Origin of the sequence: Tropicimonas sp. TH_r6 (assembly GCF_033101155.1) — a bacterium.
Taxonomy (GTDB): Bacteria; Pseudomonadota; Alphaproteobacteria; order Rhodobacterales; family Rhodobacteraceae; genus Tropicimonas.
Genome location: NZ_JAWMPX010000014.1, coordinates 1 through 56607 on the forward strand (window position 1 = coordinate 1; position 56607 = coordinate 56607).

Consider the following 56607-nt stretch of genomic DNA (forward strand, 5'->3'; position numbering starts at 1 on the left):
TTCCAGCTATCAGGCTGGATTCACACAGTGAATCCCTGATCCGATTTGTGCAACAAAGCCCTCCTTGCCGGCCGATGATCCAGCCACACAGGTCGTCATCGGCAAACCGAACCGCACGCAGATCGGTCAGGCCAAAATGGCCCCTGTGACCCCGTCGCGTATTGTTCCACAGCAACTGGCGCGTCACCGGAACGCGCCTCCATCGGGCCACGCCGCTTGAATACTCGCCCTCCATGCGCAAGATGACTCTGGAAAAAATGGGAGAGAGCAACGTGTTCAAGATACTGAAACCTGCCGCCATTCTGGCCGCCGCGAGCATCATGGCAACTGGTGCCGCCAACGCCGAAACGCGCATCACCTACAAATCCGCCAAGTCGACATCCTCCTACTACCAGATGGGCGTTCAGATCGCCGAGGCGATGAAATCCGCTTCGGGCGGCGATATCATCGTCACCGTCGAGGAAAGCCAAGGGTCGACCCAGAACGTGATGGAGGTTCGCGCGCGCGGCGGCGACTACGTGTTCACAACGCCGCCGGTGTTGGTGAAGCTCGCCCAGGGCAGCAAGGCGATGTTCGAAGGTAAGGGTGACCCATCCTTCGACGAGATCCGGGCATTGTTCCCGATCCCGTCCCTGACCATGCATTTCGTGATGTCCGCCGACAGTGGCGCAACCAGCTTTGCAGACCTTGAAGGCAAGACGATCCTGCTGGGCAAAGGCTCTTTCGGGGCTCGCGAAGGTGAAAAGTATCTTGGCCTCTTCGGCCTTGAAGGCAAGGTCGAGATTGCGGATGTCGAGCTGTCCAATGCGGTTCCGGCCCTGAAGAACGGCCAGATCGACGGCTTTGTCACCGCCGGTTCCTGGCCCGCTCCAAACGTTGTCGAAGCGGCTGCCTCGACCGGGGTTACGGTTCTGTCGCTGGATGACGAGCAGGTCGCGGCCACCAAGCGCACGCGGCTGACCATTCCCGCCGGAACCTATGCCGGTCAGGAGGCAGATATCACGACGACCTCCTTGCCGGTGGTCACCTACACGACCACCAAGATGGATGATGACACCGCCTACGCGCTGACCAAGGCATTCTGGGAAGCGAAGGCAGACATGGCCGGTGCCGCCCCCTGGTGGAACGGTGTGACAGACGGGCTCATGGCGAATATCTCCGGAAAGATTCATCCCGGCGCTGCCCGCTACTACAAGGAAGCCGGCATCGAACTCACGCCCGAGCAGATGTGATCCGCCCCTGACGGCGCAAGACCAATCGGTTGCGCGGAACGCCTTTCGCGCAACCAGACCAGAGAGGCAGGCGATGGAAGAGCAGACGTTCCAGTGGGGCCGGACGGGGAAGGCGTTGTGGTTGGCGCTTGCCTTTTGCCTCGTTGCGTTCCATCTCGGCCTGATCTTCTGGGGGCTTGTGCCCAACCTGGTCAGCCGGCCGGTTCACATGGCGCTGGTGCTGCCGTTCATTCTCCTGTTCGAACCGAAAAGCCTCTTGGGCCTTGCGACCGGGACCCTGCTGACGATCCTCGGGTCCGGCGCAGCGCTTTGGGTTGCTTTCAACCACAACATGCTGGCGGACCAATATGGCTTTCTGGAATCCCGGTTCCAGTTGGGGATCGCCATTGTCCTGCTGGTGACCGTGATCGAGGCCGCACGGCGCGCCATTGGCTGGCCGCTGCCGATGGTGGCCTCAATCGCGCTCCTCTACGCGCTGTTCGGCAATCTGATCCCCGGAGAGTTCGGCCATTCCGGCGCGCCGCTGTACAGTTTCCTGGGGACCATGACCATTGCCGAGGGCGGGTTGTGGGGCAGCCTGACCGCTGTTTCCGTCGGCGTCGTGTCAATCTTCGTCATCTTTGGCGCTGTCCTGAATGCCGGCGAGGCCGGGAGCGGCTTCATGAACGTCGCCGCCTTTGCCGCCGGGCATCTCAAGGGCGGCGCGGCCAAGGTTTCGGTGATTTCCTCGGCGCTCTTCGGGTCGATCTCGGGATCGGCCTCGGCCAATGTGGCCTCAACCGGCGCGATCACACTGCCGGCCATGACCAACCTCGGGTACCCCAAACGACTCGCCGCGGCAGTCGAGGCAGTGGCAAGCTCTGGCGGGCAGATAATGCCTCCCTTGATGGGGGCCGGTGCATTCGTGATGGTCGAGCTGACGGGAACGCCCTACACCTCGATCATGGCGGCTGCGGTGCTACCCGCCCTTCTGTTCTTCATCGCGGTCTGGATCGGCATCAACGCCTACGCCCGCCGGTTCGACCTGAGCGGAATCAACGTTGAGGACCAGCCCTCGGGACGCGATGTCATCGTGACGTCGAGCTTCTTCCTGGTGCCCTTCACCGTGCTGTTGCTGGGTATGTTCTACTGGAAGTTCACCCCGCAGTATTCGGCCTGCATTGCCATCCTGGCCGCGGCCCTTCTGCTGTTCCTTGGCAAGGATCTTAGATTTGATCCGGGCAGAACGGCCAGACGCTTCGAGAAGGTTCTTCTGACGGCGGCCAAACAGGTGTCGATGATCGCCTCGATCATCCTGTGCGCGTCGATCGTGATCGGGGTGCTGTCCATCACCGGGTTGGGGGTCAAGCTGACCTCCGTCATCCTGTCGGGCTCGGGGGGGATGCTTTGGCCGTCCCTGTTCCTGACCGCCCTCGCCTGCCTCCTCCTGGGGATGGAGGTGCCGACGACCGCCGCCTATGTGGTCTGTGTGTCCGTTGCCGGCCCCGCGCTGATCCAGCTTGGGCTGGAACCCCTGCAGGCACACCTTTTCGTCTTCTGGTTCGCGCTGCTGTCCACCATCACGCCGCCGGTCTGCGGCGCGGTGTTCATCGCTGCCGGAATGGTTGGGGAAAACTGGCTGCGTGTCGCCGTGACCGCCATGGCGCTCGGTATCGGCCTCTATATCATCCCGTTCTCGATGGTCGCCAACCCCGGGATCATCAACCTGGAGCATGATCCCGTTGGAGCGTTGATCGCCTTTTGCATCACCGGCACGGGGCTTGGCCTGATTTCCTACGGGTTGATCGGGTTCTCGAACATTCTGCTCAAGTCGGCGTTCCTGCTTTCTGGCGGCGCAGTCCTGTTCGGGCGCTTGTTCTTGTGATCGCAACCAGGCTCCCGATTGCTCGAACGGCAAAAGTTGGCAACGGCGAGGCCTTCTGCCCATTCCGCCGGACTGCAACAGATTTGAATGAAGGGATTGGGACCAACCCGAGTGCCTTGCGTTCCTTCCGAAGAATGACCCCGGCGGATCCGGAGCACAGTGGTGAATCGCACACCCAATACGAGCCGAACGCTACCGCAGCGCAAGGGCTGAACGAAACCGGCCATTCATTCTGTCAGCAGCGAATGACTGTTCCCCGCCCTTCCTGTCGGTTTCTGCGGCTGCGAGGAATGGCTCTCGCTTGCCGAGAAGTAGCCGTCGGGAACGGCCCTTGGCCGCCGTTCGATCCGAGCAAAGTGAACGACCGTTTCGGATGAACGCCTGCCTTTCCTCCTCTACAACACGTCACTCCTTTCAGACCCGACCTTTTGGGACAACTTCTTGGTGGGCACGCCCTCGTTGCGTTACGCAATCGCAAACCGGATCAAGAAGGCCACCGTTCCGAGCACACTTACGCTCGCAAGCCAGAGCACAGCGAACCAGAGCAATCGTCGAAGGGCGATCAATGGTAGCCCTCCTCGGGATCGACCTTGCCGCGAAACACCCAGTAGGCATAGGCCGTGTAGCCGAGGATGATCGGCAGCAGGATCACTGCGCCAACAAGGGCGAAGGCGAGGCTGCTATCAGGGGCTGCGGCGTCGGCGATGGTCAGGCCGGGCGGCACCATGTGCGGATAGAAGCTGATCCCGATGCCGATGAAGCTCACGACGAAGAGACCAATGGCGCAGAGGAAGGGCGCAACATCCTGCCAGCTACGCAAGCCACGGTCGAGACGCCAGGCCAGCGCGAGAACGATCGCAGGCACCGCAACCGAGAAGATCACGCCCGGCCAGGCGAACCAGCGCTGGAGATAAACCGGGTCCTGGAGCGGCGTCAGCAGGCTGACAAGCCCGATCAGGCCCAGCGTGGCGAACATGAGCGGTCGGGCAAAGCCGTGCATCTGCCGTTGCAGGGCGCCCGTCGTCTTCATGTTGAGCCAGGTCGCGCCGAGCAGCGCGTAGCCGACCACCAGCGCCACTCCGGTGAGAAGGGAGAAGGGCGTAAGCCAGTCCCACCAGCCGCCGGCATAGGCGCGGTCCTCAATGGGGATACCCTGCACCAGCGCGCCGAGCGCGATCCCTTGGCAAAGTGCTGCGAGGGTCGAGCCACCGTGGAAGGCAAGGTCCCAGACCCAGCGGGCGCGCACCGTGCGCCATCGGTACTCGAAGGCGACGCCGCGGAAGACCAGCGCCAGAAGCATGATGATGATCGGCATGTAGATCGCCGGCATCACCACCGCATAGGCGAGCGGGAAGACGGCGAAGAGCCCGCCGCCGCCGAGCACCAGCCAGGTCTCGTTGCCGTCCCAAACCGGGGCGACCGAATTCATCATCACGTCGCGATCCTTGTCGCTGCGCGCGAAGGGGAAGAGGATGCCGATGCCAAGGTCGAACCCGTCGAGGATCACGTAGGTCAGCACGGCGAAGGCGATGATGCCCGCCCAGATGGTGGAAAGCTCGATCATCATGCCGTCTCCCCGGGAAGTGCGTTTGTAATGCTCACCGGCCCCGTGGTTGGCCCGGCCCCATCCGCCGGCGGCTTGCCCATGAGACGCAGCAGGTAGAAGGTCCCGGCGCCGAAGACGGCGAAATAGACCACGATGAAGGCGATCAGCGAGGTCGCGACCGCGGGCGCGTCCACCGGCGAGAGCGAGTCCGAGGTGCGCAGCAAGCCGTAGACCGTGTAGGGCTGTCGCCCGACCTCGGTCGTGATCCAGCCCGCGAGCACGGCCACGAAGCCGCTTGGCGCCATGAGCACGCAGACCCGGTGCAGCCAGCGGTCCTCGGTGAGCCCGCCCTGCCAGCGTCGCAGCGCGGACCAGAGACCGACCCCCAGCATGGCAAAGCCAATGCCGACCATTATGCGGAAGCTGAAGAAGACGATGGCCACGGGCGGCTCCTCGTCATCGGGGATCGTGTCGAGCCCGTCCAGCGGCGCGTTCAGGTCGTGCTTGAGGATCAGCGAGGAGAGCTTCGGGATCTCGATGGCGTAATCGACGCGCTTCTCCGCCGCGTTGGGAATGCCGAAGAGGATCAGCGGCGCGCCGTCGGGATGGCTGTCGAAATGGCCCTCCATTGCCATGACCTTTTGCGGCTGGTGCTCCAGCGTGTTGAGCCCATGGGCGTCGCCGGCGAAGATCTGCAGCGGTGTCACCAGGATGGCCATCCACATCGCCATGGAGAACATGCGCGTGACTTCCGGCGTGCGGTTGCCCCGCAGCAGGTGCCAGGCCCCGACCCCGGCCACGGCAAAGGCGGTGGTGAGATAGGCGGCCAGCACCATATGGGTCAACCGGTAGGGGAAGGAGGGGTTGAAGACGATCTCCCACCAATCCTCGGGGATGAACTGGCCGGCCTCGTTCATGCTGTAGCCTGCCGGAGTCTGCATCCAGGAATTGACCGAGAGGATCCAGGTGGCGGAGATCACCGTGCCCACAGCGACCATGGCGGTGGCGAACATGTGCAGCCCCGGCCCGACCCGTTCGCGGCCGAAGAGCATGATGCCGAGGAAACCCGCTTCGAGGAAGAAGGCGGTCATCACCTCATAGGCCATGAGCGGGCCGAGCACCGGGCCGGTGATGTCGGAAAAGGCGCTCCAATTGGTGCCGAACTGGTAGGACATGACGATGCCCGACACGACGCCCATGGCGAAGCCGACAGCAAAGATCTTCTTCCAGTAGTTGAAGAGCGCGAGATAGGCGTCGTCCTTTCGCCAGAGCCAGAGGCCGTTCAGCACGGCGAGATAGCTGGCAAGGCCAATGGAGAAGGCCGGGAAGATGATGTGGAACGACACGGTGAAGGCAAACTGGATGCGCGCCAGCACTTCTGCGTCGATGCCTGCGAAACTGTTCATCGGCGTTTCCTCGAATGGAGCAGTTGACCTGAGAAATAGCACGGGATTCTGCCCGGACCTGTGGCATTCCGGCCGATCCCCGGATCGTGATCGCCGCCGGGCGCGGCGGGATGCGATGCGGGACAGAACGGGTCCAGCGCCCGGATCGCTCCGGGCGCTGGAGGGCATGTCAGTGGCCCGAGCCAACCAGACCGATGCCGGAGGCGAGGCCGAGCCAGGCCTTGATGCGGATGCCCACGGCCTTGATGATGCCCATGGCTTCAACCGCGTGGGCGACCATCGTGCCTTCCATCGGCCCCTTCAGGCTGGTGGTGTAAGACTGCACGATACAGGCGCTGCCGGGAACGAGCTGCTCGCTGTGCTCGGGGTGGACGAGGTCGAGATGGACAACGACCTGACCGCGCTTCGCTCGCTCCGCCGGTTCCATCAGCTTGCCGCTGGGGGCCATCTGGCCCGAGGAGATCGGGTCCTGGATGCGGGTGATCCGGGCCGGCAGGATCGTGTTGCGCATGCCGATGTTGAAGTTGCTTTCACAGGCGACCTCGGCGGCCATGCCCTCGTAGAGCTCGGTATGGGAGACCTGGGAGAAGCCGGCGACGATGCGGCCGCTTTCCGCCTCGGAGCGATCGGGGATGATGAGCATTGCGGGGGTCATCGGCATCGGGGCCGCACGGGTGCCGACATTCAGGGTCAATTGCTCGACGGTGCCGTCGACATAGCTGTGGGTGATGGTCTTCGCGAGGTCGAGCTTCGCCTTGTCGAGCGAGGCGCGGGCGGTGGCGAGCTGGGCCGGCATGACGGAGCGGGCCTGAACCTGGGCTGCGGCGAGCTGGGCCTCGGCGGCGCGCACTTCGGCGGACCGGCTTTCCACCGTCGTCAGTGCCCGCTCGAGCTGGCTCGTCTGGAAGGCCGCGGAGCCACGGGCCTTGAGCGCCTCGTGATCGGCCAGTGAGGTCTCGGCCTGTGACTTCGATGCCAACGCCGCGTCCAAGGCCGCCTGCGCCGCTTCGATATCGAGATCTGCCATCGCAAGGGCACTCTCGATCTCTTCGACCTGTCGCTGCGAAATCTCGACGGCGGCCTTCTGGGCGGCATTTTCCACCGCGAAGAGAGGATCGCCGGTCTCGACCTTCTGGCCGCCACGGACAAAGACCTCGCTGACGGTGCCGCCGCTCTCGGCGACCACCGGGACAGTGCGGAAGGGCACGAGGCCGGTATAGGATTTCGGGTAGTAGTAGAAGACGGCGAAAAACACCATCATCGCCAGCGCGAACCACAGGACCAGCGCACGGTGCACGTTATAGAGATTGATCGGCATGCCCCGCCAACGCAGGTAGATCACCCGCAGAACGAAGGGGAAGGATGTGACAAGAACTTCGATCATTGGACTGTTTCCTCGGCTTCAGGGCGCCACCAGAGCATGAGGTCGCGGACAACGGCGGTCAGGATAAGGGCGGCGGGCAGCAGGATGCTGAAATGACCGAGCGCCGGCAGGAGTTCATAGGCGAGGGCAACCGTCAGCATCATCGGGATCGTGGTGCGCAAGGGCGAGCCGGTGTTGCGGTGTTCCACGTGGCGGTCGAACCGGGCGTAGAGATGCGCCACCAGCAGGATGAGGAGAAAGAAGACGGCCAGGCCGACCCAAGCGTAGGTGTCATTGAGGCCGGGAGCGACCCACCAGCGGGGATCGCCCCCTGCGGCGGCAGCTGGGGTCGAGACGACCCCGAAGAGGAAAGTCAGGAGTTTCGCGGGCGGTTTCACGTTTTGAATCCTTGGAGTTTCGGAGACCCGTTGGGTCAATTGGGAGAGAGGTTGGAACTGGCTGGGAAGGTTTGGGGCCGGGAAGCGGCGCTCAGCGCGAGGGCGGGTAAGGCGGATCCCATTTCCGCCCCTCCTTGCCCGGGTCGTTCTGGAGCGGGGGGCCGTCCGGCGGGCTTTCGGAACAGTCGAAGCGTTCCTGCCTCACCGGGATTTCGATCCGGAGATCGAGAACAATAACCTGACATTCCGGCGTCATCTCAGGGCTCCCTTTTGCAAGGGGTGCGGTTTGCTCCCGGACTGCGACTGGAGCGCTGCCCAAAGGCGGTAGTAGCGAGCGTAATAGATCATCTGTGTTTCCCTCTTGGATGACACGGATCTAAAGGCTGACGCCGATCTGTTCCTTTGGGGTCTGGACAGTTGTTTTTGGGTTCTGGACAATTGATCGAATTCATCGATCGGCCAGACGAACCGATCCGGAGGTCAACGGGAGGAGATCGCCAGGTGCCAAGAGTCAGCTCATACAGGCTCCGAGGGATCGCGCGGGTCTACGACGCCGAGCCGGGAGCGCGCATTCCCTTCTCCGAGTTGCTCGAGATGGCCGGGGCCTCTGCCGAGGCGCTGGACAACCCGGACTCGACATATGAACTCCTGCATGAGGCGGATGTTGTCGAACGGGCATGCCGGGAGCTCAAGGACAAGACATTTGCCGCTCGTGTCGGGCTCACGACCCGGCCTCCGGGTACGCTTGTCGCCTACCTGGTGAGTGCCAGCGCCACACTGCAAGAAGCCCTGACGCTCTCGAAGCGGTTCTACGCCATGCAGGATCCGGACGTTCAGATCGGAATGACGGAATCGGCTTCAGGGCCAAAAATCACGCTGGGCAGCAAGGTTATTCCGGCACACCAATATCCCAGGCATCGCGAAATGCTGGTTTTCGGGCTTTTCCGGCGTGTGCAACAGATTACCGCTGACGGCCTCTGGCCAATCTCGGTGGAGATCGATTCCGACGATCTCGATCATTGCAGGCATCTGTCGGAGCTTGCGGGCTGTGCCGTGAAAGGGAATTGCGCTGGCTATGCGCTGCAGCTTCCGCCCGGTGCAATGGAGTTCCCGATCCCGACCGCGGACCCTGCCCTGCTGGGGCATTTGCGCCAGCACGGGGAGACCCAGATGCGCACGCGCCCCGCTTCGGAGAAGAGCCTGTCGGAACGTGTGACGGATCTCCTCAAGGAGCGCTTGCCCGGGAGGGTGCCCAACGGCGACATGGTTGCCGCCGAGATTGGCATGACCCGTCGGACCATGACACGGCGGTTGACGGCGGAGGGGACGAGTTTCAAGGCGCTTCTCGAAGGCACTCAGTGCGATCTTGCCAAACGCCTGCTGCGCAATGGCGAGAGCATCGCTCAGATCGCCTTCGCGCTGGATTTCGCCGATCAGGCAGCCTTTTCCGTCGCCTTCAAACGCTGGACGGGAGAAACGCCGGCACGCTATCGGCGCTCGAAACTGTAGACAAATGCAAATCGCGGCCGCGCACCGAACGGCTGTTCGGCGCGCGGCTGCGGTTTTTTCTTCAATCGTTTTGGTTTTCCCTGAATTCATCACGGCGCTCCGCTGCTCGATCTCGGGCGTCGTCCACATTGTCTTCGAAATTGTCCTTCTGGATTGCCCCGCCAACGGCACCAACCGCCGCGCCTGCAACCGCTCCGTTTACAACACTTCCACCGCTGACCCCGGCAATGGTGGCGCCCGCAACAGCGCCTTTGACTGCCTGATCGGTGACGTAATCGGCCTGTGCCGTCACGGCGAGTGCAACAAGAATTGCGCCAGAGATCGGAGCGATGATCAGTTTGATGGGAGAGAGTTTCATGAGTGTCTGCCTTGTTCTGGATCGGCAGCCCCATTGGCCGCCTTGTGCCTTGGAAATTGGTAGAAACGGCACCCGCTTTCTTGCGGCGTCAGGACAGGGTTTTGTTGTTCCTGGACGAATTTCGAAGTGGGTAGTTCTCTTGGCCAGGTAACTCGCTCGCCAAAAGCAATTCGGAGCATCCGGCCATTGGTTCTTTGCGCGGCGAATGGCTCCTTTCCGCCCTTCTTGCAGATTGCTGCGATTTGAATGGATGTCCGCTATCCAGACAGAAGAAGCTCTGAAAAACTGGCTCCGCCCGATCGGACTGGACCTGTCTGCCTTCTGTCAAGTCGGACTTAGCGAATGCCGTTCAATGCGCTGGTTCCGCCGTGCGTGCTATCTGCGACACGCACGGCGGAACCACCTCCTTCTTCTGGTGTTTGTAGAGCGGATCACCTCTGCGCGTCGTGTGTGTCGTTTCTCTTGCATCCATCAAGGAGTACGACATGTACCACGCCTCTATTTCGATACCTGCGCCGGCGGACTGGAAAGACAGTCTGAGCCGCGGCGACATCGTCTTGTTCGCTTTTCCACTGACAAGACCCCGCGATGACGATTACCCGCAGATCCGACCGTGCTTGATTCTCGATGTCAGCGATCTTTTCGGGGCGCGGGTCGCGCAGATCGCCTATGGAACATCGTCTCGGACGATGGCCACTACCGGCTATGACTTTCCGGTTGACCCAGCCAAGGCTCCCTGATCCAGCGCCCTGCACGCTGGCTCCCTGTAGCCACCCCGCCCAAACCTGGGCCTGTTCACTGAGCGGCGCCCGCCAAGAGACGCTGTTATCGTCTCTCACCGTTCGATAGGATCCGCGAAACACGCATGGCCGCCGCGCGAGAATGCCCAGACGGGGCAATGGTTTTGTGGGGCGGTTACAGGATCGTTGGCCGCGAAGGGAGTTTCAGACGTGACAGACAGCATTCCATCCTGCCCGCCGCCCGTCGCGGACACCGAGGCGCCAAAGCTCATAATGCCGGCACGTGCCTGCGATGTGCATACGCATGTGTTTGGGCCGGAGGCGCATTACCCATATTCGCCGCGACGCGGATATACGCCCGAAGATGCCCCGCTCTCGGCCATGCAGCGCATGCACGACATTCTCGGGATCGAACGCTGTGTGTTGACCCAGCCGAGCGTCTACGGAACCGATAACCGCGCCATGATGGATGCGGTGGCAACAGCACCGGACAGATATCGCGCGATCGTTGCCGTGGAACCCGATGTCTCCGACAGCGACCTTGAGGCATGGAACGCCGCTGGCGCCCGCGGTGTTCGCTTCAACCTTGTCGACAAGGGCGGCATGCCTTTCGACAGTTTCGACCAGATCGTCGATTTCTCAGAACGCCTTTTCGATCTCGGCTGGCATGTGGAATTCCTGTTACATGTCGACCGGTTCCCCAATCTCGCCCAAAATCTGGCGCGTCTCCACACCGATGTGGTCCTGGGCCATATGGGATACATGAAGATGCCAAAAGGGATCGCCACTCCGGGGTTTCAGGACTTCCTGAGCCTGCTTCGGGACGGAAGATGCTGGTCCAAGATGACCGGCGCCTACCGCGTGACCGAGCGCGACACCCCACCCTATGATGACGTTGTACCGGTGGCGCGGGCAATCATGGAAGCGGCCCCCGAGCGGGTTCTATGGGGCTCCGATTGGCCGCATCCGTGGCACTATCGGGAGATGCCGAATGACGGCTACCTTCTGGACCAGCTCGCGGACTGGACAAAGGACCAGACAACGATCCAGAGGATCCTCGTCGAAAACCCGGCCCGGCTCTACGGGTTCGCTTAACGCGTCTCAAACAGTCGCTGCACCGGCTTGGAGTGAGCAACCCGCGCTGCGGTTCGCGAAAAAACGCTTCTTGCAGCGCAAAATGTCGACGCCTCAGTGATGGCTTGTCGAGCGTCGAAGTTCTGTCGGGGCCGTGAGAATTAGGGCGGTCGGAATCCGTCAATCATCCAGCACCTACCGCCTTTTGGGCTCGTTCCGGGAGCAACCATTGGGTGGCAGCGTAGCAAGCAGGGACCACGCTTGATCCGCCTATTGCCTCGGGCGGTCTCAGTCCTCGTCGACCTTGCCGTGCTTGTCCCAGCCCGTGATCATCGCCCGAAGCTGCGCGAAAACCGTCTCGCCCGTGGTGATCAGGTAGAGATGCGCGATTAGAAAAGCGGCGATCAGGAAGGCGGCCATGATGTGGAGCGTATGGACCCACAGGATCGGCAGGGCATCCGGATACATGCCCGGAAACTTGCCGTAGATCCACAAGCCAAGGCCCGAGATCCACATCGCAGGCGCCATTGCCACCTTGAACCCCAGATAGGCCATGGTCTGCATCGGGTTGTGCTTGCGCGTCGGGCTCGGCTGGAAGGGGTGCGGTTCGCCAAAGAAGATACCGGTGGCATAGAAGGAGATCGTTTTCCAAAGGCCCTTTGTCGTCGGGACGTAGTGACGCCAATGTCCGGCGACGAGATGCCAGAAGATGGCAAAAGCCCAAAGCACGATGAGGGTGAACGCGGTGTAGATATGCAGGTTCAGCGCCTGTTCGAACCCGAACCAGGTCCAGAACCCGTGGATCTCGGCCCCCGTCGCCATCAGGAAAAGGATCAGCACAGCTTGCGACCAGTGCCAGAAACGCTCGAACCGGTAGAAGATATAAACCCCGCGTGGGTCTTGCGACGGCGTATCACCCATGACGATTTCCCTTGTAGAACATCCCGAAGCCGAGCCGGAGGATCAGGTGAAACAGGACGGCGGCAAGCGTACCTGCGAGGATCAGAAGCCCGACCTTGACGGCAGGCTCGAACCGGTCACGCCCGGGAACGAAGCCGCCCGGAAGATCTTCCAGCAGCCCGTTGGAGGCATGGCACGCGGTGCACTCAAGCGCCTGTTCGGCAGGGGCGACCATGTGATTGACGGGGATCATTTGCCGGACGCGGGCAAAGGTCACGTCGCCGCTGAACTCGGCGCTGGCTGCCTCCATTCCGGCTTCGACGGCATCCTCCCAGCGGAAATCGTTCCACAGGGCATCGCGACCGCGCCCCGCGAACTTGGCTGAGACTAGGGCGCGGGTCTCTTCGTCGATGGGCACAACGGAATTCATCACCTTGACCGGGGCGATCCGAGAGCTTTCGCCCCGCGGCTCACCGCCATAGGCAGCGATCCAGGGCGCTTCGGCAAAGGCCGCGCCGATCGCGTCGGGCTCGCCCTCGCGTACCGCGTCTTCAAGCTCCTCTTCCTCTGCCGCAGGAACGGGCAGCGGGTCACCGGGCCGGCGCGTGGCCAGTTGGCCATCCGACCAGATCAACGTTGGCCGGAAATCGGAGGCCCAGGCGAAATGTCCCTTTTCGGAGGCATAGGTAACGGTGCCGTCCTTCTCCTTGTCCACATAGGGTTGCCGCCGCCGATCCGTTTCGCCAACGCTGGACCAGTCCCAGAGCACCCGCGTTTTCGTCTCGCCTCGGGCGATGGACGGGATGTGGCAGGTTTCGCAGGCGACGGTGTCGGTATGCCGGTCGATCCAGACGCCACTTTCCGCAGCCACATGGGGCGCGTCGGAGTGGCAGCTCTGGCAGGAGGCCGCCGCCCCGGTCATCGCCGGACGATCCGGGCTGTCCCCGGGCCCGCCGGTGTAACGGCTGCCGGCGGTCGCGTGATCGCGGGTGGTGTGGCAGGTGGCACAGGTGAAACCCGCGCCGTCCGGAGCGGCGGCCATGTGGACATCGAGCGAATGTGCGGGCTCGATCAGGTCTGCGTTCAGGTCGCCATGTTTCACGCCCGGTCCGCCATCGGCGTCGAAGTGGCAGGCGCCGCAGGAGGCGCGCGTCGAGGGACCGACCGACTGGGCGGAGAGCGCGAGATCCTTGATCTCTGGCGTGTCGCCCTTGAGCCGCTCATCGTGGCACATGGTACAGGCGGCGCCGTTCTCATGGAAATTGGCAACCGTCCACTGACCTGTCGGCTCGTGGCAAGACAGGCAATCGACCGGCGCGACGGGATCGCTGGAGGCATCGAGCATAGCCGGATCTTCCAGCCGCGTGCCCGAGATATGGCAGGAGGTGCAGGCGTCGACGTTGGACGGGGTCGAGAGCAGGAACCCGTTGGCGACATGGAGCATGCCCAGGGCCTGGGCGTCCGCCGCGGCGTCGGCTTGCGGTGCCGTCCAGGTGAAGTGGACCGTGCCGTGAAGCTGTTCCGGACCGGTATTGTGGCAGCCCATACAGGCCTCGTTGACCTCTCCTGCGTTCTTGAAGGGACCTTCCAACTCCTCGAACCGGCTGTGATCCGCGGTCGAACTGGGAATGGTGGATGCCGCCGCCTGCTCCTGGGCTGCCAATGGCAGGGTCGTTGCCCCCACCAGGGCAAGCGCCAGCATCACTCTGCCGAGCCGGTGCAATGCCATTGTGATCGTCCCCTTCCAGATCCAGTCCCTTTCTTGGAAAACGGCCGCCTCGTGGCGGCCGTTCCCCGTGTTTCAGCGTTCAGCAGAGGGCTTGCGTCACTCGTCCGGGCGCTCGCCCATCACCTCGACGCCGCTGCCGCCTTCTGCCAGATCCGCGATGGCATCATAGGTCAGTTGCAGCTGGTAGTACGGGTTGTGCGTGTAGCCGCCCGGGTCCTTGGACACGAAGTTGTAGTTGTAGGCGGCCTTCAGCAGGCGCGGTGTCCAGGACAGGTAGCGATTGGGGAACGCGATCTCGTCGTCATCCGCTTCACCATTCTCGTTGGTGTCGTAGAAGAAGTACGGATAGTTGGTGCCCCGGAACACGACCGGCTTGCCGACGACGGAGTTCGCGTAGCCCATGATCGCCTCGAAGAGTTGGTCATGCAGGACTGCGATCTCGGCATGGATGCCTTCGGACATGTCGCCATTGGCGTCATAGTCAGTCTTGGAGGACCGCACGAGGCGCATGGACTCGGCATTCGCCGGGTCAACCTCGTCGTGGCACTCCGTGCAGGCCGCGACCTTCACTTCCAGCGTATGCGGGGAGTGGCAGTCATTGCAGGTCTGCGAGTCGCGGTCGTGGAAGTAGTATCCGGCATATTCCTGGCCGTCATACTCGTACCCACCGCGGACTTCGCCACCGAAGCGGGTCGCCGCCGCCGGGCGATAGTGGATATTGATGAAGCCGAGGTCCTCCGGCGTGCTGTCCGGATCCGGGTTGCCCAGCTCTTCCATTTTTTCGTTCACCTGGACGGTCGAGGCACGGCCGCCGTGACAGGTCATGCAACGGATGTCAGAGGTGAATACCTCTGCCTCGTCACCGGACGGGAAGGTAACGGACGTCATCGTCTGCGCGACCTTGTTGTGGCAGGCCATGCAGGTCACGCCCGACGCATGCTCGGGATCGATTTCCTGCTTGGTCACGACGCCCGGCTCGCTGCCATCCGCGCCGAGATATTCAAGATAGCCCGTGGTCGAGTGGCATTTGGAGCAGACCTCGGGGATCAGCTTGTCCTCTTCCTCGTCCCAATGGCGAAACGCCTCCTTGGACAGGTCAGCGTGGGGCGAGGACCGCCAGGCTTCCAGCGCCGGAATCACCGGCATCAGGTCAGCGGGGTTATAGACCTTGTCCTGAGCGTTGGCTCCCGTCAGTCCGCCCAGGACGCCGAGCCCGGCGACGATGGCGGCCAAGACGGTGGTGCGCAGTGCGGATTTCATATCTCCACCTTTCATAGCTTGGAATGTCGAGTGCAGCATGCACGGGATCCGGAAAGCACTGGCCATCGAGATCCTGACAGGTGGAATTGTAGAAAACACACACCGGCGTCACGATGAGGCAATTCCGTTCTGAAGCAACAAGACGCCGCTTTGTGGGAACTGGGCAATTATACAACTCGGAAATACACCTTTTTTTCTCTGAAAACCCTTCGAGGCGCGCGAAATAAATCTCACTATTTCATAGTATTATCAAATAGGTTAACAACGACACCGCTGAGATGCACAGGAATTAATCTTGCTGAAACGAAACGCATTCCCTGAAAAAAACAAAAACTGACAAATGTCATTTTTGGGGCCGCCCGGGCATTGTTGCAGTAGTCCCGTGTAAGGTGTGACTGCCCCCTTCCCGCTGGGGCTATGCCACGCATTCGACCTCGGCGGTGCCGAGTGCATTGAAGCGGTTGATGAGGGCGATGCGGATTTGGATTTCGGCGGTCTGTCGGTCGGGATCTGTTGCGGCGATGCGTTCTCCGAAGACCTTGAGACAGCGCATCTTCGCCTCGACGTGGCTTCGCGCATGGTATCCCGCCCAGCGTTTCCAGAACGCCTTCCCATAGTATTGCGTTGCGCGCAGGATTTCGTTGCGCGCGCGGACTGCCGGAAAGTCGTCTTTCCAGAGGCCTCCATTCTTGCGGATCGGAATGATCGGGATAGCCTGCCAGTCGATGCCCGCCATCCGCAGCAGGCTGGCAACCATACCGGCGGTCTGGCGTAATGGCAGCTTGAACAGCACTTTGATCGAGAAACAAAACTGGATCGCAGCATCGGAAAAGACCGGGGGGCGTCCAGGCCGTCCGTCGCGCGGCGCGAGCCAAGTCATCTCCTTATCGACCCAGATCAGCAGCGACCCGCGCTTCCTGAGTGATGCCCTCGCCATTGAACTTGAACCATTGGCGTCTCAATGGGTCGATAACCGGACCAGTTCGTGGTGCGATACCGGGCGGGAGGCGGCTTACTCATCCACCCCATCTAACCGCCTGGATTCACAAAGTGAATCCTTCGTGACTGGAGTTTTGCAACAACGCCGTGTATCAGTCTCGCGTCGTTGATGTCCGCCTTCATGGCATTCACCGACCCGGCCTTCACCTCACCTTGCCGCTATCAAGTGCATAGCTTGGTGCCTTGAGGTGTTCCCACGCTCGAAGCATTGCGCAGGCCGGCCCCCTCTCAAGGAGCAATTCCGGTCAAAGGAAAAGAGCCGGACTGGGCCATTCAAACCGGTCGCTCAACGCGAAGTGACCGTCGCTCATGGCTGTTGCCGAAATCGACAGGAAAGGGCGAACAAACGGTTTTCGCCTTCGTCCTTTTCCGTCAGGATTTGTGCCAGGCTCCTTGTCCACCCTATTCGTTTTCGCCACATTCAGCGGTGGCAAAGCAGACATCGTCCCCTTCCAGCGGGATATGGCCCGTCCGGTCGCGAATGCCCGCGAGCATGAGATTCGCAATGTCGACCTCTTCACCCGACACCGTGACGAAGGTCACATGATCTTCGGACAGGCCGAGATCGGGAAACTGTTCGCCGCTGGTCGTAGCCAACTGGATATGGTCCTGCCCGTGACGCTGGCGATAGGCGTAGTAGTGTTCATGGCCGTTGAAGACGGTGTAGTTGCGCCCGGACAGCGCCGCCTCGATGGAGGCGAAGGCGCTTTCATCCGCTCGTTCCCAGACGGTCTTGTGCACGATGACGAAGGTCCAGCGGACATTGGCATGTGTCGCAATGACATCGCGGAAATAGGCCGCTTGCTCCGCGCCGATCGTGCCCGAGCTGCGTTCGGGCATCTGGTTGTATTCGGTCTTCGCGAAAGCCTCGCGCCCTTCGGTCTTGTAGATCTCGACCGCTTCCGCACGCGCAGCGCTGATTTCGGCGATGCGGTCGGGCGTGTTGTCCTCGGCATCCAGCACCAGGAACAACACGTCCTTGTAGAGGAAATGGTAGTAGCTCGGCCCGAGACGTTCGGCCCAGATCTCCTTTGACAGCATGTTGGTCAGGTCGTGATTGCCGCCGACATAGAAAATCGGCGCTCTGAGCGTGTCCACGCGCCGGTCGTATTCATCCCATTGCTTGAGATACTGCGCGCGGTCCACCTCGCCACCCTCGATCAGGTCGCCGACGTTGATGACGAATTCAGGTCGCAGCAGGTTTATCTGCGCCATGGCAATCTCGAACACATCGGGTCGTTCGCCCCCCGTGAGGTCGCCGTGGATCGCGAACATGAAGCGATCCTCACCGGCATCGAAGGGCTTGTCGTTCCAGGGAACCGGGCCGTCGGCGATTTCATGGGAGAAGTCCTGCGCCGTCAGCGGGCCGGCGGCGATCAGGGCGAGGCTGGCCAGAGCGGCTTTGAATGTCTTCATCGCGGGATCCTTGGTTGTCAGAAGACGATCCGTGCGCGCAGGCTGAGAACGGTCAGCTCGTCCTGGCCGGGATTGAGAAGCGGATCGCGGATATACTGGATCGAGGGGGTGATCTGGAAGTCAGGGGAGATGGTGAAGCGATAGAAGGCTTCCGTGGTGAATTGTGTCTCGTCAAACCCCTTCGCCTCGGCCCAGTTGAAGCCAATTGCGGCAAGATCGGTGTTGCGGCGATACCAGCCGAGACCGGTGGAGAGGGACTTGTCGTAGAGCGCCACCGTTCCCTCGGACCGCCCGGCCCGGATGAAGGGCATCCAGGTGTTGTCGATGAACCAGGCGGCGGAAAAGGCAACGCCCTTGTCCTCGGCACGGCTGCCATCCTCGGCTTCGTCGATCTGCCAGAAGGTCAGGTGGACATTGTCGAAATAGATCCGGTCGCTGCCACTTGTGTAACCGATCTCGATACTCTTGTAGGTCTCGCCGGTTTCGAACACGTCGAAATTCGGCTCGGTCGGATCGCCATTCGCATCGGCGACGGCACCGACGACATAGAAGGTCTCGCCAAGCTTCACGCCGCCTGCGATGCCAATGCCGGGGTTGGGCACGTTGATCGTGGGGTTGGTGTTGAAGGCAAGGTTCTGGAAGGAGGTCCACGGGCTGACAAGGCCGTAGACGTCAACGAAATCCGTCAGATCAAGTTGACCGATCTGGAGGGTCCACTGCCCGTTCGGGTCCCGCTGGGTCCAGAACAGGTTGGTCAACATGTTTTCACTGTCGTTGAAGGCTGTTCCGGTGATGGACAGCGCCCCGGAATCGAAGCCGAAGAATTGCGGCGCGACATCTCCGTAGGCCTGCCGATTTTCGACCTTGAAGGTCAGCGAGCCGTTTTCTGTCGCCTGCCAGTTTCCGTAAAAGCGCAATACGCCGCCCGCGGCTTCACCTTCGCCAAGGTCACTGTCGCTCCACTGGCCAAGTGCGAAATAGTCCATGTTGAAGCGGAAACCGTTCTCCGCCAGCCCGTCCTTCCAGTCGAAATAGCCGGGCATGACATTGCGCGGAAAGGAGGTGCGAGGCTGCGGATCTGTCAGCCCGTCGCCCGGCGTCAGGTCGGCCTCGACCGACGAGGGCCCGGACAGGCCCTGCTGGGAGATTGCGGCGCCCGACGCGACGAGAAGGGCCAGCGCGGCGGATGTGGCTGTTCGAACAAGGCGCATCACGGTTCCTGAGATTTGTGTCGTTTGGACGTTAATTACCGGACGGCGTACGAGCAGTCAGTTGTGCGCGCAACTGCCCGGCCCAGCCGCCACCTGCGGCGGACGCGTCGGGTTTCGGCATGAAACCTTCCGCCGCTTCGACATCCAGCCGCCAGGTTGCCTTCATGGGCACGTCTCCATCGACGATCCGGAACACCTGCTCCGAGGGATCAATGTGGAGCGTGCCACTCAACCGAACAGGCTGGTGCATGTAGGCGGGCGACCAGTCTCCATCGAGCCGCACCCGCACAAGCTGGTTGGGAAGAGGTGGCGGCGTGTGGCTGCACATGCCTGCCACCTCCACCAGATAGGCCGTCGGCACGCCGTCTTCGGCCAGCGGCGCGGGGATGGCGTAACCGGCAAGCGAGACGGATTGACCGTCCAGCGCCGGGTTGCCTTCCGTTGCGGCCGCCTTCCGCTTGTCGGCCACGACCCAGCGTTGCGAGATCAGCCAGTCGGCATCGAGCCCGTCCTGAACCAGCGCATCTTCGGCCTCCTTCAGCTGAACACGGATCTCGGGCAGGCTTTCCTCCGGGACGAGTCCTTGGGAGAGGTTGTCCCGAGCGCCGATAATGCTGCGCAACAGGTCGATCTGCTCATCACTGAGATCCAGAAAAGGGTCGCCGTAGACCTGGGCCTCCGCGTTGACCAGATCCGACCAGTCGACCGGGTGCTCAGCCGAGAGCGTCGTGGGCAGCGCCGAGGCGACAAAGGCCAATGCCGCGAGAAAGGATTTCATGTCGATGGCCTCCGGAATAAAGCAAGCGTGGAAACAGCGGCCCGATATGCCGCTGTTTCCGGTCGGTTCGGATCACAGGTTGCCGAAATAGGCGTCGCGCCTCGGACCGGCTGGCTGGAAGGCCGGGGCGTTTTCGTCCGGTAGCCAGTTCTTGTAGACCTGACCATCCTTCATGACGAAATCGACATTGCTCCGCTTGAGTACGTGAATGTCCTCGAGCGGATTGCCGTCGATGAGGATGATGTCGGCGTAGCCGCCCTCAGCGATCGTTCCCAGGGTTCCCTCCTTGTAGGGGTTCATCCCGCCGCTCCAGGTCAGCACCTCCGCCGCATTGCTGGTCGCCGTCTTCAGCGAAAGATGCGGGTTCTTGGCGACCTCGTCATTGAACCAGATGATGTTCTCGGCCTGTCGCACCAGATCGGGTCCGAACATGTCGCCTCCGGTGACCATGATCAGGTCGTGCTTGACCGCCCATTCCATCATCTGCTGCGCGCCGGAATTGACCTGCGCCGCCTTGGCCTTCTGGTCGGCACTGAAGAAGGTGATGCTTTCCGGATCGCCGAAGGCTTCCAGCGACATGACCGCCTGGATAGAGAGTGCCACGCCCTCTTCCTTCATGCGGATGATGGTCTCTTCCGAAACGAGGAAGTTGTGATCGATCACCCGCGCGCCGGCATCGATGGCGCGATTGACCGAACGGTCGTGATAGGCATGCACCAGAACGTATGTTCCGTAATCCTCGGCCACGCCGACGATCGCCTTCAGTTCTTCCAGAGAGTACTGCGTCGTATGCAGCGGATCGAACTCGCTGGCGACACCGCCACCAGCCATGACCTTGATCTGGGTGGCGCCGGCCCGGAGATTGTGGCGTGCGGCGCGCATGACCTCAGGCACACCATCGGCGATGAAACCGAACATATGCGCCTCGAGGTCGTCCTGGTCTCCCGGCACATCGTTGAACGAACCGGTGTCTGCATGACCGCCGGTCTGGCTCAGGAAAGCTCCGCTGGGATAGATGCGCGGCCCCGGGACGATGCCGTTGTTCACGGCCTTGGCGATGCCAAGGATGTTGCAGCCGGCGTCCCGGACGGTCGTGAAACCCTGGTCGAGGTAATCCTGCATGGCAATGGCGGTGTAGGCACCGTTTGCCATCTGGTCGTAATTGTCCCGGAACTCCAGCATCCCGTTGCGGATACACAGGTGCGAATGCATGTCGATCAGGCCGGGCATCAGGGTGCGGCCTTCACCATCGACAGCGAAGGCATCCGGCGCCTCGATGGCATCAGCAGACACCTGTTTGATCAGGTTGCCTTCGACCAGTACAGACCCGTTCTCGATCAGCGCTTCGCTGGTCCCGTCAAAGATGTTGACGTTGGTGAACACTACCTGGCGGGGGGCATCGTCCTGAGCCGAAGCAATCGTCCCGATCCCGGCCGCAAGCGCAATCGCGGTGGCCGAAGCAAAAAACCTCTTCATATCCGTCTCCCATTGGACCCGCCCCCTGAACGAGGGCTTGTTATACGAAGAGAGTAGCTCGATAATTCAGCTTGGCCTGTCAGTTCGGGCTATTTCGCAAAGTTTTTTTATCCAGAATGACAGGAAAGTGCGTTTTTTTCTGTTCGCCTTAGGCGTGCATCGTAGACTTGCGGGCAAGGGAAGCTCTGAAGCCACAAAATGAAACAAGCTCTGCCACTCGTTAAGCTCTCTCTCCTGCGCCCGTTCGTGCAGGAGCTTCGGGACCGCAGGATCGATCCCGAACCGATCTTCGGGTCCGTTGGCCTGACGGAGGAGGCAACGCTCGATCCGGACCTGTCGGTTCACGCGATGGTTGTACACCAGTTCACGGAAAACGCCGCCACCGCAACCGGCGACAGGCATCTGGGCGCTCAGATCGGCTCGAGGATGACGCTTGACGGCTGGCCGGTTCTGAAGAGGGCGGAAGCCCGGGCCGTGACGGTTGGCGACTATCTCTCGATATTCATCTCGAGCGCCACTGAAGTCGCGTCCTCCGCGACGGAATACCTGCACCTGAACGGAGCCTCCGCCGTTTTTGGCGAAAGGCGGGCTTTCAAGCCGACCATTGTGCCTGCCCAGAACGATGCGTTCATGGGGGCCCTCGGCTGGGCTATCCTGCGCCGCGCGCTTGGCAATCGGCTCGACCCTTCCAGGGCGACGATCACCGTCAGCGACCCGAAAGCCCTGCCGACGGAATATGACCTGTTGCACCCGATCAAGGGCGATCGGATGGGGTTCAGCATCCGTTTTCCCTCCGCCTGGCTGTCCACGCCCTTTGACGCGAAACGCACGGAAGATCGGCCGGAAATCGAGGCGGACCTCGACGCCGCCGATTTCGTCCGGTCTTTCCGCCAGATGGTCCGGTCACATATCGGCCAAGGCAAACTGACCGCCACCGAATGCGCAAGGCTCGCGTCAATGAGCCACCAGAAACTCAAGCGTCGCCTTGCGGAGTTCGACACGGATATCTCCAGCGAAATAGACTTCGTCGCCCAGGAATACGCCCGGCTGGCCCTTTTATCTTCCAATCGGTCGATCTCCGATATCGCGAACGCGCTCGGCTACACGGACGCGGCCAACTTCGCGCGCGCCTTCCGAAGGTTGAATGGGGTAAGCCCGAGCAGGTTCCGTGGTTCGCAAAAAGCTGGAGACGATCAGGAGGAATGACCGGCCGACCGCCGGGCGTCAGCTCCTGTCGGGTAGGTTTGAGGGATTGGCACCAGGAGGTTTCCCGGTTCATCGCAGCTTTCATGCGGTGAAGATGAACACGCCATCCGGATCATCGAAGCTCGGCGTTGGCACGCTGGTCAAGAACACCCGTCCCAAGACACGGCAGACCTGTTCGGCTGAGGAAAAGATCCGCGTTGCTCTGGCGGGCCTGCGCGGGAGGAGAGCATCTCAGCGCTGTATCGACGTAAAGGGAAACCCGAGAGACTGTGTTTCAACGTGTCAAAGAAACTTCTTAAAATTGGCAAACATCAGTTGTCGGGCGACACGGTACGCCGGACCACTGCCGATAGACGTTGGCACGCCTCGCTGGGCGCGCTTTGGCATTTGGGATCATTCGCTGCGCCGCACGTCTTCGAGTTCCGCTCGGAGCTTTGCGACCTCGTCATCCAGCCCATCCTTCGAGATGCTCCATGCCCCTGCGTCCGATTTCCCGGCTTCGGTCGGCGCGGGGGTTGGTGTTTCCTGATCTTTGCCTTCAGGTCCGGCTTCCGTCTCTTCCGTCGTGGCCTCCGACAGCGTCTTCCAGATGGTCAGAAAGATGCCGGCGAGCACCGGACCGAGGACAAGCCCGACGGCCCCGAACGAGGCAAGGCCGCCAAGCGTGCTGATCAAGATGACGATGTCATGCATCTCGGCGTCGCGCCCGACCAGCACCGGACGCAGGATGTTGTCGATGGTTCCGACAACAAGCGCGCCCCACAGCGCGAGACCGATCGCATAGCTGGGGTTTCCCTCGACAAAAAGGAACACCGCGCCGCAGAAGATGATGAAGGTCGCTCCGATCCCCGGAATGACCGAGAAGATGACCATCACGACGCCCCAGAAGGCCGCGCCGGATATCCCGGTGGCCCAGAAACCGATGGCGCCCAAAGCGCCCTGCGCAACGCCGATCAGCAGCGTTCCCTTGATCGTGGCGCGACTGACCGAGACGATCCGGTCTTCCAGTGTTTCCTGAAGGCTCCTTTTCAGGCCGGTATAAGATAGCACCTCGCGAATGATCGATGGCTCCATCTGCAGGAAGAAGAACAAACCGTAAAGGAAGATGAAGAGGCCCATGAAGAAGTTCGCCGTGCCACGGGTCAGAGACGACAGGGACGCCACCAGAAACGAGGCGGCACTGCTGGCGAGTTGACCGACCTTGGCGCTGATCTGCGGCCAGTACTGAAGGATGGTGTCCTGGAATGGCATCCAGTCAGGCAAGGTCTCGGACTTGGCATCGGTCGCAAGTTCCTGATAGAGCGCCGTCGCGGAATCGGCCAGTCCAGCGGCCTGCTCGGCGGCAAGCAGCGCCACCCAGACTGTCGGAGCGATGATCGCGATCAAGGTGGCGACAAGCGTCAACCCGCTGGCCAAACCCTTGCGACCGCCAAGCTTACCCAAAAGGAACTGGTAGGCCGGGTCGAGCAGCGCCGCCAGGATGGCCGCCAGAAGCAGGGCCGACAGGAAAGGCCGCACCATGTCGAGGAAAGCCACCGAGACCAGGGCTGCAAGCACCAGAAGCGCGATCCATCGCAGCATGTGGGCCGTCGGTTGAAAGGACGTGTTCGCGCTGTCGGACGGAAGGTTCTCAGAGGGCATGTTGGTACTCCGTCGGAATGGGCTCTCCGGCGCAAGGCCGGACGTTCCAGTTGCTGTCGTTCATGCGCTGATTCCCGGATCAGCGATCGCATCGTCGGGTCGTCTCAGGTGAACGGTCTGGGTCGGATATGCCAGTGATGTACCGGCTTGGGCGACCAGTTCAAGGATCCTGAAGGCGAGCCGTTCCTGACCTTCCAGGTAGGCCGCATAATCGGGCCCGCAGGTCCGACCATAAAACCGGACATTGATGGAATCGCGCCCAAGGCTATCGATGTCGACATGTTTTGGCGCATCCTCCGCGAGGTCGAAATCTCCGCTGGCGCGCATGTGGTCGCGCAACCCGTCCCACACATCCTCGGCCTGCTGAAGCGTGGCCGACATCAACCGCTGCACCGAGACCAGGATGCGCCGGTGTTTCATCGTGGTGTAGTTCTTCACCACGGAATTCGAGAGATGCGAATTTGGCACATAGCGTGGAATCTGGTCGAAGCCGACGATCAGGGTCGAGCGCAGGTCAATCCGCTCAACCGTGCCGATTGTCACCCCTTCGATCTCGATTGCATCCCCGGTTTCGAACCGTTTTTCACTCATGTTGGTCATGCCGGCGATCAGGTTCCGGATCAGGTCCTGCGCCGCAATCGCCAGGCCGGCCCCCAGAACGCCAACGCCGGTCAGCGCACCGCTGATATCGACGTCCCAGACATTGAGCACCGACGTGATGCCAAACAGCAGGATGGCGAACTTGGTCACTCGCGTGATCCAGTCCTGCTCCATCTGCACATCGCCGATCTGGCCGGTTCTGAAAACACTCAGGAACGGGCCAGTCAGTTGATACCAGGATGAAAATACAGACATCACCGCGACCGACAGCACGATGCGACGGAGAATCCCGTGCCCAAATACTGGCACCGCAAGGATTTCGGCTGCGATCAGAAGCCCTGCCGACACCAGAAGGATCTCGGTCGTGCTGTAGAGTTTTTCGACCGTTTCATCCGACAGGGCGATCTGTAGCTGTTTCAGCAATCTTGCGAGCAAACCCATGGTCACCCGCGCGATGGGTTTGCGGAAAACGACCAATACCGCAAAGGCAACTGCAACCGCGATGACGGTCGGCATGCTGACCTGATCGGCCCAACGATCGAACGCGTTGCCGAATTCCGCGAGGTCGACAACCTCTTGTGAGGAAATGTCTGCCATTACATGACGCCCTTAAACGTCCCGCGCATTCGCCCGCTTTCGAAAGTCACGGTTCGACTCCGCTCATAGCAGCGGCGCAAACAGGCGGGCGATCGGCGCCCCGTTGCGGATCTTGAAAGGTTGCTCGCGCAGCGGTTTTTCAAGACGGATGCACCGCTCGAAATCCGCCTCCAGCATTGCGGCGAGGTCGCGCGCCGCACGGCTGTCGAAAAACAGCGCCGTCGCCTCGAAATTGAGCCGGCAGGAGCGGTTGTCGAGATTGGTCGTTCCAACCGAAGCGATGGCCTCGTCCACCACCAGCACCTTCTGATGCATGAAGCCGGAATCGTAGCGCCAGATCTGGACGCCGGCCTCCATCAACTCGTCGAAATAGGCGAAGGCGGCGAGCCATGGGATCGTGTGGTCAATGACCTCCGGCACCATGATCCGCACATCGACGCCCCGCATCGCGGCCAGCTTGAGATTGGTCAGGATGTCATTCTCCGGAACGAAATAGGGGGACGCGATCCACAGCCGCTTCCGCGCGGCGGTGATCGCTGCACAGAAATACAGACTGCCGGTTTCCTGCTCATCTGCGGGACCGGTTGCCATGATGAGCGCGTCCATATTCGCATCCGCGCGCCCGGCATCCCAATTCATCCCTTCAAGCAGAACCTCCTCGGTCGCCCAATGCCAGTCCTCGGCAAAGACCAGCTGCAATTGCGACACCACCGGCCCGTGCAAGCGACAATGGGTGTCGCGCCAATCGCCAAATTTCGGATCGCGCCCCATATACTCGTCTCCGATGTTGAACCCGCCGGTGAACCCAAGCGTGCCATCGACCACGATCGTCTTGCGGTGATTGCGGAAATTGATCTGAAAGCGCGTCTTGGGGCCGCGCAAGGCATGGGCGTTCATGACCTGCACACCCGCCGCGCGAAGTGTATCGAGATAGGCCGCCGGAAGCTTCACACATCCAACGGCGTCATAGAGCAGCCGGACCGTCACGCCGCGTTTCGCGCAAGCAATCAGTCTGGCATGAAATGCCCGCCCAAGCTCGTCATCATTGATAATGTAGGATTGCACCAGCACATAGGCCTCGGCCGCATCCAGCGCGGAAAAGATCGCCTCGAACGTCTCCGGGCCGTCGACCAGAAGGTCCATGTTGTTGCCCGACACCACCGGAACCTCGCCGATGGTCTCGAACCCCGGATACCCGACCGCGTCATCATCGCCGCGCGCTTCATGCAACTGCGCGAACCGCTCCAGCCCCTGGATGACCTCTTCGGATTCCCGCCGGCCGACAATGTAAGTGTTGACCCGGCTATGGCCGAGAAACAGATAGGCCGGCACCGCCAGATACGGCGCCGCAATCAGGAAAACGACCCAGGCAACAGAGCCCTGTGGGGTCCGCGCACTCCGGACGGCCCGGATCGCGAAGACGATTGCCACGATCTCGAGAAAAACAAGTGCCAGGACGAGAATGTAGTACATGGGTCCTCCTTGGGGTCACGCTACGGTGGAGATCCCTCACCCGCCTTGCAACCGGGGGGGTGTTTGCCGGAACGCCCGGTTCGATCCTGTCAGCTTGAACGTCGTCCCGCAACTCTCGCGCTGCTCTGGAACATGGTTGGAGATCAATGGTTTTCGATGACGGCAGGCCGCGGTACCTGAAAAGCCTTCTTTCCACACCAACAGCCGGTGCAGGCGCATCCTCGACTGCGGGCGTGATGTGCATGGCGGCTGCGCCCGCCCCTTTGCACTCCCTTTGCGGAGATCGGAATTCGAGTTGGCCTGAAACCAAGCGTGCACTACGCTTCCCTGAGAGCGCCCCCCTGCCCCGGAAGTGACCTCCCGGCCAAAGGGCCCGAAGCCTGCTTTCGCACCACGCAGTCGAAAGGAACTTCATCATCATGTTGCCGGGTTCGATTGTCTTCAAAAGCCTGATCGGCGCGTGGCATCGCTTCGACACGGACCACGGATGGTCCAAGGCCAGCCATGTTGCCATGTCGATGATGATGGCGCTTTTCCCGTTCTGCATCTTTGCGCTGTCTCTGGCGGGCCAGTTCAGCACCAATCTGGATGTGAATTCCCTGATCGACTTCGTCTACGGCTCCTGGCCGGAGGAAATTGCCGAGCCGATTACCCGGGAGGTCCGCGCCGTCCTCGCGCAGAGCGGTGCCGGTCCAACCACTTTCGGCGCCTTGCTGGCGGTGTATTTCGCCTCCAATGGCGTAGATGCGATCCGAGGCGTCGTGACCGATGCCTACCGGGATCAGGATCCCCGGCCGGTCTGGCGTCAGCGGCTTCTGTGTCTGGGCTTCGTGCTGGCCGGTGCTGCCATGATTGCCGTGGTCGGCGCCGTCACCATTGGCCTGCCGCTCTATTTCGACTCGCTCGAAGGGGCCTCCGCACACTGGATTGCAGAGATGCTGTTGAGCGAACCGGCGCATCTTCTGACAACCATGCTGTTGTTGCTGTTCGCCCTCTATGCCTGTCACGCCTGGCTTCCCGGTGTCGGCCATTCGGCGAAACAGGTCCTGCCCGGCGTCATCCTCACGATGGTCTTGTGGATCGCCGCCGGCGAAGCGTTCTCCTATTATCTTCAAAACTACAGTTCCTACAGCGTGACCTATGCCGGGCTTGCCGGCGTCATGGCGGCGCTCGTATTCCTCTACGTCATGGCGGCGATCTTTGTGTTCTGTGCCGAGTTCAATGGGCAGCTTCACGCGTCCGCCAGCGTCCGTCCCGGGACATCAGGGTGAACCACCCGGGCTGGGATCATTTTGAAAGACTGCTGACAACAGCCTTGGCGACCGCGCTTGCAATACCCGGGGCAACCATCCCGACCGGATCCCTGGCCATCCGTTTGACATTGTCCGCCGTGGTCTTTGCTTCAGCCACAAAAACCTGAAGCTCGGCGTCGATATCTTCCAGCGCCATGTCTCGCACCTCCGTCACAGGCGCAGTTTCCGCCTCGGCGCTCTGGTTGCCGGCCACAGAGGCGAGCACCCCGGCAATGATCAGGTTTGCAACGGCCACGATCAGGGCGGCCAGCGGCGTGGAAACCACCTCAGCCAGGGCAAGAAAGGCCGAGACATTCAGCATCACGATGCCGAGGCTCGCCGCGACACCCGCCGCTCCGAACAGCCCGGTCTGGCGTCTCAATACAGCAAGGCTCCGCTGCGCAATCAGGCGCTCGGAGCGAAGAATAATGGACAGGTTTCTGGCCATGCGACTCATTTCAACGGTCCTTTCTCGACATGCCGATCAGATAGCCGGCTGCAAAAACGCCCAGAAGGATCAGGATGGCTTTCTGGTGCGGTCTTTCCTCGACCTTCTTCATCAGCGTTCCGATCGCCGCCTCGAGGTCGAGATCATCAGCGGCCGGGTCCGTGGTATCGATCTGCCGGGGTGAATCTGCCAGGTTTCTTCACGCGCCGAGGCCCGGTCGATCCGGGCCTGCCGAAGGTCCGACACCTCACCTTCCAGGCCGTGTGTATCAGCGATGGCAGTTCCTCCTGTCTCAAGCCCACCTCGCCGCACCAGCCTGACAATGCGTCGCGACACATATGGTTGGCAAGCGATGACGGCGCCGCCACGGGATTCTCAGGACAGGGCGGTGTCCAAGGCCGCGTCCTCGATGCGGGCGTCTGAGGCCCTGAGCGCGTCTTCGAGCGCCTGTGCACGGCGGTCCCGATCCGGCCTTCGTCGGCGCTGGACCTGACGGACACTTCTCCGTCGGCATTCTTCGAGATCACGCCTGCCGCATAGACGGCCAGCTCGCCGTTGCGGTGCAGATCCCGCATCGCGTCGGCGCCCTTGGGGCCGATCTCGCTGCTGATGTCGATCCCCGCGGCGCCCACCAGCGGATAGTCCGGGCGGCGCGACGGTCAGATGCTTTCAGCGAGTTCGAGGCTTCCGGGAAGGAAGGTCTCGTCGATATCGAGCACCCTGCTGGCGAGACCCTGGGAGTGCGAGTAGCGGAAGAGCATTTCGATCGTCGTCCGGTTCGGCGCGATCCCGTAGGGGTAGAAATTGCGGCCCATCAGGGCGCGCGTGTCCTCCAGCTCCTGGCTGTACCAGGGCAGCATGTCCGTGGCCCAGGTCAAGCGGTCCTTGGTCTCATAGGCAATGGTCTTGGCCTGCGAATAGGCATCGAATACAGCACGGGCCAGCCACGGGTGGTCCTCGGCGACATCCCGGCGGATCGCCAGCACATGCATGATCGGGAAAATCCCGGTCCGCTCGAAATAGTCGCGCTCAACGGAGCGGAAATCAGGAAAGAGGCGTTTGATGCGGGCGTCGCCCTTGATGAAGGCTGCGGGTGTCGCGGCGTGGAACAGGGCGTCCACTTCGCCTTCGAGCAGCAACTCGGATTCATCCAGACCTGGCGTGCCGTTGGTGACGCGGATACCGTCGGGCAGTCTCATCTCCTGTGCGGAGGCCGCGCCCGCAACTGCGGAGGAACTGTCCACGACCGACTGGACCCATTCGACCTCGGACGGTTTCAGCCCGTATTCATCCTCGAAGATACCGCGGATCCAGGTCAACGAAGTCGAGGAATAGCCCGGCGTGCCGATCCGGCGGCCGCGCAGATCCTGCGGTGTCTCGATGCCGGCATCGGCGTGGACAAAGACGCTCTTGTGCCGGAACTGACGCAGCAGCGGGATGGGTAGAAGCGCGTAGTCGCGGAAGCCCTCATTGGCATGGGCCAGCATGAACGGGTGAAGGCCAAGCTCGGTGATCTCGCGTGTGCCGTTGCCAGAGAAAGCGGCGGTGTTCATGTCGCCGATGGCATCCGCCACGAATGTCGCCTGAGTGCCCTCAATCTCAACGCGGCCGTCAAACAAAGCTTCAGTTCGGTCGAGCAGATAACTCGACACGGTGATCGGCAGCGCGCCCTGCGCGCTGGCGCGTGTTGCGCGGAGGAAAGCGGGGCTGGCCAGCAATGCAGAGCCAGTATTGAGAAAATGTCGGCGGGTCAGCATGGCGGGCGCCTTGCCTCTGAGAGAAAGGGAACCCGGCCCACGCGATTGTGGGCCGGGTGTTGGATCTTGTCAGATTTACTGGTCAGCGAGGCGGATCACGCCGGTATAAGGTTCGCCGCGAGCGACCGGTGTGTGCGGATATTCAGCGATCTGCGCATCGTGGCGCGCCTTCATGGCGTCGAACTGCGCCCAGGCCCAGAGGAACTCTGCCATGAGCGGATGCTCCTCGCGCGGGTCCTTGTAGAGATCGAAGAACTCTGCACCGGCCAGAGCGCCCGGTCCAACCGGCAGCAGCCGCTTGAACTGCTGCTTCACGATCGAGCCCATCGTGGCGCCCTTGTAGGTGAAGACATAGTCCCGGCGCCCATGCGTGTCGCCATTCAGGAACAGGGCCGTCTGGTCGATACCGTCGATCACGCGATCAGTCGGGATCTGGTCATAGCGACCGGAGATGCGGGCGAAGGTGTTGAACAGGTCAGAGACATGCACGATGTCGCCCGAGACCGAGCCGGGCTCAATCACGCCGGGCCACTTGGCGAAGGCGGGCACACGGATGCCACCCTCGGTCACGTCGTTCTTGCCGCCGCGGAAGAAGCCGTTCTGACCTGTCTCGGGGTGAATCGCTTCCATCGGGCCGTTGTCCGCCATGGCGATCACGAGGGTGTTGTCGGCAATGCCAAGCTCTTCCAGCATGACAAAGAGCTCACCGATCTTGGCATCCATCTTCTTGACGCTCTCGGCGGTCGAAGTGGCGTGCTGCGTTGTGAACGGACGGTTTGCGTCTTGATCAGACACCTCATAGACGTTCGGCCACCATTGCAACATGAACGGCTTGTCGCTGTCTGCGTGCCGGGTCACGAAGTCTTTCGTCGCGTCCCACATCCGCATATTGGCCTCGACATATTCCTCGGCCGATTTCGGGGTGGAGAACTCCTTGTGCTCGCCGCCTTCGACGCCTTGAACGGTCCACATCCACTCCAGCGGACGGAAGCTGTCGTCAAAGAAGTACTTCTTGTCGTAGCCATCCGGGCTGTAGGCAACAGCGAAGCCCTGATCTTCAGCGTTGGAATTGAACATCTGGCCGGCGAACTGGTTGTAGAGCGAGAAGATCGCCTCATCCCAGCCCTGATTGGTCACGAACCCTTCTTCCTGATCGCCGAAATGGGCCTTTTCGAAGAAGCCAGTGTGATAGGTATCATCCACGACCTCGGCGATGCTGACCTCGGACGCAGGAAGGCCCATGCGGTGGATCGGGAAGATCGGGAAGACCATACCCGAGCGCACGGCAAGCCGTCCGGTGGCGGCGGCAACCCGCGTTGGCGTGCAGGAGGGTTCGGTATACATGCGGGTGAAGGACATGCCTTCCTCCGCCATCTGTTCCAGGTTCGGCGCATCATAGCCGGAAATGTCGGTCAGCATCCGATGGCCGACGGCGCCATAGCGCATGTCGTCCCAGAGGATGTGGATGATGTTCGGCTTCTTGCCGAACTTGGCCTCGAGCTCGGCCAGCTTTGCATCGATCTCCTTGTCCTCTTCGGACCAGCTATCGCCGTTCATCGCCCAAAGACGCTGGAACTCGGCTTCGTGGATCAGACCGCCCGGTACCTCGGAGGTCTGGGCAAAGGCCGGGATAGCGACCATCCCCGCCAGGGTCATCGCGGCCAGCGTGCCGCTGGTTCGCATCCTCTCAGATTTCGTCATTTCACCTCTCCCATTGGTGGTGTCGTGTTTGCTTGTCCAAACTCACGTCTCGCCGGAGTGGCGGCCAAGACGCTGCCGGATTTCCTCGGTAAGCCCGGCAAGGCTCTCTAGAACGGCCGCGTCGTCATTCCGCCCGTCACAGAGGATAGCCGCTATCAACTCAAAGTCGTGACAAATCTCTTCGAATTCCGCGTCGGTTGTGCGCAACCGCCGAATGTCATTGCCCCATTCGGGGAAATGGTCTTCGACCGATCTGCGCTCGCAACCGCGGGTCGGCTTGTTCACACTCATGCGAACAGGGTGCGTTTTCCTTGCATTTCCGGGCAAGGCGTTTACCGTTAAGCCCGGCGTTAAAAGCCGGGCCTAACGTTGCGTAACAATCTGGAATTATTTAGTTTTGTTGAAAATGACCAAGGCAGGAACAGCAGGAAATTGCAGCGATGCCGTTGCGAAAAACACCGCCCGCGCCGCGCTTGAAACTGCCCTGGCCAGCCCTTCCTTCGTCAATGCCGGGCGTCTGCGATCCTTCCTGGGATATGTCGTGGAAGAGGCTCTTGCGGGGCGCGGCGACCTCATCTCGGGGAAGACCATCGCGCAGGATGTCTATGGCCGCGACCCGGACGAGACCGACAGCATCGTGCGGGTCGATGCCGGCCGCCTACGGCGCAAACTTGCGGCCTATTACGAGGCCGAGGGGGCCGCTGAGCCGGTGCGCATCCATATCGACAGCGGCGGCTATGCCCCCCGTTTCGAGGCCCTGATTTCGGCCACTCCGCCCGCCATGCCGCCCCCCGCACACGCCCCGGTTGAAACGGCGCGCGGCGGTGATCTGCCCTGGATTCTCGGGATCGCCGGATTCTGCGCCTTGACGCTTCTGCTCTGGCAATTGCGCCCGGCCACGCCGGACCCGACGCAACAGGAACCACGCTCCGCGACCGCGGCCCAGGACAGCCTTGAACGCACGGCCCTGGCCGAGAAATCACCGGCAACCCTTCAGGCCGCCAACCTGGCCGAGAAGGCTGCCGACCTGCTGTTTCCGATTGCCGATGCCGAGCACCAGACGCTCGCGACCGCCATGTACCGCGAGGCAATCCGGATCGATCCCTCCCATTACGGCGGCTATGCAGGCGCGGCCCACAGCCTCGCAACCCTCGCAATGATTTCGCCGGATGCGGAGCGGAGCGCAGAGCTTCTGTCGGAGGCGGAGGCCCTTGCGGAAAAAGCCATTGATCTCGCCCCCCTGTCCGGCTGGTCGCACTCGGCCACCGCCTGGGTGGCACTGTCAGCAGGGGATCCCGAACGTGCTGTCGATCTGGCCCGGCGCGCGGCCTCCCTCAGCCCAATGGATGGAAAGGTGCTGGATTTCCATGCCGTCACCGCGTTGATGACCGGTCATTTCGAGGAAGGTTTCGACGTGTCGGCCCCCGATCGTCCGCGCGACATGGATGGACGCCAGCCCGCCTATCTGAATGTGCATGGCGTGGCGAATTTCCATCTCGATCGCTTTGACGCCGCCATCGCATCCTTTGACACCGCCATCGAGCAAGGCGGGCCCGTCAGCGAATTGACATTGCTCTACAAGGCCGCTGCCAACCAGGCGGCCGGGCGGACCGAAGACGCACGCGCGCTGCTGGACGAGTTGCAAACGACATGGCCGGCCTTTCGCCCCGAACCGGTCCTGAAACGGTTCTACCGGCATCCTGAGCATGCCGAACGGATCCTTGTCGAACTGCGTGCCGCCGGCTGGCCAATACTGTCGAAGTAATGGCCGTTTCGTCGGAGGTCGAGAGCGGCACCCGCCCCAAATATCGGCCTGCGTGAACGGCCTGTCTGCATGTTGCGATGCAGCGCTGCAAACACACATGGAGTGCCAGCAACCGGCCGGTCGCATCGCCCGCGTCCGGAGCAGGACGTCGCCGTCTCGCGCGGTTCGCCTGCAAAAGCCAACGCTATCACCCGTTCCACTGGCGATGTAAAATACCAGGATAGCTGACCGGGAGGTCGGCGCGGCAATTGCGGATTGGAGGGTATCATGGCGGGGCCAACATTGATCGCCAGCATGGCGGCGTCGCTTGTCGATTTCGCCGTGCGTCATGGCGCATCGGAGCCCTCGCTCCTTCAGGCCAGCGGGATTTCCAAAGCGGATTTGCGCAACCCCGATGGCCGTATCCCGGCGGATGCCTATCTGGATCTGATCGATGCCGCGGTGGACGCCACAGGGGATACCGGGCTGGCGATGCGCCATGCCGCCGAGACGAGCATCGGCAGGGTATCGGTCGTTGGCCTGATCGTCGAAGTGGCTGGCCCGCTCGAAGAAGCCATCCGGCACCTGAACCGGTATACGCGCATTGTCGCGGACCTCCCCGTCGCTGGCGGTGCCGATCGGTTCGAACTGCGCGAGGAAGGCGGCGCGCGCTGGCTGATCGACCACTTTCCCGGGGCCGAGATCGCGCCCGTGGGAATCGAAGAGACCTTCGCCAATTTGACAATGGGGTTCCGCAAGGCCGCACCGGGCCGGGAATTCGCGCTGGAGGTACAGGTGAGCTTTTCGCCTCCGCCGCATCGGGCCCTCTACGACGAGATCTTCCGCGCGCCGGTGCGTTTCAACGCCGGGCGCAACGCCATCCGCCTGAATCCTGCCTGGCTGGAAGAGAACACGCTTGCCCCGCAACCTTATGCCTTTGGGCTGTTCTCCCGCCACGCCGACACTCTGCTGGCAGAGCTCGAAGGCGGCGAGACGACGCGGGCGCGGGTCGAGGCACTGATCCTGCCGGAGTTGCACAAGGGCTCGATCTCCATGGACGCCGTGGCGCGCGATCTCGGGATGAGCCGTCAGACGCTGTATCGGCGTCTGAAGGATGAGAACGCGACCTTCGCGGAGGTTCACGATGACCTGCGCCAGAACATGGCGCGCGGCTACCTGACCGCCCGGAAGATCTCCGTCACCGAGGTGGCCTATCTGCTGGGCTTTTCCGAGGCATCCTCCTTCGTGCGGGCCTTCAAGCGCTGGACCGGTCAAAGCCCGGCCGCCTTTCGGCAAGCGCACGACGGATAGCGCGCGTCATCGATTGGCACGAAGTGTCAACTCTGTGGTGCCTGCGGTCATGCCGGCGGGCGCGGTGATCCCGTAAGATCTGACCTATGCAAAGCGTGATTGCGCGCCGCGTTGCGATCCGAAATCGCCCATGCGCCGCGATCACGGCTGTCGCCAGATTGGAACCATGACCATGTCAAACCTGCTTGATCTCCGCCGCCACCGGTTCGACGCGCTCCATGCGCTGCTGTTGGGCGGCATCCGCATGAAATCCCCGGATATCTACACCGAGAACAATCGCCTGAGGCGCGATGTCGGCCTTCCCGAAGCACCAGGTCGCCCCTCGCCCCTCAGCCTCGCAGAACCCATGGTCGGGCTGCGCCGGTAGGTCCGGCCCCTCGATCCCGCGCAGGAAAGGAGCAACAATGCAGACCGTTTTCGTCGCCGGCGCTACGGGGTATCTCGGACGGCATCTCTGCGCAGAGTTCTCCCGCCGAGGCGCCTACGTGATCGCGCTTGTCCGCGACGCGAGCCGCGCACGCGAGCTTGCGGCCGACAGCCTTGTCGAGGCCGAGGCAACGCGCCCCGAAACGCTGGTCGGCGTCATGGACGGCGCTGATCTCGTCCTGTCCGCTCTCGGGATCACCCGGCAATCCGACGGGCTCGGCTATCACGACGTGGACTACCAGGCCAATGTGAACCTGCTGCGGGAGGCCGAACGCGCAGGCGTCGGACGCTTCGCCTATATCCATGTTCTGAATGGAGAAAACATGCGCACCGTGCCGCTCGTGGCGGCCAAGACCGCCTTCGTTCGCGCGCTTCAGGCCTCGGCGCTTGCATCGATCGTGATCGCGCCGTCGGGGTTCTTCACGGATATGGGTGATTTCCTGTCGATGGCCCGTTCGGGCCGGGTCTGGCTGTTTGGGGATGGATCGCACAGGATCAACCCGATCCACGGCGCCGACCTTGCGACGGCCACTGCCGATGCCATCGAGGCCGGGCAAGATTGGCTCGATCTCGGCGGGCCCGACGCGTTCAGCCATACCGCGCTTGCCGAACTGGCCTTCGAGACTCTCGGACGGCCCGCGAGGATCACCCATCTTCCGGACAACCTGCGCCGGCTCGCGTTGCGCGTCCTGCCGTGGCTCACGCCGCGACGCATCCACGGGCCGGCACAGTTCTTTCTCACAGCCATGGCGATGGACATGGTTGGCCTTCCCCACGGCACGCACCGGCTTGCCGATCATTTCCGTTCGATGGCGAAATCCAGTTCGGAGGACCGGCCAGCTAGATACGCCGTCGGGACGGGAGATTGACGAACATGCCGGGGCGCTTGCGCGCGCACAAACAGAGACACCCCACCGTCCTATCCATCACGACAAATCAGAAAGGATCGCAGATGGCCGACACACAAACCGAGCTTTCCGGTACATCCTTCACACCCGAACGGACCATCGCGTCGCTGAGGGTCCTCCGTGTCGGACAGGCGGAACAACATCGCGAGCACCGCTACGGCAGCAGGATGCCGCAGCTTTGGTGGGTCTTCCTTGGCCGACACTGGGTCCCCCTGCCCCTGCAATGCTTCCTGATCGAGCATCGTGACGGGCTGGTGCTGTTCGATACCGGGATCGATCCGGCGATCCTCTCCGAAGAGGGCTATATCAACCAGGCGATCGGGCGCTTCCTGCTGCCGCGGATCTTTCGCTTCCACCTGACCGAGCGCGACCGCATCGACCATGTTCTGGCTGGTGCGGGAGTGGCTGCCAGCGACATCCGCATGGCCGTCATTTCCCACCTGCATTTCGACCATGTCGGCGGGATCGCACAGATCCCGCAAGCCGATCTGCTGGTCAGCGAGCGGGAATGGGCGATCCTTTCGGAGCCCCACCCGGAACGCGAATGGATTCTGCGTGAACACATTGAGATCCCGGGTGCAAACTGGCGGCAGGTTTCTTTCACGCCGACAGACGACCCGCTTTTCGACGGCTTCGAGGGGATCCACGACATTGCCGGGGATGGCACGATGATCCTGCTGCCGACGCCGGGGCACACACCCGGTTCCATGTCGATGTTGATCCGCCAGGACGGCTGGGACCCGATCCTTCTTGTGGGGGACCTGACCTATGAGACCGCGCTGCTGGAACAGGGAGTCCTCCCAGGAACAGGCGACACGGAAGCGCTGCTTGCGTCAGGCGCCAAGGTCCGGCGGCTCAAGGAGCGTCTGCCGGGTCTCACGATTGTCGCATCGCATGACTTCTCCGCCGAAGAGGTCGTGTCGCGGGCAACCCGCCGCACGCCCCAATCGACGGAGGCGTAGCACACGGACTGATACGAGACAGGGTTTTTCAGAGCACGAACCGAGGACGGGACGGTAATTCATACCCGAGTCGTTGTCTCCAATAAAGGTGTCCGTGGAACCGTCGGGTGCCTCCGCCGCGACACCGCAGCGCCACGCCGCGCAGGGCTTTTCGACGGCATCGACGAACAGCCGAACTTCGCTGCAAGCGCCGTTCAAACGTCTTCAGAACAGCAGGTTGGGCAAGAACAACGCCAGGATCGGGAACAGGCTCAGCAATACGATTGCGAAGAGGTGGATCAGCCAATAGGGGACCGTGGCAATCGCCACGCGACCAAGGCTGACCTCGTTATTCGTCAGAGCCGTCAACACGGAAAGGTTCAGTCCGACCGGGGGCGTTACCTGACCAATCTCGATGACGATGGTGATGACGACGCCGATCCAGATCGGATCGAAGCCCAACCCCGTCAGAAGCGGAAACACCACTGGCAGGGTCATGATCATCAAGGACAGGCCGTCGAAGAAACACCCCAGCAGCAGATAGATCAGCACCACGATCAGGAGCACCGAATATGCACCGAGGCCACTTTCCGCGACGGTTTCCAGGATCTGTTGCGGGACACCAAGGATGCTCACGGATTTCGCGAGGATCGTCGCGCCAAGCACCAGAAAGCCAACCGACGCGAAAAGCAACGCCGAGTGATAGATCGCGTCGAGCAGCTTGCGGAAGGTCAGATCGCCCCAGATAGAGGTCAGCAATATCGCAAAGATCACCCCGAGCCCGGCCGATTCCGTGGGCGTTGCCAACCCGCCGATAATGCTGCCGATGACGGCCGCGATGAGGGCGAGGATTGGCCAGATATGGCGGAACCCGGCAATGATCTCGAACAGCGACGCGTGGCTTTCGTCGCGCGGAGCAAGGGACGGATCACGGGCGCATCGGACCAGCAGGTAGGCCATGAAGAAACTGCCCACCATCAAGCCCGGCACGATGCCCGCCGCGAAGAGACGGCCAATGGAGGTCTCCGTCAGTGCACCGTAGATGAGAAAGGACAGGCTCGGCGGGATCAACAAGCCAAGCGTCCCGCCGCCGGCAAGGCTGCCGACAACCATATCCTTGTTGTAGCCGCGTTTCGTCATCTCCGGATAGGCAACCGACCCCACCGCCGCCGCGGTGGACAGGCTTGAGCCGCTGACCGCGCCGAACAGGGTGCACACGGCAATGTTGGTGTGCAGCAACCCGCCCGGCACCCGGCGAAACAGCGGCGAGAAGGCCGTGTAGGCGCGCTCGCTGACGCCGCTGCGCAGCAGGATCTCGCCAAGCAGGATGAAGACCGGAACGGCGCTCAACGTGAAGGAGTTGAAGACGTTCCAGATCGCATCCACGGCCAGCGATGTGGCGCCATTTGAAAAAACATGCAGGATTACCAGCCCGGTCAACCCGAGCGCAGCGCCAAGCGCCATGCCCGTGCCCGCGGTGGCAACGAGCCCGCCAATCAGGGTCGTCCAGAACATCAGGTCATCGTCTCGCTTTGATCGGTGAAGCCTGGCCGCGCGTCCTCTTTCTCTTCGGGAAGAATACCGACCAACCGGGCCAACAGGATTGCCATTGTCAAAACAATGGTCACTGGCATCACAGCCATCCACGGGTAGAGCAAAAGGCGCGAGGTCTGCGTCTTAAGGTTGCGATCATAGGCGAACTCGAACCACGGGATTATCTCGAGCATGAGCCAGCCGAAGAAGATGAGGCTCAACAGCATCCCGAGAACCGTCAGGGCCCGAAGCCAGACGCCGCCAGCCGCGTTGACCAGAAGCGCCACCCGGACATGCTGGGCCCGCAAGGTGATCATGGGAAGCGCGAGCAGCAGCGAGACGCTCAGCAACAAGCCGACCACCTCTTCGGTCACGTGCAGCGGCGTGCCGAGCTTTCGCATCACGACGCTGGTCGAGATGATGCAGACGATGGCCGCGATCCCCAGAGATCCCGCGATGGCGCAGGCAAAGGCGAGCCCGCGCAGAACCTGCGCCACGAGAAATCCGAAAGATCGGGCCATCTGGTCTTTCCCGCTCAGCGACCGAGTGCTTCCAGAACGCGCTCGCGATAGCCCTGTGCGTTTCCGCCGGCCTCTTCGGCCAGTTCGGCCCAGACCTCGGTCACCGACTCGACGAATTGTGCCCGGTCCGCCTCGGGGAAGTCATCGCCCCAGGTGAGACCTTGCGCCACCAGATCTTCCCGCGACTTCATCTCGCGTTCGATATCGTCGTCATATTGGTTGGTGCGTTCCCAAAGGTCGTCCGCCGCTTTCGTGACAGCGGTCTTGAACGCGTCGTCGGCAGCGTCCCAACGGTCCGATGCGACGCCGATCACGTAGGGACCGGACGCCATCGGGTAGAGGAAGGAGGCGTGTTTGGACACTTCCTGTAGCGAGACCGTGTGCGCATAGAGCGCGGGATAGAGCGCACAATCCACAACACCGGTCTTCATCGCGACATAGAGTTCTTCCTGCGGAATGATCTGGGCCGAAACGCCAAGACGCGTGAAGGTCTCGACCTGATCGCGGGCCCAGACGCGCAGTTTTTTCGTCTTCAGGTCTTCAAGCGTGTTGACCGGTTCTTCGCCGCAAAAGACCGAGACCATGAGCATCGGGATCGCGACGTAGCCGACCGAAGAAACACCCCACTCGGTGAATTCCTCCTCGTAGATCTCCTTGACCACGGGGATGGCCTTCTCGAACTCCTCGATCGAGCCGATCGTTCCCTGAACGACAACCGAGCTGAGCGCCGGTGCGTCGCGGCCGAGATAATTGGCCCACATGAGGCTCATCTCGACGGCGCCCTTGGGAAGAAAACGCAGAGTGTCGGTGTTGGGCAGACCCAGAGATCCGCCGCTATAGAGCTTCAGCTCATGCTCTCCGCCAAGCGCTTCGTTGGCTTCGGAAACGAATTGCTCCAACTCCGCGGATTCCGGACGGGTCTCTGGCAGGAAGTTGTTCACGCGCCACTCTTCGGCAACCGCGGGTGAAAGAGAAACAGCGAACCCAAGGGCAAAGCTCCCGATCAGGTGTTTCATAGTGCTACCTCCTGGACGTCCGTCCTGTCTGTTGGAAATCTCCGGGTGGTTTCCCGGATGCCGGTCTGTTTTCCGTTGTATTCGTTGTGCCACGGCTGCGAAAGCGCACAGGCCCGATTCTTTCACCCTACGGGCCAAAAACCCGGTTTGTCACCGTGCACTATCCGCTGCGGCGTTCACGCGGTCGCCGGGAAAGGTCGATTGACGAACCCGCGAATGAAGCGCAGCATCGGCGGTATGCGGTGTCCATATCAGGGAACTCATGAATGGGGATCAGGATCAAACCAAGATCGTTCGGACCGATCAGTGTCCGGTCCAATGGCGATGGGGTCTTGCTCTACGCCGGGCAAGATGAAGATTTCGCAGCCGTTCCGCCACACGGAACGCCCGTCGATCTTCTTTTGGCGTCTCTCGGCGCCTGCATTGCGAAGTCGCTTGAAATCGTTGCCGAACAACGCAATCAAAGGCTTTCGCCCTTCTCGGTCGAAGTGGCGGGAAAGAAGGCAACGGATCTTCCCAACCGCCTGGGGTCAGTCGATATCCGCGTCGTTGGGCGCCTGACAGACGACGCCGACATCTCGACCGAATTGCTGCGACACGCGAAATCGATCTGCACGATCAGCAATACGCTCAATTGCACGATCTCGCTCGATCTTGACCGGTCGGGGTGACGAACCCGATCCGGATGGTGGAGGCGGGAGTGCACAGGGACTGAAAGGGTCGGTGTCCCCTCATCCTCGACGGCTGCAGACGCAAGGAAAACGCCCGAAAGAGGCTTCGGACATCTCGATACGTTCGGATCGCCGGACCGCGCGTAGCGGCACAATATGCAGTATCTGGACCTGACACGCCATGATCCTCGGACCGATGGCGGTCCCATGGCTCGACCCTGGTCGCCGGGGTCTGAGTGGTCGATGTCGGCAAACTCCAGCCCGACCAAACACCTTGGCGCGCACCCAGAGCCCTTCTGGCACGATCGTCGGATTGACCCGACGTCTTCGGGTATGAACGGAGCCCGCTTTACCGATTGTTAGACGGAGATCGCCAGGACTCACGCGCCAAATCACTCCGGAGATATCAACAACCTGCAAAACCTTCCTCGCCGCATTGCTTGCGACGGCCGCCTGTACCAGCGCTGTCGCCATGGAAACCGACAAGTTCCGGTCGATCGTGGCGGACACAGTCTAACAGCTCGAAACAGGCGATGTGGACGCGGATGCGCTCATCGCAATGCAGGAAGAACTGGTGCAGATCGGCGTTGATGGCGCGCGGGAGCATGCCTCGGAAGCGCCGGAAGACGCAAAGGTCCTGAATTTCGTAGCGGACAGTGCCTACGAGACGATGGCATTGGACCTCGATGGGATCGAAGCCGCTTGGCATGATGGTGAAGCGTTCGAGGAAATCGGCGTCGACATCGAGATGTACGATCATTTCAGCCCGGTTGTTGGCCATGTAGATGCGGTCGTACATCCCGCAACTGCCATCATCGCTTTGGGTGACGACAAGGAGACCGGCGACAAGATGTTCCTGATCCAGGTGAAGGATGAACTTGCCGAGGTCTTTGAGCATCTCGCTCATATCGATTGACCATATTCTGACAGAGATGGAGCGCGGAACATGTTGCAATCAATGAGCATTTCCAAACAACTGGTCGTGGTGTTCAGCATCGTTCTGGGGATTGCAGCCGTCGTGGGCGGCGTCGGTGTTTACGGTGCGCGCTCTTTCACGCAAACGGTCAATGTCGCGGCCGAAGAAGTGTTGCCTCAGGCAGAACGAGCGGCGCTTCTTGCCGAAACGGCAGCGAAGACCGAAGTCGCCGCGGTATCCTATTTCGGTCGTGCCCGGAAAGATGCGCCGACAGAAGCCCGAATTGCGAACCTCATGGACGAACTCGGGCAGATCGCAGCGACGTCCGACAACCAACGGCTCGCGTCGGAGTTTGCAAGCTTACGGGAGAGCATGGACGCTACACTCGCCACTCATGAACAGTCGTCGAAATTCGTTTTCGTGTTTGACGAGATCGAGTACAGCCTGCCCGGCTTTCTCGAACATATTGCGGTCGTGAATGCGCGTTTTCTGAAATCCGTCGATGAGGCAACTCGTTTCGGTGTATTCGACGGATTGCCAACGGATCCCGCGGCAACCGAGTTCGCGCGTTGGTCGACCGGATACGTTGCCCCGGACGAAGACCTGTCTGCACTCATAGGCGCATATCGGAAGGCCGAAGGCAGCATGGTCGATTATGTTGCCGAGAAAATAATCGCGAAACCGGAGAAAGCCCAGGCGCAGTTCGTGCGCATGCAGTCGCGCCGTGTTCCCAAGGTGAATCGTGCCTTGGAGGCCTTGAATGAGGAAACAGCAAAACGGTTCAAGACGGCTGTCCAGGCAAAGCGGGAAAGTCTCGAAGCGCTCCTCGAACGGTTATCCGCAGTGATTGAGATATTGCGCTCGGAGCAAGGCAACGCCATGCAGGCCATGGCGGCATCTGTCGAGCGTGCAAAGTCAACCGGGACAACGACAATTGCCGTCGTGTCTCTGGTTTTGGCCTGTGGCATCTGCGTCGCCATGGTAGAGTTTTTTGCAGCAACGCGTCGGATCGGTCGCCCTCTTGCCGAACTCTCGAGCGTAATTGGAGAGTTGGCAGGTCGAAATTACGAAATCTCTGTGCCGTTCAAGTCGCGAATGGACGAGATCGGTGCCATTGCACAGGCCGCCGAAGAGTTTCGAGAGAGCGGGCTGGACCGCGAAAGACTGCAACGGGATCAGGAACAGGACCGAGAACGCGCGGAGGCCGACCGCCTTGAGCGCCTTGAAAGGGAACACACGGCGCAACGCGAAGCGGAACGGCGGGAACGAGAGGCAAAAGAGGCCGAGGACAAACGCCTTGCCGAGATCGAGCGCGCAGCGGAATCGGAACAGCGAGTACGTCAAGAGGAGCAAGCAATGGTCGTCGACTCGCTTGCCAAAGCTCTGCGAGATCTGGCGGACGGTAAACTTGATGCCCATATCGAAACGCAGTTTGGTGTAGGCTATGAGCAATTGCGCCTCGACTACAACCTCGCGATCGATACCCTCGCCGGTACGATCCGATCGATTTCCATGAGTGCCGGAACGATCAATCAGAACGCGGCATCGTTGAGCGAAGCTGCGGTGAGCCTTTCCAGCCGGTCGGAGCAATCCGCAGGTTCGCTGGAAGAGAGCGCAGCTGCGATCACAGAAGTCGCCTCTTCCGTCCAGAAATCGGCCGAACGTGCCAGTGAGACGGACGGCATCGTGAAAACGGCGCGCGATCAGGCCTAGAAGAGCTCTCTTGTGGTAACGGAAGCTGTCGCTGCGATGAGCGCGATCGACGGATCCTCCAAGAAGATCTCGAAGATCATCGATGTGATCGAGGATATTGCTTTCCAGACGAGCCTCTTGGCGTTGAATGCAGGCGTCGAAGCCGCCCGTGCCGGAGAGGCTGGAAGGGGATTCTCCGTGGTTGCATCGGAGGTTCGCGCTCTGGCTCAACGTGCATCCGAGGCGGCTCTCGAAATCAATGACTTGATCTCGGAAAGCGGCTCTCAGGTCGAGCAGGGGGTGACGCTGGTTGACAATGTCGGAGAGGCACTGGAGACAATCGTCCAATCCGTTTCCCGGATTTCCGGTCACGTAGCCGGAATCGCCCAGTCTTCGCGGGAGCAGGCAACCGGAATTGATGAAATCAGCAACGCTGTAAGCCAACTTGACCAAGCCATTCAGCAGAACGCAGCGATGTCTGAAGAATCTGTCGCGGCCACATTGTCAATGTCCCAGGAAGCCCGAAATCTTGCCGCAAACGTAGCAAGGTTCCATGTGGGTGCGGATGATCGGCAAGAGGGGCCGTGTCGTGAGGTGGCAGCATAGAATAGTGTACTGCCTTCCTTGTTTTTCAGGGCAACCAAAGACCACCTTGCAGTCGCGATCGCAGGGGCTTGCGCTCGTCAGGGATTGGCGGATCGTACGCATCAGTTTTCTTTGACCTATGGCGCAAAATGGACCCGCACAATGTCGTGGACCCGGTGGACACGCTCGACGCGAAAGTTCATGCGGACCGATAGGAGCGGATCGCTGGCCTCCTCTCCCGCCTCGACCAGTCCGCCATCGGTCTCGAAGGCATTGCGACGCGAAGGACCGCGAGGATCCAAGCGCGCGGCGCCTCGCTCAATGGGGCCTGAACGTCGGGCGGAATGCAGGGGATGCGCTGGAGCGCGTACCCGGGCCAGCCGGTCCGCTCACACGCCTACCCGCCATATCCGCCACGCGCCCCACCGGTCTTTCCGAACCCGCCCCGGGAAGCGACGCTGGCCTTGGTCATAGGCGTCTTGCCGATCGTGGTCGGAGGTTTCGTGAACTGGTTCGCGCCGAGTTTGGCTTTGCCGGAATTGCCCGAATAGACGTTTGAGCCGGACGCGTTGGCGAATTTGCCGTCAGCTGTGCGGTACATCGGCTGGGAGCGCGCGTAGCCGCCGCGTCCGCTCAGCATGTTGCCGATCAGGTAGCCGGTGAGCAAAGGCATGAAGATGCTGCCCGACCCGCCACTGGCAACCGCCTCTTCCGATCCGCAAGCGCCTTCACCATGCTGGGACTCGCAGACCTCAAGGCTGTCGTAGCGCGGCGCGGTTTCGACATGCAACTGCTCGGCTTCGGCGATCGCCGCCTCGCAATCGGCTGCCGTCAGGAGTCCGTCGCCTCCCGCGGCGGCCTCCTTGCAACTCTCAAGATCAGGGAAGGCCTGCGCGTCCACCTGCTCCTCACGGCATCCGGAGAGCGTGAAGGCGGCGGCGCCAAGGATACAAAGTGCAACGGTTCTCGAACGTTTTGTCATGGCAGTACCCTACCCTTCTTCAGTCGCGGATGAAATGCGGCTTGAACCGCGACAGGTCCTGGGTGATGCGGGACCGGTCTTCGCGCATCCCCATCCCGGCACAGGTGTCGCCAACGACCCACGCCCCGACCACCGGGCGGAAGCCCTCGAACACCGGGAGCGGGTGATAGGCCTGAACGATTTTGGGGTAATTGGAATAAGCCTCGTTGCTCGAAGCCTCGGTCGTCTCGCCGCCCTCGACAATCGACAGAGATGCGCCTTCGCGCGAGAAGAGCGGCTTTCGAACATAGCCCGTCGAGAGGGCGTCGGCGGATCGTTCGAACAGCCCTGCGACATCCGGCGCAGCACCGCCCCGGCCGGCCAACGCCGCCCCGATATCGGCATCGAAAAAAGCCGGCAGCAGGTTCGGATGGCCCTCGAACATCTCCCACAACACCGGCAGCAGGCCCTTGTTCGACAGAACGGCCTTCCAGGCAGGCTCCAGCATCAGGCACCCGGAATCGGCAAGCCGCGCCGCGTAATCGTCGCGCAGCAGGTCCTCCCAGGGATAGAGCTTGAAGAGCGTGCCGATCACCCGGTCCTCGGCATCGATGAACTGACCATCGGTGCTCAACCCGATCTGTTCCAGGTCCGTGTAATGCGCCCCGAGTCCGGCCTCGCGCGCTGCCCAGCCCATGCATTCGACCGTGGCGTAATCCTCGGCTGTATCAGCCGCAGCCGCGAAGTGGAGATCGGTCCCTTCGGCAAAGACGGCCCGGAACCGCTCGACCAGTGCCTCATGGATGCCGTTGAACTGATCATCACCGCGCTGAAGCACGCCAAACTCGATCTGTTGCTCAAGCCAGAGCCATTGGAAGGAGGCGGATTCATACAGCGATGTCGGCGTATCGGCATTGTATTCAAGCAGTTTCGCCGGGCCAGTGCCATCATAGGCGAGGTCAAACCGCCCATAGATCTCGGGGTCTTCGCGGCGCCAGCTTTCCGCGACGAGCGGCCAATAGGCCTCGGGAATGCCCAGCTTTTCCAGCAGCGCCTCGCTGGCCAGTATCCGCGCGACCGCATCCCGGCACATCGCATGCAACTCGGTGGAGGGGTCCTCGATATCGTCCTCGATCTGCCGGAGGGTAAACCGATAGGCGCTGGATTCCTCCCAGTAAGGCTCACCATGCATGTCGGCAAATGTGAAGCCGAGATCGCGGGCCGCGTCGCGCCAGCCCGGTCGTTCCGGAAGAACGATCTTTTCCATGTAGCGACTCCTCTCCCGCCAACCCTTGTCTGTTTTTCATGTCCTGTCGCAGCAAGGTCTTCAACCCGGTTTGCGCCGTGAGACGGCAGATCCCGCAGCGCTGCTCTTGACCACGCTCCTGTCACGCCCGGACCGGAACGCTGCCGAGACCGCGCCCCGCGGGAGGAAGACATGACCGATCAGCTTTGCGCATTGCGGCGTCGGACGCCTGTGTTTGCGACCCGCTCGGGCGATGACGGCCTCTGTCATGCGCGGGCGCCACGGCTTTCAAAGAAGCGGCGCGATGAACCGGGCGACCGGCGTCTCGGAATTCAACCGGCAGGCGCGGTTGTCGAGATTGGTCCCTGTGACCTCCGGGCGACCCGTTTTCGCCCTTTCGGGAGACTCGGTCCTGAGCCCACCATGCAGGCTGACCGGGCCAGAGGCGCGCAGATCGTCCTTCTCCGCAAAACGCCGCTGACCGCGCTTGGCAAGACCACCGCCAACCCGCCCCGGTCCCTCAATGTCGGTTTGAGATCCACCGGCATTGATATGGCGCGAAGACGATCTCGCCACTGGCCGCGTCGATGAATTCGTCGCTCAAAAGGTCGATCCATTGCTCGCCACCGATCAGGTTGATCGACAGGACCGGCATGCGGATCTCCCGGTCGGTCACGTTGTGGATCGCGAAGACCGATTGCGCTCGGTCGAGGCTCTGGCGCCAGAAGCCGAAGAGATCCTCGCCCAGATGCAGGGTGAACTGCGTCGCGTTGGGGTGGAACGCCTTCTGTTTCACCCGGACAGCAATCCGCGCCTTCAACGCCGCCATCACCCGCGCTTGCGTGCTCTCGGGATCGGTGAGCCGTGCCCGCAGCTCGTCGTAATCCCAGCGGTGTCGGTTGATCGCCCGGTTGATGCCGGTCTTTTCGACCCCCTCCAGATCGTTCGGCGTGCCCAGAAGCGCGTGAATATAGAAGGCTGGCAGGCCCTCCAGCGCCATGACGATGGTCTGCGAACACAGGAAGCGCTCGAACTGCCACTCATCCGCGCCCTCGACCGTGCCCGCCATTGCATCATACCAGGTGATGTTCAGCTCATAGGGCTTCTCGCCGCCGCCCGGCAGCGAGCGCATTGAGACCTTGCCACCAAAGCTGCGCACCGTGTCGACAATGGCATCCGTCTCCTTCTGGCTGAGCAGCCCCTCGACAGGGCGCATGCCGATACCGTCATGCGAGGCGGTGAAGTTGAGATAGGCGCAACCGAGCTGCGCCGGCGGCATGGCCATCTGCCAGCGGTTGAGCTCCCGCGCGGTGCCGTTCAGCAGCGCGTGCAGGATCAGTGGCGGCAGGGAGAAATTATAGATCGAATGCGCCTCGTTCATGTTGCCGAAATAGGAGAGGTTCTCGGCATTGGGCACATTGGTCTCGGTCAGCAACACGGCCCGCTCGGAGGCATAGTCGAAGAGCAGGCGCATCATGCGCACGATGGCATGGGTCTGCGGCAGGTGGATACAGCTGGTCCCGATCTCCTTCCAGAGGAAGGCCACCGCGTCGAGCCGGATGATCCGGACGCCATGATCGATATGCAGGCGCATGACACGGAGGAATTCGAGCAGCACCTCCGGGTTCGAGAAGTCGAGATCGACCTGGTCATGGCTGAAGGTGCACCAGACATGGCGCTCGCCCATCGCGGTATCGACCTTGCGCAGCAACGGCGTGGTGCGGGGGCGAACGACCTCCGAGAGGTCATCCTCGGGGCTGGCCTCGAAGAAGAAGCGGTCGAAGGGCGGCTTGCCCTGGCGGTAGTCCTGAAACCAGTTGGAGAAGCTGGAGACATGGTTCAGCACCAGGTCCGACATCAGCTTGAATTCCTCGGCGATGCGGTTGATGTCCGACCAGCTTCCGAGCGCGGAATTGACGGATCGGTAGTCGGTCACCGCGAAACCGTCATCGGAGGTGAAGGGGAAGAAGGGCAGGATATGCACGCCGCTGATCACCCCGGCGAGGTTCTCCTCAAGGAAGTGGCGCAGCAGGTCGAGCGGCTTGTGAACCCCGTCGACGATGGAGTTGCCGTAAGTGATGACCAGCGTGTCGGTCTCGTCCCAGAGATTGTTGCCGGGCGGGCGGGCGCGCGTGCGATACCCGGTCCCCTCGGGCCAGAACGCGTCCAGAATCTCCGCACGCAGGGCCGGGATATCGCCCTGCGGGTAGATCTGTTCCAGCAAGTTATCGAGCTTGGCTGTGAATTTCGTGGCGGATTTGGACATGGGGCGCGCTCTCCGGGTCGTTCCGACTGAGTTGTGGCGAAAACGAAACCGGTTTCAAGCGCCAATGGCATGCATTTTCGGACAGGCCGCCCCGACAAGGGGCAATGCCTCGCAAAGTGGCGCTTGCTCGCAGGCAGGGCATGTCGGCAGCATCGCCCGACATTGACAATCTGCCCCCGACTGTCAAAAGTTTTGCCATGAAAGACCGGGAAGCAACCATTCTTGACGCGGCCAGGCGGCTGTTTTTGCGCTACGGCGTGAAGCGCACGAGCATGAATGACATCTCACAAGAAGCCGGGATCTCGCGCCAGACGCTCTACAACGCCTATAGCAACAAGGATGCCGTGCTCTGCGCATTGATCCGTGACCATGCCGAGCAGGCCCATGTCGAGATTCTGGCCGGGCTGGAGACGACCACCGAGCTCGGCGCGCAGCTTGATCTCGTCTTCGACCGCGTTGTCGTGAGCGCGTATGACCTGCTGATGGAAGCTCCGAACTCGGCGGATCTCGTCGAGGGGTTCAACTCGATCTCGCAGGCGGAGATCGACGCCGCCTATGCGCAGGTCCGCACCCTGCTGGCGCAGCTGCTGGCACCGCATAAGGCGGCGATCGGTGAAAACGGTCTCGGTGTCCAACAGCTTGCCGACTTTGTGCAACGCATGGCAAAGGCCGCAAAAACCACCGCCTCGAACCGGGCGCATCTGCTCGATCTTCTGCAGACCCTGAAGATAGCAACACTGAAACTGGCCGGCGTCTAGGCGCCCCGTCGCCGCTCGGTCTCACCTCACGCCTTGCTCCGCATCAATCGCCGGACATGTCCTGCCGGCGCGCAGCGAAGAACGCCCGGAGCAATTGCCCCGCCTCCTCCGCACAGAGCCCGTCATAGATCTCGGGCACGTGATGCGCCTGTGGATGGGAAAAAATCCGCGGGCCTTGCGCGATGCCGCCCGATTTCGGATCCGCCGCCGCGTAGTAGAGCCGTTCGATCCGGGCCGCGGAGATCACCATCGCGCAAGCCGGACAAGGTTCAAGCGTGACATAGAGCCGGTGCCCGGGCAGCCGCTCGGAGCCGGCCGCCTTGCAGGCGGCCCGGATGACCAGCACCTCCGCATGGGCGGTCGGATCGCAAAGCTCGCGCGTCCGGTTGCCGTCCCTGGCCACAACGCGGCCCGACGGATCGACCAGCACGGCGCCAACAGGCACCTCGCCGCGGTCGGCGGCCGCGCGCGCTTCCTCGAGCGCGGTCTCCATATGGCTCGTGAACGGGCTCATTCTCTCCCCCTGCCCGCTCGCGTCGCCCTTGGCAAGAGCAGCGGCGCGGCGTATCGGGGGGCATGACAGAGACATCACAGCCCCCAAAAGACGGCGAGCGGATCGCCAAGGTCATCGCACGCTCAGGCCGCGCCTCCCGCCGCGAGGCCGAGCGCCTGATCGAAGCTGGCCGGGTCAGCGTCAACGGGACGCCAATCGAGAGTCCCGCGCTCAACGTGACCGCCGCGGACAAGATCACCGTCGATGACGTGCCCCTCGCCGAGGCCGAGCCGCCCCGGCTCTGGCTCTACCACAAGCCCACCGGGCTGGTGACGACGGCGCGGGACGAGAAGGGCCGCAAGACGGTTTTTGACGCGCTGCCCGAGGAGATGCCCCGGGTGCTTTCGGTTGGCCGGCTGGATATCAACTCGGAAGGGTTGCTGCTGCTGACCAATGATGGCGGGATCAAGCGGCGACTGGAGCTGCCCTCGACCGGTTGGGTGCGAAAATACCGGGTGCGGGTCAATGGACGCCCCAAGGACGAGGGTCTGGAACCGCTGCGCAAGGGAAAGACCATCGACGGCGAACGCTTCCAGCCGATGACCGTCACGCTCGATCGCCAGCAGGGCGCCAATGCCTGGATCACGGTCGGCATTCGCGAGGGCCGCAACCGCGAGATCCGGCGCGCGATGGAGAGCATCGGGCTGACGGTGAACCGTCTCATCCGCATCAGCTACGGCCCGTTCCGCCTTGGCACGCTCAAACCCGGCGAGGTCGAAGAGGTCAAGGGGCGCGTCCTGCGCGACCAGCTCGGCCTCGACAAGGATTTCGAACCGGCAGCCACTCCCAAGCGGAAACCCCAGCGGCGGCGGCGCTGAGCGCGCGCGGGCGTGCCGCCGGGCAGAGCCCGAGCGGCGGTGGCGCCGCTTGCGCGGCGCGGTTGCGCTTGAAAGTCCGGTCCGGGAACGGCGACAGGTCCGCATATTAAAGAGTTGCCCGCCCGGGCGTCCCCCGGTCGGGCGCGGCTCTGGTCAAAGCATTACATCTGCTCGAGGATTTTCCGTTTCCTGGCCTCAAACTCTTCTTCGGACAGCACGCCCGAAGATTTCAGGGCACCGAGCTTTTCCAACTGATCGATCGGTGACGGGGTCGCTGTCTCCGCGTCCCGCCTCTCTGAGCGGAAGGTGGCGAGCCAGCGGCCTGCCAACTCGGTAAAGACCGGAGCTGACGCCTTCTGAAAGACACGGATGACGACCGAGTGATCCCGGAGATCGATGATCACCTTGCCAAGCATCCAGCCCTGCGCAGCCGACACCTTCTCGACCCATTCATGCCGTATGGAATGCATCGCCACGGATCTCGTGAGCATCGAGTGGTCGATCGCCAGGAACCGTTCGCTGGTCAGGGCAACCAACCAGGTATTGGGGCCGAAATCGTAGGAATTCGACTTGTCTGTCTGGGACATGTTCCCCGAGGTGAGCGCAAAGATGACCTCCCCATCTTCGAGGAAGTCCGCCAGCACATCCAGTTCCCGGTTGATGCCGACATTGTCCAGCTCGACGCCGTTCAGCCTGCAAATCCCCGGCCAGTCCCGCGCTTCGGTCAAAGCCCTGTATGTCTCGAACCTGTCCATCAAGATCCCCCTCGCCCAAGAAGGGATCAGGGGCTCGTCGCTGTCAAGATTTGAAGCCCGCCCCTTTTGATACCGACCCAACTCATTTGCGAACGGACCGGACAGCAATGACCCAAGCGCTTGCCCGGCCGAATGACCCGCGGGCACTCCGCGCTGGACAACAGGACACCGCTCGCCCGCCCTGCAACGGACAGGCCGTATCGCTGCGCCATCAGGAAAAAGGATGGAGAACATCAGAAAGATTCAGTTTTTCGGTTGCCTCGACTGCTTCAGAGTTCATGCAAAGCGGAGGAACACCCAATGAAGCTGTCTTTCTTTACAATGCCGATTCATCCGCTGGGCAAGCCCTATGCGCAGAGCCTGGCCGAAGATCGCGAAGCCTTTCTCCTTGCCGATCAGCTGGGATTCGCGGAAGCCTATTGCGGCGAGCACACGACCGACCAGGCCGAGATCATTACCTCGACCGTCGCCTTCCTCGCCAGCCTTGCCTACGAGACGAAGAATATCCGCCTTGGCACCGGCACGGTGAACCTGCCCAACTCACACCCCGCCCGCGTCGCGGCCGAGGTCGCGATGCTGGACCATATGCTGGAAGGCCGGTTGAATTTCGGCATCTCGCCTGGCGGGCTGATGTCGGATGCCGAAGCCTTCGGATCGATGGACAAGGATCGCAACGCGATGTTTGTCGAATGCATCAACATGGTGCTCGACATCTGGGCCGGCGAGGCGCCCTACAATCTGAAGGGCGATTTCTGGGAGGTCTCGACCGAGCGCACCATGATGCGCGAGATCGGCCAGGGCGACATCATGAAGCCCTACCAGGATCCGCATCCGCCCATCGTCGGAACCGCCGTGGCCCCCTATTCCAAGGGCGTCTCCGCCATGGCCGAGCGCGGCTGGCAGCCGATCTCCGCGAATTTCCTGATGCCAAAATGGGTCGCCACCCATTGGCCGAAATATGTCGAGGGCTGCGAGAAGGCCGGGATCTCCGCCGATTACGCCAACTGGCGCGTCGCCAAGAATATCTGCGTGGCCGAGGATATGGAAACCGCGCGGGCCTATGCGCGCGATCCCGGCAGCCCCTATGTGCTCTATTACTCTCAGCTTCTGACCAAGATGCGCGCGGGCGGGCGGCTGAACCTCTTCAAGGAAGATCAGGCCATGCCCGATGACGAGGTCACGCTGGATTACGTGCTTGACCGGCTGGTGATCCATGGCGACCCGTCCTCGGTCGCCGATCAGGTCCTCGCCTTCCGCGAAGAGACCGGCCCCTTCCGCCACCTGATCTATGCCGGCCATGACTGGGCCGATTACGACCTTGGCCGCAGGGGCATGGTCCTGATGGCAGAGAAGGTGATGCCGCTCCTGACCGAGGCGACCAAGTCCGAAACCGGCGCAGCCGCCGCCTGAGACGCCGCCACAGATCCCCCATCCGGAGACAGGACATGACCGTGATGACGCAGAATACCGACATTGATCCGAAAGCATTCCGGCGGGCACTGGGCAATTTCGCAACCGGCGTGACGATCATCACCACGCGCGCGCCCGATGGTACGCCGGTGGGCGTGACGGCGAGCAGCTTCAACTCGCTCTCGATGGACCCTCCGCTGATCCTCTGGAGCAGCATGAAGGGCACGCCGAGCTGCAAGGTCTTCGAAGAAGCGCCGTATTTCGCGGTCAACATCCTTGGCTCGGACCAGATGGCGATGTCCAACCACTTCGCACGCCAGCAGGAAGACAAGTTTGCCGGCCATGACTGGGAAGAAGGGATCGGTGGCGCGCCGCTTTTCCCCAACTGCGCAGGACGGTTCCAGTGTGAGACCTATGGCAAACTCGATGGCGGCGACCACTGGATCTTTATCGGTCGTGTGGTTGCGTTCGACGATTTCGGGCGCTCGCCGCTCTGCTTTCATCAAGGCTCCTATTCCGTGCTCTTCAACCACCCGGACAGCGTTCCGAAAGCGGCAGAGGGCGCCGCGCGCGACGTCGATCGCGGGCGGATGGGCAATCACAAATTCTTCATGATGCTGCGGGCCGTGCGGGCTTACCAGGAGCGATACCTGCCGAAGCTGGACACCCTCGGGCTGAGCCTGATTGAGGCACGGACCCTGCTTGTTCTCAACGACCTGTCCGGCCTGACCATCGAGGAACTGGTCATCCACTTGCACAGCCCGGTTCCGGAGGCGAGTGCTGCGGTGCAAACCCTGATCGCGACCGGGTTGCTCGAGAAGGCCGGGTCCGGATACGGGCTGACGGAGGCCGGTCAGGCCAAGGCCGACAAGTGCTGGGACCTCGCGGATGCACATGCCGAGGAGAGTTTCAAAGCCTTCAGCGACGAACAGATCGAGACCTTCACCGGCGTTTTGCGCCAGCTGATCGAAAGCTGACCGGCCGGCTCGTCTCGTCTATCGTAACTGGGTCGGGACCGACCCGAAATGCGGCCGAACCGGTTTCCTCCCCCGGTGCGGTCGCATCTTTTTCAGGAGAGGGCTCCGCAGTCAGTCCAAAAGCCGACTGGAACAGGCCCGTCATCCGTCGCGTCTCTTGGCGATAAAGCAGCTAGGTCCAGCAGGTCTCGGCGTTGCCGTGTTTCCGACTTCGCGCGACGTGATATCGCCGACCAGATGCGAAACCAGACCCGACGCTTAGGCCCCGACGTCAGGCATTTCGACAAACCGAACGCCGTTGATCTTCCAGCCATCCTCCGTCGGGATCATTTCGTACTCCAACGCGTGATATCGGCCTTCGCTGTCCCGGAATACGACAACCTGATAGTCAGCTCCGGACCGGGAAACGGTTGGACCGAAGCGAACGGATGATGGTTTCCAAACCATCGGGTAACCTTGCTCGACCATCTGACCAAATTGCTTCGGGCTCTGGAAGATTGTCTTGATGTTTGGGGACGCAAAGCTGAATGCGCCTTCGAGATCGCGTTTCTCGAAGGCCTGAAGCTGCGAGCGGATGACTTGCTGGATGTCGCTGAGCGACTGCTGTGCAGCCGATGCGAGCGGAAAGAGTGTTACAAGCAATATCGCGATGGTTCTGTAAATCATGATCGTCACCTCCCTGTCTCGAGATAGCGCGAGGTGACGCTCAGGAAAGGTGTCGCGCCGAAACGTCCTGCTTCGCGAATGCGGGAAACGATGACGTGCCGATCCACACACCCATTTTGGCAGGCTCCGATGAGCGAAGGCCTGATGGCGCTCCCGACTGTCGGCAATGCGCATGAAAGGGGCTTTGTTGGCGGGGCTTTTCGGCTCCTGCGAGGCTATTCGGGGGCTACGCGAGACAGTTTGGTGGCCACCATCCCGGAGACCGGCCAGGCGGCACCGGTCTCCGGGACGGGCGAGATCTGCCTGTTCAGACCTGTTCCGTCGGGACGTTCAGCGCGCGGATCGCGGCATCCACCTCGCGCACGCGCTCGGCATTGTCCCGCGCGAGGGTCCCGTCCGCATGCCACATCGAGTTCTCGAACCCGACGCGTGCCTTTCCCCCAAGCTCCGCGGCCCGAACAAGGCTCCGGGTTTCCGCGGCACCAAAGGCACAGACCATCCAGTCGATTTCCATATGGTCGAGCGGGTCCAGATAGGCTTCGAGTTCGACACTGTTGCGCGACCCATGGGCGTAGCAGCCCTGAACGAACAGAACGGAGTGACGTTTCCCGGGGATCCAGTCATTCGCGCAGGCTTCGGCGAACGCACTGACATCCTGCGGGGAATAGAGGATATGCTGGATTCCGACACCGCTCTCCTGCGCCCAGGAATAGAAGTCGCGCGCAGCCGGCCAGTCATCGGAGTGGCGCACCATTTCGCGCAACCCAACCGACACGTTGTCAGGCTTCAGACGGTGCATCATCGCGCGCTGCTGCTCCGCCTCATAGCGACCTGCCGCTTCCGAAGTGACCTGCAGATACATGCCCGGCACCTCTTCTCTCAACCGATCGAGCAGCGCACCGTAACGCCCGGCATCGAGCAGATGGGCGCCGGAGCCATCGCGGATATGCAGGTGGATCCCGTCGGCGCCGGCCAGCTGACACTCGCGGGCCGTCTCGACGGTCTCGTCCTCGGTGATCGGCAGCGCCGGATGATCGACCTTGCCGCGCCGCGCGCCATTGGGCGCCACCATCAGGCGGGGCAGCGCGCTCATCGCCCCGCTCCTGGCCTGACAATGGCAACGCAAACGTCAGTTGGGCGGCTTCCGGGCCACCCCGGACAATGGAATTCAGGCATGTCTTGCTCCCCAGACAATGGTCTGGCGAAAAATACCTGAAGCCGACCCTTCACAAATAAGAACAATGTGGAATAGCCTCCATAAGAAAATCGGATAGCCCAATGAAGCTCCAGCAACTTCGTTACTTCGTCGCGGTCTATGAACAGGGATCGTTCTCGGCGGCTGTGGACAAGGTGAATGCCACGCAATCCGGACTGTCCATGCATGTCAGCCAGATTGAAAAACGCTATAACGTGAGCCTGTTCAAGCGCAGTTCCTCCGGCGTGACGCCGACGGAGGTGGGGCGGGCCTTCTACAAGGAGGCGATCAAGGTCCTGGCTGCTGCGAGGGTCGCCGAGGAACGGCTGATCAACCTGTCCAAGACGGTTGTCGGCCATGTGCATGTCGGGCTGATGCCGACCTTCACCCGCGCGGTGCTGACGGTTGTCCTCAAACGATTTGCCAAGGAATATCCGGAGGTTCGCCTCTCGGTTTCCGAGTCCTATTCGGGCATCCTGCTACAGGAAGTGCGCGAGGGGCGGCTGGATTTCGGAGTCGTGCCTGCCTTCATCGATCTCGACGACTCGCTGATCTCGAAACGGATGGGAACGGATCTGGAATGCCTCGTCTGGAGCTCGGAACGCGAGATTCCGAGGGCGAAAGACGGTGTCCTGCTGCGAAACCTCTCTCCCTTGCGTCTGGTCCTGCCCGGCGCCGGAAATGCGCGGCGGCGGCGGATCGAGAACTATCTCACCGCGAACCAGATCAATGTCAGTGATCTCATGGAACTCGACACGATGCAT

General features: G+C 61.8%; 52 protein-coding genes and 1 pseudogene (1 of these 53 only partly in view). 22 read left to right on the forward strand and 31 right to left on the reverse strand.

Annotated elements, in window-relative coordinates:
* Positions 1 to 272: 272 nt before the first annotated feature.
* Together R3X27_RS14200 and R3X27_RS14205 are read left to right on the forward strand one after the other, a co-directional pair.
* The gene (locus tag R3X27_RS14200; RefSeq protein ID WP_317709529.1) at positions 273 to 1232 is read left to right on the forward strand and encodes a TAXI family TRAP transporter solute-binding subunit; all 960 of its coding nucleotides are present in this window, start codon (positions 273 to 275) and stop codon (positions 1230 to 1232) included.
* A gap of 73 nt (positions 1233 to 1305) precedes the next feature.
* Positions 1306 to 3096 (forward strand): TRAP transporter fused permease subunit, encoded by a 1791-nt coding sequence (locus R3X27_RS14205; protein WP_317709530.1) that lies wholly within the window; start codon positions 1306 to 1308, stop codon positions 3094 to 3096.
* A 562-nt stretch (positions 3097 to 3658) separates the two neighbouring features.
* Here R3X27_RS14205 and cydB read toward each other — a convergent pair.
* From cydB to R3X27_RS14230, 5 genes are all read right to left on the reverse strand, one after another.
* Positions 3659 to 4663: a cytochrome d ubiquinol oxidase subunit II gene (gene cydB, locus R3X27_RS14210; RefSeq protein WP_317709531.1), complete on the reverse strand. Its 1005-nt coding sequence runs from the start codon at positions 4661 to 4663 to the stop codon at positions 3659 to 3661.
* Positions 4660 to 6048 (reverse strand): cytochrome ubiquinol oxidase subunit I, encoded by a 1389-nt coding sequence (locus tag R3X27_RS14215; RefSeq protein WP_317709532.1) that lies wholly within the window; start codon positions 6046 to 6048, stop codon positions 4660 to 4662. Before R3X27_RS14215 ends, cydB begins: the two co-directional genes overlap by 4 nt.
* A gap of 169 nt (positions 6049 to 6217) precedes the next feature.
* On the reverse strand, positions 6218 to 7432 hold the full coding sequence (locus R3X27_RS14220; RefSeq protein ID WP_317709533.1) for an HlyD family secretion protein: 1215 nt from the start codon (positions 7430 to 7432) through the stop codon (positions 6218 to 6220).
* Positions 7429 to 7809 carry a hypothetical protein gene (locus R3X27_RS14225; RefSeq protein WP_317709534.1) on the reverse strand — a complete coding sequence of 127 codons (381 nt, stop codon included), beginning with the start codon at positions 7807 to 7809 and terminating at the stop codon, positions 7429 to 7431. Before R3X27_RS14225 ends, R3X27_RS14220 begins: the two co-directional genes overlap by 4 nt.
* Positions 7810 to 7900: 91 nt before the next feature.
* Positions 7901 to 8065 carry a hypothetical protein gene (locus R3X27_RS14230; RefSeq protein ID WP_317709535.1) on the reverse strand — a complete coding sequence of 55 codons (165 nt, stop codon included), beginning with the start codon at positions 8063 to 8065 and terminating at the stop codon, positions 7901 to 7903.
* A 245-nt stretch (positions 8066 to 8310) separates the two neighbouring features.
* Between R3X27_RS14230 and R3X27_RS14235 the strand changes: the two genes are divergently transcribed.
* Positions 8311 to 9318: an AraC family transcriptional regulator gene (locus R3X27_RS14235; protein ID WP_317709536.1), complete on the forward strand. Its 1008-nt coding sequence runs from the start codon at positions 8311 to 8313 to the stop codon at positions 9316 to 9318.
* 61 nt (positions 9319 to 9379) lie between these two features.
* On the opposite strand, the gene R3X27_RS14240 is transcribed toward R3X27_RS14235, so the two are convergent.
* Positions 9380 to 9676: a hypothetical protein gene (locus R3X27_RS14240; RefSeq protein WP_317709537.1), complete on the reverse strand. Its 297-nt coding sequence runs from the start codon at positions 9674 to 9676 to the stop codon at positions 9380 to 9382.
* Between the two features lie 485 nt (positions 9677 to 10161).
* On the opposite strand from R3X27_RS14240, the gene R3X27_RS14245 reads away from it, so the two are divergent.
* Entirely contained in the window at positions 10162 to 10416 is a 255-nt protein-coding gene (locus R3X27_RS14245; RefSeq protein ID WP_317709538.1) for a hypothetical protein, read from the forward strand.
* Positions 10417 to 10626: 210 nt separating this feature from the next.
* The gene (locus tag R3X27_RS14250; RefSeq protein WP_317709539.1) at positions 10627 to 11511 is read left to right on the forward strand and encodes an amidohydrolase family protein; all 885 of its coding nucleotides are present in this window, start codon (positions 10627 to 10629) and stop codon (positions 11509 to 11511) included.
* Positions 11512 to 11778: 267 nt separating this feature from the next.
* On the opposite strand, the gene R3X27_RS14255 is transcribed toward R3X27_RS14250, so the two are convergent.
* From R3X27_RS14255 to R3X27_RS14290, 8 genes and pseudogenes are all read right to left on the reverse strand, one after another.
* On the reverse strand, positions 11779 to 12411 hold the full coding sequence (locus tag R3X27_RS14255) for a cytochrome b/b6 domain-containing protein (protein WP_317709540.1): 633 nt from the start codon (positions 12409 to 12411) through the stop codon (positions 11779 to 11781).
* Positions 12404 to 14119 (reverse strand): multiheme c-type cytochrome, encoded by a 1716-nt coding sequence (locus tag R3X27_RS14260; protein ID WP_317709541.1) that lies wholly within the window; start codon positions 14117 to 14119, stop codon positions 12404 to 12406. The genes R3X27_RS14255 and R3X27_RS14260 overlap by 8 nt, the downstream gene beginning before the upstream one ends.
* 96 nt (positions 14120 to 14215) lie before the next feature.
* Complete coding sequence (locus tag R3X27_RS14265) at positions 14216 to 15379, reverse strand: hypothetical protein (RefSeq protein ID WP_317709542.1); 1164 nt, start codon at positions 15377 to 15379, stop codon at positions 14216 to 14218.
* Positions 15380 to 15794: 415 nt separating this feature from the next.
* Positions 15795 to 16399 (reverse strand): annotated as a pseudogene (locus tag R3X27_RS14270) (transposase).
* A gap of 381 nt (positions 16400 to 16780) precedes the next feature.
* A complete protein-coding gene (locus R3X27_RS14275) occupies positions 16781 to 17794 on the reverse strand; it encodes a metallophosphoesterase family protein (RefSeq protein WP_317709543.1) in 1014 nt (337 codons plus the stop codon).
* 17 nt (positions 17795 to 17811) lie between these two features.
* A complete protein-coding gene (locus R3X27_RS14280) occupies positions 17812 to 19005 on the reverse strand; it encodes a carbohydrate porin (protein WP_317709544.1) in 1194 nt (397 codons plus the stop codon).
* Between the two features lie 31 nt (positions 19006 to 19036).
* Positions 19037 to 19783, reverse strand: coding sequence for a DUF3299 domain-containing protein (locus R3X27_RS14285; protein WP_317709545.1), 747 nt, complete (start codon positions 19781 to 19783; stop codon positions 19037 to 19039).
* A 72-nt stretch (positions 19784 to 19855) separates the two neighbouring features.
* The gene (locus R3X27_RS14290; RefSeq protein WP_317709546.1) at positions 19856 to 21259 is read right to left on the reverse strand and encodes an amidohydrolase family protein; all 1404 of its coding nucleotides are present in this window, start codon (positions 21257 to 21259) and stop codon (positions 19856 to 19858) included.
* A 198-nt stretch (positions 21260 to 21457) separates the two neighbouring features.
* Here R3X27_RS14290 and R3X27_RS14295 point away from each other — a divergent pair, with 198 nt between their 5' ends.
* Entirely contained in the window at positions 21458 to 22465 is a 1008-nt protein-coding gene (locus R3X27_RS14295; RefSeq protein ID WP_317709547.1) for a helix-turn-helix domain-containing protein, read from the forward strand.
* A gap of 393 nt (positions 22466 to 22858) precedes the next feature.
* On the opposite strand, the gene R3X27_RS14300 is transcribed toward R3X27_RS14295, so the two are convergent.
* The 3 genes from R3X27_RS14300 to cls form a co-directional block, all read right to left on the reverse strand.
* Positions 22859 to 24106, reverse strand: coding sequence for an AI-2E family transporter (locus R3X27_RS14300; protein ID WP_317709548.1), 1248 nt, complete (start codon positions 24104 to 24106; stop codon positions 22859 to 22861).
* Positions 24107 to 24166: 60 nt separating this feature from the next.
* A complete protein-coding gene (locus R3X27_RS14305) occupies positions 24167 to 25303 on the reverse strand; it encodes a mechanosensitive ion channel family protein (protein ID WP_317709549.1) in 1137 nt (378 codons plus the stop codon).
* A gap of 63 nt (positions 25304 to 25366) precedes the next feature.
* On the reverse strand, positions 25367 to 26776 hold the full coding sequence (gene cls / locus R3X27_RS14310) for a cardiolipin synthase (protein ID WP_317709550.1): 1410 nt from the start codon (positions 26774 to 26776) through the stop codon (positions 25367 to 25369).
* Between the two features lie 419 nt (positions 26777 to 27195).
* On the opposite strand from cls, the gene R3X27_RS14315 reads away from it, so the two are divergent.
* Complete coding sequence (locus tag R3X27_RS14315; RefSeq protein WP_317709551.1) at positions 27196 to 28047, forward strand: YihY/virulence factor BrkB family protein; 852 nt, start codon at positions 27196 to 27198, stop codon at positions 28045 to 28047.
* Between the two features lie 16 nt (positions 28048 to 28063).
* On the opposite strand, the gene R3X27_RS14320 is transcribed toward R3X27_RS14315, so the two are convergent.
* On the reverse strand, positions 28064 to 28450 hold the full coding sequence (locus R3X27_RS14320) for a phage holin family protein (RefSeq protein WP_317709552.1): 387 nt from the start codon (positions 28448 to 28450) through the stop codon (positions 28064 to 28066).
* Between the two features lie 46 nt (positions 28451 to 28496).
* Here R3X27_RS14320 and R3X27_RS14325 point away from each other — a divergent pair, with 46 nt between their 5' ends.
* Positions 28497 to 28700, forward strand: coding sequence for a hypothetical protein (locus R3X27_RS14325; protein WP_317709553.1), 204 nt, complete (start codon positions 28497 to 28499; stop codon positions 28698 to 28700).
* A 475-nt stretch (positions 28701 to 29175) separates the two neighbouring features.
* On the opposite strand, the gene R3X27_RS14330 is transcribed toward R3X27_RS14325, so the two are convergent.
* The 3 genes from R3X27_RS14330 to R3X27_RS14340 all read right to left on the reverse strand — a co-directional run bounded on the left by R3X27_RS14330 (position 29176) and on the right by R3X27_RS14340 (position 32265).
* A complete protein-coding gene (locus R3X27_RS14330) occupies positions 29176 to 30273 on the reverse strand; it encodes an ABC transporter substrate-binding protein (protein ID WP_317709554.1) in 1098 nt (365 codons plus the stop codon).
* Between the two features lie 75 nt (positions 30274 to 30348).
* A complete protein-coding gene (locus tag R3X27_RS14335; protein WP_317709555.1) occupies positions 30349 to 31974 on the reverse strand; it encodes a sulfatase-like hydrolase/transferase in 1626 nt (541 codons plus the stop codon).
* A gap of 42 nt (positions 31975 to 32016) precedes the next feature.
* On the reverse strand, positions 32017 to 32265 hold the full coding sequence (locus tag R3X27_RS14340; protein ID WP_317709556.1) for a hypothetical protein: 249 nt from the start codon (positions 32263 to 32265) through the stop codon (positions 32017 to 32019).
* A 115-nt stretch (positions 32266 to 32380) separates the two neighbouring features.
* Between R3X27_RS14340 and R3X27_RS14345 the strand changes: the two genes are divergently transcribed.
* From R3X27_RS14345 to R3X27_RS14365, 5 genes are all read left to right on the forward strand, one after another.
* On the forward strand, positions 32381 to 33739 hold the full coding sequence (locus R3X27_RS14345) for a hypothetical protein (RefSeq protein ID WP_317709557.1): 1359 nt from the start codon (positions 32381 to 32383) through the stop codon (positions 33737 to 33739).
* A 267-nt stretch (positions 33740 to 34006) separates the two neighbouring features.
* The gene (locus tag R3X27_RS14350; RefSeq protein WP_317709558.1) at positions 34007 to 35029 is read left to right on the forward strand and encodes an AraC family transcriptional regulator; all 1023 of its coding nucleotides are present in this window, start codon (positions 34007 to 34009) and stop codon (positions 35027 to 35029) included.
* 172 nt (positions 35030 to 35201) lie between these two features.
* The gene (locus R3X27_RS14355) at positions 35202 to 35396 is read left to right on the forward strand and encodes a hypothetical protein (protein WP_317709559.1); all 195 of its coding nucleotides are present in this window, start codon (positions 35202 to 35204) and stop codon (positions 35394 to 35396) included.
* A 37-nt stretch (positions 35397 to 35433) separates the two neighbouring features.
* Positions 35434 to 36324 (forward strand): SDR family oxidoreductase, encoded by an 891-nt coding sequence (locus R3X27_RS14360; protein WP_317709560.1) that lies wholly within the window; start codon positions 35434 to 35436, stop codon positions 36322 to 36324.
* Positions 36325 to 36407: 83 nt separating this feature from the next.
* Positions 36408 to 37325, forward strand: coding sequence for an N-acyl homoserine lactonase family protein (locus tag R3X27_RS14365; RefSeq protein WP_317709561.1), 918 nt, complete (start codon positions 36408 to 36410; stop codon positions 37323 to 37325).
* Positions 37326 to 37529: 204 nt separating this feature from the next.
* Here the strand turns inward: R3X27_RS14365 and R3X27_RS14370 are convergent, their stop codons facing one another.
* Genes R3X27_RS14370 through dctP form a run of 3 tightly spaced genes read right to left on the reverse strand, consistent with a single transcriptional unit; the run spans position 37530 to position 40374 of the window.
* Positions 37530 to 38819 carry a TRAP transporter large permease gene (locus tag R3X27_RS14370; RefSeq protein WP_317709562.1) on the reverse strand — a complete coding sequence of 430 codons (1290 nt, stop codon included), beginning with the start codon at positions 38817 to 38819 and terminating at the stop codon, positions 37530 to 37532.
* Entirely contained in the window at positions 38819 to 39358 is a 540-nt protein-coding gene (locus tag R3X27_RS14375; protein ID WP_317709563.1) for a TRAP transporter small permease, read from the reverse strand. The genes R3X27_RS14370 and R3X27_RS14375 overlap by 1 nt, the downstream gene beginning before the upstream one ends.
* Before the next feature lie 14 nt (positions 39359 to 39372).
* Positions 39373 to 40374, reverse strand: a complete 1002-nt coding sequence (gene dctP / locus R3X27_RS14380; protein WP_317709564.1) for a TRAP transporter substrate-binding protein DctP — start codon at positions 40372 to 40374, stop codon at positions 39373 to 39375.
* A 266-nt stretch (positions 40375 to 40640) separates the two neighbouring features.
* On the opposite strand from dctP, the gene R3X27_RS14385 reads away from it, so the two are divergent.
* The 4 genes from R3X27_RS14385 (at position 40641) to R3X27_RS14400 (ending at position 44259) form a co-directional block, all read left to right on the forward strand.
* Complete coding sequence (locus tag R3X27_RS14385; protein ID WP_317709565.1) at positions 40641 to 41045, forward strand: OsmC family protein; 405 nt, start codon at positions 40641 to 40643, stop codon at positions 41043 to 41045.
* Positions 41046 to 41604: 559 nt separating this feature from the next.
* A complete protein-coding gene (locus tag R3X27_RS14390) occupies positions 41605 to 41961 on the forward strand; it encodes a hypothetical protein (RefSeq protein WP_317709566.1) in 357 nt (118 codons plus the stop codon).
* Positions 41962 to 41991: 30 nt separating this feature from the next.
* Positions 41992 to 43674 (forward strand): methyl-accepting chemotaxis protein, encoded by a 1683-nt coding sequence (locus R3X27_RS14395; RefSeq protein ID WP_317709567.1) that lies wholly within the window; start codon positions 41992 to 41994, stop codon positions 43672 to 43674.
* Between the two features lie 12 nt (positions 43675 to 43686).
* Complete coding sequence (locus R3X27_RS14400) at positions 43687 to 44259, forward strand: methyl-accepting chemotaxis protein (protein WP_317709568.1); 573 nt, start codon at positions 43687 to 43689, stop codon at positions 44257 to 44259.
* Between the two features lie 376 nt (positions 44260 to 44635).
* Here the strand turns inward: R3X27_RS14400 and R3X27_RS14405 are convergent, their stop codons facing one another.
* The 3 genes from R3X27_RS14405 to R3X27_RS14415 all read right to left on the reverse strand — a co-directional run bounded on the left by R3X27_RS14405 (position 44636) and on the right by R3X27_RS14415 (position 48711).
* Positions 44636 to 45220, reverse strand: coding sequence for a DUF1190 domain-containing protein (locus R3X27_RS14405; RefSeq protein ID WP_317709569.1), 585 nt, complete (start codon positions 45218 to 45220; stop codon positions 44636 to 44638).
* 19 nt (positions 45221 to 45239) lie between these two features.
* On the reverse strand, positions 45240 to 46466 hold the full coding sequence (locus R3X27_RS14410) for a glutathionylspermidine synthase family protein (RefSeq protein WP_317709570.1): 1227 nt from the start codon (positions 46464 to 46466) through the stop codon (positions 45240 to 45242).
* Between the two features lie 499 nt (positions 46467 to 46965).
* Positions 46966 to 48711, reverse strand: a complete 1746-nt coding sequence (locus tag R3X27_RS14415) for a sugar phosphorylase (protein ID WP_317709571.1) — start codon at positions 48709 to 48711, stop codon at positions 46966 to 46968.
* Between the two features lie 197 nt (positions 48712 to 48908).
* On the opposite strand from R3X27_RS14415, the gene R3X27_RS14420 reads away from it, so the two are divergent.
* Positions 48909 to 49469, forward strand: a complete 561-nt coding sequence (locus tag R3X27_RS14420; RefSeq protein WP_317709572.1) for a TetR/AcrR family transcriptional regulator — start codon at positions 48909 to 48911, stop codon at positions 49467 to 49469.
* A 43-nt stretch (positions 49470 to 49512) separates the two neighbouring features.
* Here R3X27_RS14420 and R3X27_RS14425 read toward each other — a convergent pair whose 3' ends face one another.
* Positions 49513 to 49983 (reverse strand): nucleoside deaminase, encoded by a 471-nt coding sequence (locus tag R3X27_RS14425; protein WP_317709573.1) that lies wholly within the window; start codon positions 49981 to 49983, stop codon positions 49513 to 49515.
* A 62-nt stretch (positions 49984 to 50045) separates the two neighbouring features.
* Between R3X27_RS14425 and R3X27_RS14430 the strand changes: the two genes are divergently transcribed.
* Entirely contained in the window at positions 50046 to 50840 is a 795-nt protein-coding gene (locus R3X27_RS14430; protein ID WP_317709574.1) for a pseudouridine synthase, read from the forward strand.
* A gap of 161 nt (positions 50841 to 51001) precedes the next feature.
* On the opposite strand, the gene R3X27_RS14435 is transcribed toward R3X27_RS14430, so the two are convergent.
* Complete coding sequence (locus R3X27_RS14435) at positions 51002 to 51595, reverse strand: SHOCT domain-containing protein (RefSeq protein WP_317709575.1); 594 nt, start codon at positions 51593 to 51595, stop codon at positions 51002 to 51004.
* A gap of 300 nt (positions 51596 to 51895) precedes the next feature.
* On the opposite strand from R3X27_RS14435, the gene R3X27_RS14440 reads away from it, so the two are divergent.
* Both R3X27_RS14440 and R3X27_RS14445 read left to right on the forward strand, forming a co-directional pair.
* Positions 51896 to 53005, forward strand: a complete 1110-nt coding sequence (locus tag R3X27_RS14440; protein ID WP_317709576.1) for an LLM class flavin-dependent oxidoreductase — start codon at positions 51896 to 51898, stop codon at positions 53003 to 53005.
* A gap of 35 nt (positions 53006 to 53040) precedes the next feature.
* On the forward strand, positions 53041 to 53982 hold the full coding sequence (locus R3X27_RS14445; RefSeq protein WP_317709577.1) for a p-hydroxyphenylacetate 3-hydroxylase reductase component: 942 nt from the start codon (positions 53041 to 53043) through the stop codon (positions 53980 to 53982).
* Positions 53983 to 54240: 258 nt separating this feature from the next.
* On the opposite strand, the gene R3X27_RS14450 is transcribed toward R3X27_RS14445, so the two are convergent.
* Together R3X27_RS14450 and R3X27_RS14455 are read right to left on the reverse strand one after the other, a co-directional pair.
* Entirely contained in the window at positions 54241 to 54648 is a 408-nt protein-coding gene (locus R3X27_RS14450) for a DUF4864 domain-containing protein (RefSeq protein WP_317709578.1), read from the reverse strand.
* 307 nt (positions 54649 to 54955) lie between these two features.
* Complete coding sequence (locus R3X27_RS14455) at positions 54956 to 55741, reverse strand: 3-keto-5-aminohexanoate cleavage protein (RefSeq protein ID WP_317709579.1); 786 nt, start codon at positions 55739 to 55741, stop codon at positions 54956 to 54958.
* A 185-nt stretch (positions 55742 to 55926) separates the two neighbouring features.
* Between R3X27_RS14455 and R3X27_RS14460 the strand changes: the two genes are divergently transcribed.
* Positions 55927 to 56607, forward strand: the 5' portion of a protein-coding gene (locus R3X27_RS14460; protein WP_317709580.1) for a LysR family transcriptional regulator. It continues 243 nt past the right edge of the window; the window shows 681 of its 924 coding nt (coding positions 1-681); its start codon is at positions 55927 to 55929; its stop codon lies beyond the right edge, outside the window.

Excerpts from the sequence above, each read along its gene's own strand:
- R3X27_RS14260 (WP_317709541.1), bottom strand. The coding sequence starts at position 14,119 with ATGGCATTGCACCGGCTCGGCAGAGTGATGCTGGCGCTTGCCCTGGTG.
- R3X27_RS14205 (WP_317709530.1), top strand. The coding sequence starts at position 1,306 with ATGGAAGAGCAGACGTTCCAGTGGGGCCGGACGGGGAAGGCGTTGTGG.
- R3X27_RS14435 (WP_317709575.1), bottom strand. The coding sequence starts at position 51,595 with ATGGACAGGTTCGAGACATACAGGGCTTTGACCGAAGCGCGGGACTGG.
- R3X27_RS14255 (WP_317709540.1), bottom strand. The coding sequence starts at position 12,411 with ATGGGTGATACGCCGTCGCAAGACCCACGCGGGGTTTATATCTTCTAC.
- R3X27_RS14330 (WP_317709554.1), bottom strand. The coding sequence starts at position 30,273 with ATGCTGACCCGCCGACATTTTCTCAATACTGGCTCTGCATTGCTGGCC.
- R3X27_RS14295 (WP_317709547.1), top strand. The coding sequence starts at position 21,458 with ATGAAACAAGCTCTGCCACTCGTTAAGCTCTCTCTCCTGCGCCCGTTC.
- R3X27_RS14290 (WP_317709546.1), bottom strand. The coding sequence starts at position 21,259 with ATGAAGAGGTTTTTTGCTTCGGCCACCGCGATTGCGCTTGCGGCCGGG.
- R3X27_RS14420 (WP_317709572.1), top strand. The coding sequence starts at position 48,909 with ATGAAAGACCGGGAAGCAACCATTCTTGACGCGGCCAGGCGGCTGTTT.
- R3X27_RS14280 (WP_317709544.1), bottom strand. The coding sequence starts at position 19,005 with ATGCGCCTTGTTCGAACAGCCACATCCGCCGCGCTGGCCCTTCTCGTC.
- R3X27_RS14370 (WP_317709562.1), bottom strand. The coding sequence starts at position 38,819 with ATGTTCTGGACGACCCTGATTGGCGGGCTCGTTGCCACCGCGGGCACG.
- R3X27_RS14360 (WP_317709560.1), top strand. The coding sequence starts at position 35,434 with ATGCAGACCGTTTTCGTCGCCGGCGCTACGGGGTATCTCGGACGGCAT.
- R3X27_RS14455 (WP_317709579.1), bottom strand. The coding sequence starts at position 55,741 with ATGAGCGCGCTGCCCCGCCTGATGGTGGCGCCCAATGGCGCGCGGCGC.
- R3X27_RS14405 (WP_317709569.1), bottom strand. The coding sequence starts at position 45,220 with ATGACAAAACGTTCGAGAACCGTTGCACTTTGTATCCTTGGCGCCGCC.
- R3X27_RS14445 (WP_317709577.1), top strand. The coding sequence starts at position 53,041 with ATGACCGTGATGACGCAGAATACCGACATTGATCCGAAAGCATTCCGG.
- R3X27_RS14215 (WP_317709532.1), bottom strand. The coding sequence starts at position 6,048 with ATGAACAGTTTCGCAGGCATCGACGCAGAAGTGCTGGCGCGCATCCAG.
- R3X27_RS14410 (WP_317709570.1), bottom strand. The coding sequence starts at position 46,466 with ATGGAAAAGATCGTTCTTCCGGAACGACCGGGCTGGCGCGACGCGGCC.
- R3X27_RS14300 (WP_317709548.1), bottom strand. The coding sequence starts at position 24,106 with ATGCCCTCTGAGAACCTTCCGTCCGACAGCGCGAACACGTCCTTTCAA.
- R3X27_RS14385 (WP_317709565.1), top strand. The coding sequence starts at position 40,641 with ATGGGGATCAGGATCAAACCAAGATCGTTCGGACCGATCAGTGTCCGG.
- R3X27_RS14450 (WP_317709578.1), bottom strand. The coding sequence starts at position 54,648 with ATGATTTACAGAACCATCGCGATATTGCTTGTAACACTCTTTCCGCTC.
- R3X27_RS14430 (WP_317709574.1), top strand. The coding sequence starts at position 50,046 with ATGACAGAGACATCACAGCCCCCAAAAGACGGCGAGCGGATCGCCAAG.
- R3X27_RS14335 (WP_317709555.1), bottom strand. The coding sequence starts at position 31,974 with ATGACGAAATCTGAGAGGATGCGAACCAGCGGCACGCTGGCCGCGATG.
- R3X27_RS14240 (WP_317709537.1), bottom strand. The coding sequence starts at position 9,676 with ATGAAACTCTCTCCCATCAAACTGATCATCGCTCCGATCTCTGGCGCA.
- R3X27_RS14230 (WP_317709535.1), bottom strand. The coding sequence starts at position 8,065 with ATGACGCCGGAATGTCAGGTTATTGTTCTCGATCTCCGGATCGAAATC.
- R3X27_RS14345 (WP_317709557.1), top strand. The coding sequence starts at position 32,381 with ATGACCAAGGCAGGAACAGCAGGAAATTGCAGCGATGCCGTTGCGAAA.
- cydB (WP_317709531.1), bottom strand. The coding sequence starts at position 4,663 with ATGATGATCGAGCTTTCCACCATCTGGGCGGGCATCATCGCCTTCGCC.
- R3X27_RS14285 (WP_317709545.1), bottom strand. The coding sequence starts at position 19,783 with ATGAAATCCTTTCTCGCGGCATTGGCCTTTGTCGCCTCGGCGCTGCCC.
- R3X27_RS14340 (WP_317709556.1), bottom strand. The coding sequence starts at position 32,265 with ATGAGTGTGAACAAGCCGACCCGCGGTTGCGAGCGCAGATCGGTCGAA.
- R3X27_RS14325 (WP_317709553.1), top strand. The coding sequence starts at position 28,497 with ATGGACAGGTTTCTGGCCATGCGACTCATTTCAACGGTCCTTTCTCGA.
- R3X27_RS14415 (WP_317709571.1), bottom strand. The coding sequence starts at position 48,711 with ATGTCCAAATCCGCCACGAAATTCACAGCCAAGCTCGATAACTTGCTG.
- R3X27_RS14390 (WP_317709566.1), top strand. The coding sequence starts at position 41,605 with ATGCAGGAAGAACTGGTGCAGATCGGCGTTGATGGCGCGCGGGAGCAT.
- R3X27_RS14365 (WP_317709561.1), top strand. The coding sequence starts at position 36,408 with ATGGCCGACACACAAACCGAGCTTTCCGGTACATCCTTCACACCCGAA.
- R3X27_RS14305 (WP_317709549.1), bottom strand. The coding sequence starts at position 25,303 with ATGGCAGACATTTCCTCACAAGAGGTTGTCGACCTCGCGGAATTCGGC.
- R3X27_RS14275 (WP_317709543.1), bottom strand. The coding sequence starts at position 17,794 with ATGAAGACATTCAAAGCCGCTCTGGCCAGCCTCGCCCTGATCGCCGCC.
- R3X27_RS14355 (WP_317709559.1), top strand. The coding sequence starts at position 35,202 with ATGTCAAACCTGCTTGATCTCCGCCGCCACCGGTTCGACGCGCTCCAT.
- R3X27_RS14425 (WP_317709573.1), bottom strand. The coding sequence starts at position 49,983 with ATGAGCCCGTTCACGAGCCATATGGAGACCGCGCTCGAGGAAGCGCGC.
- R3X27_RS14440 (WP_317709576.1), top strand. The coding sequence starts at position 51,896 with ATGAAGCTGTCTTTCTTTACAATGCCGATTCATCCGCTGGGCAAGCCC.
- R3X27_RS14220 (WP_317709533.1), bottom strand. The coding sequence starts at position 7,432 with ATGATCGAAGTTCTTGTCACATCCTTCCCCTTCGTTCTGCGGGTGATC.
- R3X27_RS14265 (WP_317709542.1), bottom strand. The coding sequence starts at position 15,379 with ATGAAATCCGCACTGCGCACCACCGTCTTGGCCGCCATCGTCGCCGGG.
- R3X27_RS14375 (WP_317709563.1), bottom strand. The coding sequence starts at position 39,358 with ATGGCCCGATCTTTCGGATTTCTCGTGGCGCAGGTTCTGCGCGGGCTC.
- R3X27_RS14245 (WP_317709538.1), top strand. The coding sequence starts at position 10,162 with ATGTACCACGCCTCTATTTCGATACCTGCGCCGGCGGACTGGAAAGAC.
- R3X27_RS14395 (WP_317709567.1), top strand. The coding sequence starts at position 41,992 with ATGTTGCAATCAATGAGCATTTCCAAACAACTGGTCGTGGTGTTCAGC.
- dctP (WP_317709564.1), bottom strand. The coding sequence starts at position 40,374 with ATGAAACACCTGATCGGGAGCTTTGCCCTTGGGTTCGCTGTTTCTCTT.
- R3X27_RS14350 (WP_317709558.1), top strand. The coding sequence starts at position 34,007 with ATGGCGGGGCCAACATTGATCGCCAGCATGGCGGCGTCGCTTGTCGAT.
- R3X27_RS14315 (WP_317709551.1), top strand. The coding sequence starts at position 27,196 with ATGTTGCCGGGTTCGATTGTCTTCAAAAGCCTGATCGGCGCGTGGCAT.
- cls (WP_317709550.1), bottom strand. The coding sequence starts at position 26,776 with ATGTACTACATTCTCGTCCTGGCACTTGTTTTTCTCGAGATCGTGGCA.